This is a genomic window from Sphingosinicella sp. (genome assembly GCF_013911755.1).
In the GTDB taxonomy this organism is placed as follows: Bacteria; Pseudomonadota; Alphaproteobacteria; order Sphingomonadales; family Sphingomonadaceae; genus Sphingosinicella.
In genome coordinates, this window is the sequence record NZ_JACESP010000004.1 from 1 (window position 1) to 56614 (window position 56614).

Below are 56614 nucleotides of genomic sequence, written 5' to 3' on the forward strand. Positions count from 1 at the left end.
TCTGCGCTCTGCCGACTGGCAAGGCGTGGGCCTCTAGCAGGGAAAATCGCCGACCGCAACAGCGGATCCGTGAGGGCTCAACGAAAAAGGGCGACCCTTTCGGATCGCCCTCTTTTCAACTGAAACCAGATGCCGCCATCAGGCCGCGACAGCGTCCTGCTGCGCCTTCGCGCTGGCGAGCTTCTTCATGAGCACTTCCTCGATCTTGGTCTGCGCTGCAGCCTCGTCGACGCCTTCCATGGCCGCGAGTTCGCGGGCCAGGCGGCCGATCGCCGCTTCGTAGATCTGGCGCTCGGAGTAGCTCTGCTCGGGCTGATCCTCGGCGCGGTGCAGGTCGCGAACCACCTCGGCGATCGACACGAGGTCGCCCGAGTTGATCTTCGCTTCATACTCCTGCGCGCGGCGCGACCACATGGTGCGCTTCACCTTGGGCTTGCCCTTCAGCGTCGTCATCGCGTCGGCGAGCGTCGCCTGGCTCGAAAGCTTGCGCATACCCACGGCTTCGGCCTTGTTCATGGGAACGCGGAGCGTCATGCGCTCCTTTTCGAAGCGCAGCACATAGAGCTCCAGCTTCGCGCCCGCGATTTCGGTCGCCTGGAGTTCAACAATCCGGCCGACGCCATGCTTCGGATAAACGACATGGTCGCCAACGCTGAAGCCAGGTGCCTTTGCTGCCATAGATTTGGTTCCTTCGTCAGATGTTCAAAGAGCGCGAACGTGCCCCCCCGAACCGGGCCGGGTGCACGAAAAATTCAGATTGTCCCTGCCGCGACCCTGCGTTCGGGCGGGCGGCCGGCAGGTACGACCGCGCGCGGTTGATTATACAAAGCAAGAGCGCCGTTCAGGGAGCTAAAAAGCTCGCAAAACTGCGCTCATTGAGGATTATATAACAGAAAAATGACGTCGGCGCTACGCCGAATCTGCGTCAATCAGGCGCAGGCGGCGCGAAATCAGCCCGGATTGGGCGAAAAATACTTCTCGAACTTGCCCACTTCGCCCTTGTGGGCCTCCGCGTCGTCAGGCGCATCCTTCTTGGTCGTGATATTGGGCCACTGCGCCGAATACGTGGAATTCAGCTCAAGCCACTGATCAAGCCCGTCTTCGGTATCGGGCAGAATCGCTTCGGCGGGGCATTCCGGCTCGCACACGCCGCAATCGATGCACTCATTGGGGTTGATGACGAGCATGTTCTCGCCCTCGTAGAAGCAATCCACCGGGCAGACTTCCACGCAGTCCATATACTTGCACTTGATGCAGGCTTCGGTCACCACATAGGTCATCGCGTGTCACCTTCAAAAACGGACGGCGTGTTTCCCGCGTCTGCTACACAGCGACGGTGGCCGGCGTCAATCCACCACAGCCCGGCGTGAGATCGGTATAGAGCTGGCGCGCCTCCACATAGGGCCCACGCCGCTCGGCGAGCGCTTCCACCCGCACGATATGCACCTCTCCGCCGCGCGTGTAGCTGAGTACGGCACCGGGCCGCACGCGCACCGAGGCGCGTTCGATGACGCGGCCATCCATGCGGAGGCGGCGGCTTTCGCACAGGTCCTGCGCTTCACTGCGGGACTGGGTGCAGCGCGCGTACCAGAGCCATTTGTCGAGACGAAGCGCGGGTCCGAATACCAAGGGCATCATCCTTTCTTCATGAAGGCGAGAACGGCAAAGGGTGAATGGTTTTGCGGTGCGACGCGTGGCGCGGGGCGCTTCGCTGGCAGGCCCCGCCAGGCAAAGGTGGTGCGGCCTTCCTGCTGCACGCTGCGATAGCCGAGCGCGCGCATTAGCTGGCTGAAGCTCTTCTGCGAAAGGCCGAGGCTTTGCATCCACAGCGCATCGGGCACGAACGGCGCGGCGCCGCGGCGCTGCTTGTGCATCGCCTTCACCAGCCGCTCGACCATATCGACGCGGACGGCATCGGTGACAATCGGCCAGAAGCCGGCAACCTCGTAGAAGGCGCGCGGGGTGTTTTCGTCGATGGGCACCGAGACGCGGCCGGGCGCGGGGGGCGGCGGGGCGGACTCGAGGCCGCTGCTCACAGCCCAGAGCGCGAGGCGCCAGCGCGTCGGTTCGGGGCGGAGGAGATCGGGGAAATAGACGTGGGTGGCGCCGATCCGAACGCCGCTTCGGTAAAGGAGCGCGTTGTCGGCCTCGCCGAGGTCGGAGAGGAGCGGGAGCGTGGGGGCGCGGGCGAGACAACCGAGACCCTGCGTCAACTGGACGACGAGGCCGCGCAGCGCGGGGGAGGCGTTTTGGTCGACGCGCGCCTTGAGCTTCAGGAGCGGGCCGAGGTGGCGCCCAACGAGGCGTGTGAACCACGCTTCGAGCCGAACGCGAACGGCGGCGCGCGAGGCGGGATCGACATCCGCGAGGCTGCGATCGAGCCGCACGCGCGGGCTGAGCGGATCGGGGCCGCGCGAGAGATAGCCGACGCGCGCATCGTTCCAGAGGATGCGCGGCGGCAGCGACCCGTTGAATTCGAGCGCGAGCGCATTGTCCTCGCAGGCCGCGAGCAGCGCCGCCCGACGCACCAGTTCGCCCGCGAGACGGCGCTCCGCAGCCGCGAGCAGTCTGCGCTTCTCGCCCGCGCGCGCAGCAGGATCGGTTTCGAAACGGAAGCCGGTCAAACGCCCGATCGCCTCGCCGCCCACGACGACCGCGCCGTCTTCGTCGATCTCTGTGGGTAGCAGATGGCCGCGCGCGGAAAGCTCGCGCATGAGCACCGAGGTGCGGCGATCGACGAAGCGCTGCGTCAGCCGCTGGTGGAGCGCATCCGAAAGCCGATCCTCGATCTCTCGCGAACGCTGCGTCCAGGCCTGCGGATCGACGAGCCAGTCCGGCCGGTGGGCCGCGAACGTCCACGTGCGCGCCGCCGCGATGCGGTTCGCCAACATCTCGATGTCGCCCTGCACGTCATCGAGCCGCGCGAGTTCAGCCGCCACCCAGTCCGTGGGAATCCGCCCCGAACCCTCGGTAAGATGGCCGTAGATGCGCGCGATGAAGCGGGCATGTGTGTCCGGCCCCGTCTTGCGGTAATCCGGGAGACCGCACACGGCCCAAAGCCGCTGCAGCCGCGCGGGGCTGTTTGCACGCTCGATGATCCAGTCTTCGCGAGCAAGGCGCTTCAGCACCTGGAAATCGACCTCGTCGTCGGAACGTGTGAGCCGCGCGTGCTCCGGCCGCACACCGAGCGAAGCGATGAGCCGCCCGAGCGAGCCGAAATCGAGCCGCGCGTTTCGCCACACGAGCCGGTCGAGCGCCGGGAACGTGTGCGCCTCGATCGCTTCCACCTCGCTCGCCTCGAAGGCGGGCCCGTCGTCGTCGGCCACCGCAAGCGGGCCGAAGCTGCCGTCGGTCTGGTAGCGCCCGGCACGGCCCGCGATCTGGGCCATTTCGGCGGGCCGCAACCGCCGCACGCGCTTGCCGTCGAACTTGGTGAGTGCGGCGAAGGCGACGTGGGCGATATCCATGTTGAGGCCCATGCCGATGGCGTCGGTCGCCACCAGATAATCGACCTCTCCGGACTGGTAGAGCTCCACCTGCGCGTTGCGCGTGCGCGGGGAAAGCCCGCCCATCACCACCGCCGCGCCGCCTTTCTGGCGGCGGATCATCTCGGCGAGCCCGTAGACATCCTCCGCGCTGAACGCGACGACCGCGCTGCGCTTGGGCAGGCGCGAGAGCTTTTTCGGCCCGACATGGCTCAGTGTCGAGAACCGCGGCCGACCGACGATTTCCGCGTCGGGCAGCAGCGCGCGCACGATCGGCCGGATCGTGTCCGACCCCAGGATCATCGTTTCGTCGCGGCCGCGCACGTGGAGCAGGCGATCCGTGAACACGTGTCCGCGCTCGGTGTCCGCGCCGAGCTGCGCCTCGTCGAGCGCGACGAAGGCGACATCCTTGCCCACCGGCATCGATTCCGCGGTGCACAGGAAATAGCGCGCGCCATCGGGAACGATCTTTTCCTCGCCGGTGACGAGCGCGACCTGCGCGGCGCCCTTGATCTGCACCACCCGGTCGTAGACCTCGCGCGCGAGCAGGCGCAGCGGAAAGCCGATCATGCCGCTGGAATGGGCGCACATACGGGTGACGGCGAGGTGGGTCTTGCCCGTGTTGGTGGGCCCGAGAACGGCAGTGACGGAGCGGTCAGTGCCGCTCATGGGCACGCTTCCTGACCGGGCTCTTCAGGCGAAGGTTTCGGTGCGGTGCACTCACGAAACAACACATCTCCCTAAAACACAACATATGGTGTCACCGATCCCTACGACACGCAAGCGACGAAACGATGAAACGAATCGTTTCGGATGCGCCCAACGGCTCGCCGCTCAAAACCTGTCGCTTCATCGCAGCCACGGCGCTTAACCCCCCGTGTTAAATTGACATTAAGCACTCTGAACGACACTTTGCGGCTCGCGGGGAACGGTCGATTTTCGGCCAATTCCAAATTGATGGGTCGCACGCAGATAGAATGTTCGCTCCGGCGGCAATGTCTGTGTTGAAAATTGGGGCGGGGGCTTCGTGTTTCAACCCACCACAGGCGCTTTTGAAGGCGCGACATTCTCGATCCCGGCGCCTTCGGCGCGGGCTCCCTTTGCGTCTGCAAAGCCTGCTGCGCGTCTGGCCGCTATGCGCGGGGTGGACATCGTCGTCGATCTCGGCGCCGAAATCGGCACCAAGCGCTGGTGGCGCGGCATGGGCACGCTTGGCGCGATGCTTGGCGTTGCGGCCACCATCGCGCTGAACCCGGCGCCGCTCGTGCAGCCCGTTCAGCCCGAACTCGCGCCCACGCAGCTTGCCGCGCTCGAAACCGTTTCGATCGCCCCTCTGGCGCAGACGCCGCAGGGCATCGCCTTTCACCAGCCCACGTCCCGCGTCACCGCGCTCGCCGAGCCGCCGGAGCGGCCGCGTATCGAAGTGACCGCGCGCCTGCGCGACGTCGACAGCTTCAACGGCGCGCTGCGCCGCGCCGGCGTTTCCGCCGCGGATGTCGCCAACGTCTCGCTGCTCGTTTCCGGCCATACAGACGTGAAATCGCTGAAGCCCGGCGCCACGATCGACCTCGTGCTCGGCCGCCGCAGCGACAAGTCGCAGCCGCGCCCGCTCGAATCGCTCGCCTTCCGCGCCGCGTTCGACTTGCGTCTCGAAGTGAACCGCAGCCAGGCCGGCGACCTGATCGTGACGCGCGACGAGATCGCGGTCGACGACAGCCCGCTCGTCGTCGCGGGCGACGTCGGCGGCAGCCTCTACCAGTCCGCGCGCGCCTTCGGCCTGCCGAGCCGCGTCGTCGCGAGCTACATCAAGGCGCTGAGCCCCAAGGTGAATTTCCAGCGCGACGTCAGCTCGCGTGACAGCTTCCAGATGGTCGTGGAGCACCGCCGCGCCGAAACCGGCGAGACCGAGACGGGCAACCTCATCTACGCAAAGCTCGGCGGAAAACGCGATGTCGAGTTGCTGCGCTGGGTCCACAACGGCCGCACCAAATTTTTCCTCGCCGACGGCTCCTCGGCCGTTGAGGGCATGATCAAGTCGCCGGTGGCTGGCGCGCGTTTCAGCTCCGGCTTCGGCACGCGTTTCCACCCGATCCTGAAGCGCGCGCGGATGCACGCGGGCGTCGATTTCGCAGCACGCAGCGGCACGCCGGTGATGTCCACAGCGCCGGGCACCGTCATCTTCGCGGGTCGCAACGGCGGCTACGGCAACCAGGTGCAGGTGCGCCACGCCAGCGGCATCGTCACCACCTACAGCCACCTTTCGCGCATCTCATCGCGCAGCGGCCAGCGCGTCGGCGCAGGCGACGTGATTGGCAACGTCGGCTCCACCGGGCTTTCGACCGGCCCGCACCTCCACTACGAGGTCCACGTCGCCGGCCGCCCGGTGAACCCGCGTTCCGCGAAGCTGCCGATCCAGGAACAACTGGAAGGCCAGGAGCTCGCCCGCTTCAAGGCCGAGCTGCAGCGTATGCGGCAGATGAAGCCGATCGCGGTGAGCCACGACGCGTAGGACACCCAGGCGTCTTAAAGTTCGTACCGCATGAAGACTGTGCCGGCGACGGGCGTTTCGTAGTAAGCCTCTGCCTCTTCAAACCCATAGCGGCGATAAAGCTGCTGCGCGGTGTGCATCGTCGGCAGCGTATCCAGCCATAGCTCCCGATAGCCCCGTGAGCGGGCCGTTGCGATAAGCCGATCGAGGAGCGCCCGACCGACACCCGCACCCCGCGCTTCTGGGCGAACGAAGAGCCGTTTCATTTCGCCCCCTCCATCCCACGGCATGGGGCGCAGCGCCGCGCAGGCCATAGGGTACCCATTGGCGGTTGCCAGCAGCAATTCACCGCCCGGTGGTGCGTATTTGCCAGGGAGCCGGGCGAGTTCGGTTTCGAAATCCTGATAGGCGAGGTCGACGTCGAGCGATGCCTCGTACGCGCGAAAGAGCAGCCGGATGGCATCGAGCGCGGTGGGCGTGCGGACTGGTTCGATATTGAACGCGCGCATCACGACCTCGTCACGAAACCGCGCGCGACTTCGTTCACCGCGACCAGCGGGCGAAGATCGCTGTCGGCAGGAGTAGCCCCCGCGCTTCCTCGCGGATCGTCATTTCGCCCGCCTGCACGCTGCCGCCGAGCGGGCGTGTCACCTCTTCGGTGAGGTTGGCGATGGCGATGGCGGACAGGCGCACGGCGTAGGCGGTGAGGACGAGGAACTTCGAGCGGTCGTCCAGCAGTGCGGCACAGGCGCTCATCAGCGCGGCGAGCTTCTCGTCGAGTTCCCACACCTCGCCCTTGGGGCCGCGTCCGTATTTGGGCGGATCGAGGATGATGCCCGCATAGCGGCGACCGCGGCGCACCTCGCGCTCCACGAACTTCAGCGCGTCATCGATGATCCAGCGGATCGGCGCGTCGCCGAGGCCGGAGAGCTTCTGGTTTTCGACCGCCGCGCCGACCGCCTTTTTCGACGCATCGACATGCGTGACGCGTGCGCCCTTCGCGGCCATCACGAGGCTGGCGACGCCAGTGTAGCCGAAGAGGTTCAGCACCTCGTCGCCGGGCGCGATGCGGTCCGCGATCCAGTCCCACTGCGGCGCCATGTCCGGGAAGAAGGCGAGGTGGCGAAAGGGTGTGTTGGAGGCCCAGAACTTCACGCCGCCGCGCGAAAGCGGCCAGCTTGGCGGCACTTTCGGCGCGAGCGTCCAGCGCCCGCCGCCTTCCGCGTCCGATCCGCCCACGAACTCGCCGTCGGCACGCCAGTCCGGGGTGGCTGGCGTCCACATCGCCTGCGGTTCCGGGCGGATGAAGCGCCACGGGCCATAGCGCTCGAGCTTGCGGCCGTGGCCGCTGTCAACGAGGCCGAAATCGGCCCAGGGTTCGGTGACGAGCGTTTCGAGCGCCATCAGGCCGCGAGCGCCTTCTCGGCCGCCCCCACGGAGGCGCGCGCCGATGGCCCGGCGAGCATCGCGGCGCCGGCAGCGCGGGCGTCTTCAAGCGTCACCGCATCAATTTCCGCCACAACGTCGGAGGGCTCGACGAGGCGGCCGTAGAGCGCGAGCTGACGGGCGACATAGCTCGCCTGCCCCTCCGTGCTTTCGAGGTTCATCAGCAGCCCCGCCTTCACCAGCGCGCGGGCGCGCGCCAGCTCGGCGGGCTCGAGATCCGTCACGGCACGGGCCAGTTCCTCACGCACGAGTGCCATCGCCGCCGCCGCCTCGCGCCGCTCGGTGGCGAGATACACATAGAACAGGCCCGCATCGTCGAATGCCTGCACGGCGGCATAGATGCTGTACGCAAGCCCCCGCTCCTCGCGCACCGACTGAAACAGGCGCGAAGACATGCCGCCGCCCACGGCCTCCGCGAACAGACGCGCCGCGAAATAATCAGGCGCGAGCGCGCGCGGCGCTGCAAAACCAAGCGCGAGATGCGCCTGCTCGAAGCGGCGCGGGTCCGCCGAAAGGCCGCCGACGAAGGTCGCTGGCTCGGGAAGCGTGGGCTCCGCATGGACGAGATCGCCGAAGCGCACGGCGGCAAGATCGACGAGCATGTCGTGATCGACCTTGCCCGCCGCGACGAGGATCAGCCCGTCCGGCCGGTAACGCTCTTGCCAGCGTACGAGGTCCGCGCGCGCGAGACCGCCGACGCTCGACTCGTCGCCGAGGATCGAGCGGCCGAGCGGCTGGCCCGGGAAGGCGACCGACTGGAGATTGTCGAAAATAATGTCGCCCGGCGTGTCGCGCGCCTCGCCGAGTTCCTGGAGCACGACGCGTTTTTCGCGTTCGAGTTCCTCGTCGTCGAAATGCGGCAGGCGCACGAGATCGGCAATGATGCCGGTGCCGAGCGCGAGGTCATCCGCCAGCAGGCGGGCGGAGAACACGGTCGTCTCGCGGCTCGTCGCGGCGTTGAGCTCGCCACCCACATCCTCGATCGCCTCGGCGATGGCGCGCGCGCTGCGTCCGCCCGCGCCCTTGAACACCATGTGCTCGAAGAGGTGCGCGAGGCCGTTTTCCCGCGCGTGCTCGTGGCGCGAACCGATGTCCGCGAACAGGCCCACCGACACCGTCTCGACGCTCGGCATCTCGCGCGTCGCCACGCGAAGCCCGTTCGCGAGCGTCGAGAGACGCATCATCTAGGCGTGGCCCTCGCCGTGACGAAATCGCGGACAGCGGCATAATCGCCGGGGAGCGACGTGAAGCTCTCCTCGCGGTCGAAGAGGCCGGAAAGGCGCGCGGGCAGCACGGGGCGCACGCCGGTCGCGCGCTCCACGGCATCGCGGAACTTCGCGGGGTGCGCGGTCGCGAGCGTCACGACGGGAATTGCGGGATCGAGATCGGCCGCGCGCGCGGCGGCGAGGCCGATCGCGGTGTGTGGATCGAGGATGTTCCCGGCCTTCTCGGAGGCCCAGCGCAGCGTGAGCGCCATCTCGTCCTCATCGACGCGGCAGCTGGTGAAGCGCTCGGCAGCGCGGGCGCGCATGGCGGCGGGAATCTCCATCACCTTCGACGCGTCGAAGGCCCGCATCATCGCGGTGAGCGTCGCGCCGTCGCGGTCCGCGAGGTCGAAGAGCAAGCGTTCGAAATTGCTCGACACCTGAATGTCCATCGAGGGTGCCGCGGTTGGCGTCACGGTGCCAGCCGAATAGTCTCCGGCGGAGAGCGCGCGGTGCAGGATATCGTTGATGTTGGTTGCCACGATTAGCCGCGCGACGGGAAGCCCCATGCGCGCCGCGACATAGCCCGCGAACACGTCGCCGAAATTGCCCGTCGGCACCGAGAAGGCGACCGCGCGGTGCGGCGCGCCGAGGCGGACGGCGGCGTAGAAATAATAGACGACCTGCGCCATCAGGCGCGCCCAGTTGATCGAATTGACGGCGCTGATCTCGAAGCGACTCGTCACGTCCCTATCGCCGAACATGCGCTTCACCATCGCCTGCGCGTCGTCGAACGTGCCGGAAATCGCGATGTTGTGGATGTTGGGCGCCATCACCGTCGTCATCTGGCGGCGCTGCACGTCGCTGACGCGGCCTTCCGGGTGCAGCATGAAGACGTCGACATGCTCGCGTCCCGCAAGCGCCTGGATCGCGGCAGAGCCGGTATCGCCCGAGGTGGCGCCGACGATCGTGAGGTGGCGCCCGGCACCTTTCAGGAAATGCTCGAACAGCAGGCCGAGGAACTGCAGCGCAACGTCCTTGAACGCGAGCGTCGGGCCGTGGAACAGCTCGAGCAGGAAATGGCGTTCATCAAGCTGGACGAGCGGCGTGACCGCGGCGTGGTTGAAGCTCGCGTAGGCTTCGTCGATCAGACGCTTGAGATCCGCGTCGGCGATCGAATCGCCGGTGAAGCGGCGAAAGATCGCGAAGGCCGTGTCAGCGTAGCTGAGGCCGGAGAGCGCGGCGATCTCGTCTTTCGACAGAACCGGCCATTCCTCCGGCACGTAAAGGCCGCCGTCCGACGCGAGACCGGCGAGCGTGACGCCCCGAAAATCGAGTGCGGGTGCTCCCCCGCGCGTGCTGATGTACCGCATAGCCGCGCGGACTTATCGGGAAGCGACGAGCATCGCAACAAATAGCGTATAATCCGGCGCTATTCCCGATCGTCATGGGGCGGGAAACAGAAAATATGAGCGCGCACCGATACGTGGCTTCCAAATAGACGTTGAGGAGAGTGGATGTGACGCGCGGCAAGCCCGGAATGTGTATCGTGAACCCGGCGCTGGTGGCGGATATCGCGCCGCTTACCGGATCCCAGAGCGAAATCATGCGCCGCGCGGGCATCAGCTGGAACAGCTGGATCAAGGTCTGCGCCGGCCTGCCCATCCGGGTTTCCGTCGGCCGCCGCCTCAAGGCGCGTATTCTACCGCGCGCGCACGAGAGCGAGGGCCTGCGCCGCCGATTTCCCGCAGAAACGATGGAGGGCATAGATCGCGCGGCGCTCGACGCAGCGTTCCTGCGCCCCATTGTCCCCGCCGTATCGGCAGACTCGATCGCGCTCCCGCCGATCCGCTCGATCCGACGCGCACGGCAATTGCTCGTCGTGCGCTATCCGGCCGCGGCTTACGGCGGCGCCGCGCTTTCCTGACGGGAACCTTCCGCCCCCTTCCGGGATTGTGCCCCCGGGAGAGACACATGGGCGACCGTTACCCGGACGGCATCACGCAAACGCACCTCCGCACCAGCCAATGGCACCGGAGCGCCAGCCCGCTGTCGTTCATCGTTCTTGCCACGCTCATCCTGATCGCGGTTTCAGGAGCGCTCGGCGGCCTGCCGAACCCTTCGCGGAGCGCGGCCGGGCCGACGGCACGGCTGACGCTGGAAGCGCCCCAAATCGCGCGCAGCGGCATGGTTTTCGAAATGCGGATGCGCATCGACGCCGCGCACGCGATTGCCCAACCCGTAATCGCGGTTTCGCCCGCCTACTGGCACGAGCTGACGATCAACACGATGATCCCGGCCGCTGCCGACGAAAGCTATGGACGCGGCGGCTACCGCTTCGAATACGCGCCGCTCGCTGCGGGCGACACGCTGCGCGTCAAGGTGGACGGCCAGATTAATCCGGCACTCGTCGCCGGCACGACGGGGCGCGTTACGCTCTACGACGGGGAAACGCTGCTCGCCGCGCTTCCGGTCCGGCTTGAGGTGCGGCCCTGATGGATATCGTGCTGCGCGCCTCGGCGGTCTTCGTCATCCTCTACCTGCTGCTGCGGCTGCTCGGTAAGCGCGAGCTCGGTCAGCTGACGCCCTTCGAACTGCTGGTGATGATCGTGATGGGCGACCTTATTCAGCAGGGTGTCACGCACAATGATTTCAGCCTCACCGGCGCGCTGCTCGCCGTCGCCACATTCGGTTTCCTCGCGCTGCTGCTGAGCTGGATCACGTATTTGTTTCCCGCGATGGAGCGCCTGCTCGACGGCAAGCCGCGCGTCGTCGTGCGCGACGGCACGATCATCGTCGAGAACCTGCGACGGGACCGCGTGACGCGATCGGAACTGGAATCGGAAATGCGCCTCGCCGGCATCGCCTCACTGAAAGAGGTCGCGTGGGCGATCATCGAGCCGCAGGGCAAGATCAGCTTCATCAAGGCGCAGGGCGGGGCTTCGGAACAGCGTGATCGCAGCGATCCGGTTTAGGCCGTGAAGCGAATCTCGACCGGCGCCGTACCTGAGATTTCAGCGACCACCGTTTCGCCCGGCTGGATCGGCCCAACGCCGGCGGGTGTGCCGGTGAAGATGAGGTCGCCGGGGGCGAGCGCCACGTAGGTGGAGAGCGTCGAGATGACCTCCGCCACGTTCCAGATCATCTGCGAGAGATCCCCGTTTTGGCGCAGATCACCGTTCACGCGGAGCGTGATGGCGCCCGCAGCAGGCGGCGCGCCGGGCGTGAGCGCACCGACAGGGGCGGACGCGTCAAAGCCCTTCGCCATGTCCCACGGGCGGCCCTTCGCCTTCGCATCGGCCTGCAGGTCACGGCGGGTAAGATCGATGCCGACGGCGTGGCCGAAGACCATGGCCGCCGCATCCTGGGCGGACACGTCGCTGCCACCCGCGCCGAGCGCGACGACAAGCTCGACCTCATGGTGGAGATTGTTTGTCTGGCGCGGGAACGGGAGCACCGCACCACTTTCGACGACCGCATCGGCGGGTTTTGAAAAGAAGAAGGGCTGCTCGCGATCGGGGTTCGAGCCCATTTCGCGCGCGTGATCGGCATAGTTCTGGCCGACGCAGAAGATACGCCGCACGGGAAAGCGCTGCGTGCTGCCGGCAATCGCGATCGTCGGCACCTCGACCTTTGGCAGATCCATCATTTCCCTCGTCTCAGCCGCGACACGTAAACCGCAAAGATAATGCCGAGCGTGGCCGCGAAGGCGAACCACTGCACGGCATAGGCCATGTGGTTGTTGGGTATATCTTCGGGCGAAGGCGGCGCGCTCGGTACCAACGGTGCGGGCGCGGCGTCGGAGACGAGCGTGTAGCGCGGTCCTGCCCCGCCCGTGCGGACGAGCGTGCCGGTAACGGTGAACGCACCCTTGGGCGGCCACGGCGCGGCCAGTTTCGTCCAGCCATCGGGGCGATCGGACCACCCGGCATCGACGAGGACCGGCTGTGGCCCGGCGTTGCAAAGCAGCAGCATCGAAAAGCCGACCTGCCCCGCCGCGTTCTTGCCGCTGCGGCCCCGCGCAGACGAAGCGGGGCAATCCACCATCAGGCGGACGCGGCGAAATTCCAGATCATCGGAAAGACGGGCGGTCTCGAGAACCGGCAGCTTCGCCTGCGCTTCCAGCCGCACGAGCAGATCCGCCTTCCACTCCGCGCGGTGCAGCTGCCAGAAACCGAGGCCGATCATCACCGGCACCATCACGGCAACCATCAGCGTCGGCATTAGCGGCAGGCGCATCAGCGATCGGACTTGTCGCTGAGCCGGCCTTCCGCGGCCTCGTTCCGGAATTCGAGCGCGAGCAGGATCGCCTTGCCGACGCGCAGGCCCCAGACGGTGAGCACGACGAGGATCGGCGGCCAGAGCAGCGCGTGGACCCACCACGGCGGATGCGCGCCGAACTCCAGCCACATGGCGAGACCGACGACGAGGAAACCGAGCAGGAATATCAGGAACGCAGCAGGCCCATCACCCACATTGAACCCAGCGATATCGAGCCCGCACGCGGGACAGCGATCCGTGAATTCAAGGAGATTGCGGTAGAGCCTGCCCTTGCCGCAGCGCGGGCAGCAGCCTTTGAGCGCGGCCCGGACCGGGTCGACAGCGCCGACGCCGTCCGGGCCGGACGCCATCAATGGCCTGCGACGACTGCCGCGCCGAAGTCGCTGCCCCAGACGTAGATCGCCACGAAGAGGAACAGCCAGACGACGTCGACGAAGTGCCAGTACCAGGCAGCCGCTTCGAAGCCGAAATGCTGCTTCGGCGTGAAGTCGCCCTTGTAGGTGCGGATGAGGCAGACGATCAGGAAGATCGTCCCGACGATGACGTGGAAACCGTGGAAGCCGGTCGCCATGTAGAAGGTGGCGCCGTAGATGTTTCCGGCCATGCCGAAGGCGGCGTGGCTGTATTCATACGCCTGCACGCACGAGAAGATGAAGCCGAGGATGATGGTGAGCCACAGGCCCTTCTTCAGCCCTTCGCGGTCGCCGTGGATCAGCGCATGATGCGCCCACGTGACTGTGGTGCCCGAGAGCAGCAGGATGAGCGTGTTGAGCAGCGGATAGACGAACGGATCGAGCACCTCGATACCGTGCGGCGGCCAGACGCCGCCGACCGCTTCGCCCGTGTCCGGGTACAGCGCGGCGTCGAAATAGGCCCAGAACCACGCGACGAAGAACATCACTTCAGACGCGATGAACAGGATCATGCCGTAGCGGTGGTGCAGCTGCACCACCGGCGTGTGATCGCCCGTGTTCGCTTCGCGGATCACATCCGACCACCAGCTGTAGAAGGTGAAGAGAACGCCCGCGAAGCCGAGGAAGAAGACCCAGCCGCCCCACGCCTGCTCATGCATCCAGCCGACGCCGCCGGCCGCCATCGTGAGCGCCGTGAACGCGCCGATGATCGGCCACGGGCTCGGCGGCAGGATGTGGAAGTCGTGGTTCTTGGCACCGGCCATGGTCTTACCCCTGTGTTCCGTCGGCCGCCTTTACGGCCGTATTGGCTGCTGTCTTATTCGTCTCTTCTTCCTGAGGGAAGAAGGTATAGCTGAGCGTGATCTCGTCGATCCGGCGGGCGTTCGCGTCTTCCAGAATCGCCGGGTCGATATAGTAGCTGACCGGCATGTCCACCGTCTCGCCGGGCTGCAGCGTCTGCTGATCGAAGCAGAAACAGTGGATCTTCATGAAATAGCTACCGGCCGTGTCGGGCGAGACATTGTAGGTCGCCATGCCGGTGATCGGCTTGTCGGTCAGATTCGTCGCCTGATAGAAGGCCATCTTGCGCTCGCCGATGCGGATCGTCGCCTGCGTCTGCACAGGCTTGAACGTCCACGCGAGGCCGGGCGCCACGTTTGCGTCGAAGCGGACCTTGATGAGCTTGTCGACCGCATTCGGGGCAGCGGCCTCATCGACGCGCATCGTGGTGCCGCCGAAGCCGGTGACCTGACAGAACAGGCGGTAGAGCGGCACGCTCGCATAGGCGAGGCCGAGCATCGCCACCGCGACGCCGCCCGCGATAAGCCCGGTGCGGCGGATGCCGTTTTCGCCGCTCATCCCATCCTCGCGATCGTGATGGCGTAGAACAGCACGGCAAGCCCGATGAGCACCGCGCCGAGCACGAGATTGCGGCTCTTCCGCTTCTTCTGAAGGTCGTCGTCCGCCATGATCAAGCCAGCAGCCAGCGATCGGCGACGAGCGCGCCGAACATGACGAAGAGATAGAGGACGGAGAAGGCAAACAGGCGGCGCTCGGGGCGCATCGCGGCGGGATCGGTCGCATCGTTCCGGAACACCGCGACGGCAAGCGTCATGAACACCGCGCCGAGCAACGCCGCCGTCACGCCGTAGATTACGCCGGTGAGGCGCATCGCCCATGGCAGCAGGCTGACCGCAACAAGGAGCGGCGTATAGGCAAGGATATGGATGCGTGTCGCACGCTCGCCGTGCGTCACGGGAAGCATCGGCACGCCCGCGTTCGCGTAGTCGCCGCGAACGAAGAGCGCGAGGCTCCAGAAATGCGGCGGCGTCCACAGGAAAACGAGCGCGAACAGCAGGATCGGCAGTGCCGTCACGTCGCCCGTGACCGCCGCCCAGCCGATCACCGGCGGAAACGCGCCGGCGGCACCGCCGATGACGATGTTCTGCGGCGTGCGGCGCTTCAGCCAGACCGTGTAGACGAACACGTAGAACAGGATCGAGACGGTGAGCAGCAGCGCCGACGCGAAGTTCACGGCGAGCGCCATCACGGCGACTGCGCCGATGGCGAGGCTGACGGCGAAGCCGAATGCCGAAGCCGGGTCGATGCGCCCGGCCGGGATGGGCCGATTCGCCGTGCGCTTCATGCGCGCATCGAGATCGGCCTCGTACCACATGTTGAGCGCGCCCGAAGCGCCGGCCGCGACCGCGATGCAAAGCACCGCCGTGAAGCCGATCACCGGGTGGATATGGCCAGGCGCCGCCAGCAGGCCGCAAAGCCCCGTGAAGACGACGAGCGTCATCACGCGCGGCTTTAGCAGCGCGAAATAGTCGCGCCAGTCAGCGAAGTCGCTGACCGGCGTGACGGAAACGGCGGGTACGCTGGCCACCAATGTGCCTTACTTGATTTCCGGCAGCGTTTCGAACTGGTGGAACGGCGGTGGCGAAGACAGCGTCCACTCGAGCGTCGTTGCACCCTCACCCCACGGATTGTCGGCAGCCTTCTTGCCGCCGATCAGCGAGATGATGACGTTCACGAAGAAGAACACCATGCCCACGGCCATGATGACGTAGCCGAGCGACGCGATGTGGTTCCAGTAGGCGAACGCATCCGGATAATCCGGGTAGCGGCGCGGCATACCATCCTGGCCCAGGAAGTGCATCGGGAAGAACATCACGTTCACGCCGATGAAGAACACCCAGAAGTGCAGCTTGCCGAGGAACTCGTTGTACATCCGGCCCGACATCTTCGGGAACCAGTAGTAGAAGCCCGCGAACAGCGCGAACACCGCGCCGAGCGAGAGCACGTAGTGGAAGTGCGCCACCACGTAGTAGGTGTCGTGCATGATCGTATCGACGCCCGCGTTCGACAGAACGACGCCGGTGACGCCGCCGAGCGTGAACATGATGATGAAGCCGATCGCCCACAGCATCGGCGTTTCGAAGCTGATCGAGCCGCCCCACATGGTAGCGATCCACGAGAAGATCTTGATGCCGGTGGGCACCGCGATGATCATCGTCGCGGCCGTGAAGTAGAGCTTCACGTTCACGTCGAGGCCGACCGTGTACATGTGGTGCGCCCACACGATGAAGCCGATGAAGCCGATCGCAACCATCGCATAGGCCATGCCGAGGTAGCCGAAGGCGGGCTTGCGGCTGAACGTCGCCACGATCTGGCTGATGATGCCGAAGCCCGGCAGGATCATGATGTACACTTCGGGGTGACCGAAGAACCAGAACAGGTGCTGGTAGAGCACGGGGTCACCGCCGCCGGCCGGATCGAAGAACGTCGTGCCGAAGTTGCGGTCCGTCAGCATCATGGTGATCGCGCCGGCGAGAACCGGGAGCGAGAGCAGCAGCAGCCACGCCGTGACGAGCACCGACCACACGAACAGCGGCATCTTGTGCAGCGTCATGCCCGGCGCGCGCATGTTGAAGATGGTGGTGATGAAATTGATCGCGCCGAGGATCGACGACGCGCCCGCGAGGTGCAGCGAGAAGATCGCAAGGTCGACCGCCGGCCCGGGATGGCCGGTCGTCGACAGTGTCGGATAGACCGTCCAGCCCGTACCCGCGCCATTGAAGCCTGCCGGCCCTTCGACGAACATCGAGGCGAGCAGCAGCAGGAAGGCCGGAATGATGAGCCAGAATGAGATGTTGTTCATGCGCGGGAACGCCATGTCCGGCGCGCCGATCATGATGGGAACGAACCAGTTGCCGAAGCCGCCGATCATCGCGGGCATCACCATGAAGAACACCATGATGAGACCGTGCGCGGTGATGAACGCGTTCCACATGTGATACGCGGCATCAACGTTGCCGCCGACCCAACCGGGCAGATACTGCATACCCGGCTCGGCAAGCTCGAGGCGCATGATGCCCGAGATCGCGCCGCCGATGATACCCGCGACGATCGCGAAGATCAGGTACAGCGTCCCGATGTCCTTGTGGTTCGTGGACAGGAACCAGCGGGCGAAGAAGCCCGGCGTGTGATGATCGTCGTGATGCGCGTGGGCGTGATCGCCGTGGGCGTCGTAGTGGGCGGCGGTGGTCTCGGCCATGAGTGTCGTTCCTACCCGAACTTGATCTTAAAGCGTTTCGGCGGCAGCGGCAGGCGCCGCTTCCGGTGCGGCGGGGGCGTCGGCCGCAGGCGCCGCAGCGGTGGGCGCCGCAGCCGCAGGCGCTGCAGCGGCAACCTCGACACCGGCATCAGCCTGGCGCGCGGCGACCCATGCGTCGAACTTGTCCTTCGACACGACCTCGACCGCGATCGGCATGAAGCCGTGCTTGGTGCCGCAAAGCTCCGAGCACTGGCCGTAGTAAAGGCCTTCGCGATCGGCCTTGAACCAGGTTTCGTTCACGCGGCCGGGAACGGCATCCATCTTCACCCAGAAGGCCGGAACCGCCCAGCTGTGGATCACGTCAGACGCGGTCAGCAGCACCTTCACGACGGCGCCGACGGGGACGACGACGCGGTTGTCGGTCGCGAGGTTGCGCGGCTCGTTCGCCTTCGCGGCGTCCGCATCCGAGAGCATCACCGCATCGAAGCCGAAGCTGCCCTGATCGGGATATTCGTAGCTCCAGTACCACTGGTGGCCGGTCGCCTTGATCGTGAGATCGGCCTTCGGCGGATCATATTGCGCGGCGAGCAGCTTGAACGAGGGGATGGCGATGCCGACGAGCACGAGCACGGGCACCAGCGTCCACACCACCTCGATGAACACGTTGTGCGTCGTCTTCGAAGGGACAGGATTCGCGCTGCGGCGGAATCGGAACATCGACCAGATCAGCAATGCGAACACGAAGGCCGTGATCACGCCCATGATGAGGAGCAGCGCGGTGTTGAAATCCGAACCGCGCTGACCAAGCTCGGTCACCTGCGGCTGAATGTGCCAGCCGCCCTGCGGCTGGCCGATCGTGGCGTCGGGCGCTGTGCCCATGTTCGCCAGATTGACGGCAGGTGCCGCCGTTTCCGCGACCGGAGCGGCTTCAGCAGCCTGCTCGACCGTGGCGGCGGCCGGAGCCGCCGCGTCCTGCGCCTGTGCCTGAACGGCGCCGAACGTCAGCGCTGCGGCGACGGCCAATGCCCTGAAACGGCTGTTAAATCCGCGCATCAAACCCCCACTAGTTCCCATACGGACGGTCGGCGCGCGAACGCACCGACGGAATCGATTTGGCGCGCCTTATAGATGCGCGCCGATTCGCGAACAAGCGATAGCTTGCCGCACCCGGCGCTTTCCAGCGCGCGCCGTGGTTCAAACCGCATCCTCGAAGCGGGGCGGCCGCTTCTGCAGCTGCGCGCCCATCGCCTCGCCGAGATCCGCACCCGGCAGGAACGCCGAATTCCAGATCGCCACATAATCGAGCCCCTCGGCGATGCTCTGGTCGCGGCCGCGATTCAGCACCGCCTTGGTGCCCTGAATGGCGACGGGCGATTTCGATGCGATCTCCCGCGCCAGCGCCTCGCCGGCGGCGATCGCCTCGTCGTGCGTGGGCAGGGCGCGGTTCAGGAAGCCCTGGCGCACGGCTTCGTCCGCCATAAACCGCCGCCCCGTGTAGGCGAGTTCGCGCACCAGCCCCTGCGGCAGCAGATGCGGGATGCGCTGCAGCGTGCCGACATCGGCGACGATGCCGACGTTGATCTCCTGAATACTGAAAAAACAATCCGCCGTGCCGATGCGGATATCGCAGGCCGTGACGAGATCGACGCCGCCGCCGATGCAGCCGCCCTGCACCACCGCGATCACCGGCGCCTTGCACGTGTCGACAACCGTGAAGCTCTTCTGCATCGCCTTGACCTTGCGGCGCAGCGCGAGCCGCTGCCGGGCGATTTCCCCGTCTCCCGCTGCCAGCAGGTCCGCACCCGCCCATTCGAGATCGAGCCCTGCGGTGAAGTGCTTGCCGGTCGAAACGATCAGCACCGCGCGCACCGACGGGTCCGCCTCGATCGCTTCGAAAACGTCCACGATCTCAGTCCAGAACGCTTCGGTCATGGTGTTGAACGCCTGCCCTCGCGTCATCGTCACGCGCGCGATTCCGTCCGCCACGGCGAGCGACAGCGTTTGCAGTTCCATTCGGCTCTCTCCCCGGCTAAATCTCACCTCGTCATGACTCGCTTCACCATCAACGGCAATCCTGTCGCTTTTGACCTGCCGGCCGAAACGCCGCTGCTCTGGGCACTGCGCGACGCAATGAACCTTACCGGCACCAAGTTCGGCTGCGGGGCGGGGCTTTGCGGCGCCTGCACAGTGCACATCGACGGGCAGGCACAGCGCAGCTGCCAGGTGAACATCGGCGACATCGAAGGCACGTTCGTCACCACGATCGAGGGCCTGTCGAAAGACGGCAGCCACCCCGTGCAGCAGGCATGGATCGCCGAGCAGGTGCCGCAATGCGGCTATTGCCAGCCAGGCATGATCATGGCGGCGGCGGCGTTCCTGAAAGACACGCCGAAGCCTACCGAAGACGACATCAAGACGGGAATCACCAATCTCTGCCGCTGCGGAACCTACCCGCGCATCAAGAAGGCGATCCTGCGAGCTGCGGGGACACCGCAAGAGGGGTAGGCGGGTTTGCCCACAGCCCGTGCCCCGGTTTCCGGAACATTCCGGGATGATTTTGCCATAATTCGGGCCTAGCAAGGCGACATCCTGTGAGATTCCCGGGGGAGTTGCCGATGTCTGGCGTCCTGCCCGCTTCATTCACGCCGAAGCTCGTAACCGTGCTCCGCGAAGGCTACGGCTTGGCCGGGTTGCGCGCCGATGCGCTTGCGGGCTTGACCGTCGCCATCGTCGCGCTGCCGCTTGCCATGGCGCTCGGCATCGCGAGCGGCGCTTCGCCCGACAAGGGGCTGGTGACGGCGGTCGTCGCCGGGTTCCTGATCTCCGCGCTCGGAGGTTCGCGCACGCAGATCGGCGGGCCGACCGGCGCCTTCGTCGTCGTCGTGTTCAACATCATCGCAGAGCATGGCTATGACGGGCTCGTGCTCGCCACGCTGATGGCGGGCGCGATCCTGCTCGTGGCGGGCTACGCGCGGCTGGGCAGCCTCATCAAGTTCATCCCGCACCCCGTCGTCACCGGCTTCACCGCCGGCATCGCGGTCATCATCGCGGCAACGCAGGTAAAGGACTTTCTCGGCCTGCGCATGGCAGAGGTGCCCGCCGACTTCCTGCCCAAGATCGCCGCCTATGGGCAGGCGATCGGGACCATCGACCTTGCCACGCTCGCGGTCGGCGCCGTGTCGCTCGGCATCATCATCGTGCTGCGCCGTTTCGCGCCGAAAGTGCCGGGTTTCCTCGTCGCCGTGGTCGTTGCGGCACTCGCCGTCTCGCTGCTCGGGCTTGCCGTCGATACCGTCGGCTCGCGTTTCCCGAACATCCCCTCCGGGCTTCCGATGCCGCACATACCGGCGCTCGGGCTCGACAAGGTGACGGCCGTGCTGCCGGCGGCGTTCACGATTGCGTTCCTTGCCGGAATCGAAGCGCTGCTCTCCGCCGTCGTCGCCGACGGCATGACCGGATATCGGCACCGTTCCAACCAGGAACTCGTCGGGCAAGGCGTGGCCAATCTCGCCTCCGCGCTGTTCGGCGGGCTGCCGGCGACGGGCGCCATCGCGCGCACCGCGACCAACATCCGCGCGGGCGGGCGCACGCCGGTTGCGGGCATATTCCACGCGCTGTTCCTGCTGCTGTTCATGGCCTTCGGCACGAAGCTGATGGGCTATATCCCCATGGCGGCGCTCGCCGCGATCCTGTTCATGGTGGCGTGGGGGATGAGCGAGTACGAGCGGCTCCTGCGCATCCGCGCGATGCCGGTGGGCGACCGCGTCGTGCTGCTGCTGACCTTCGCGCTTACCGTGCTCGTCGACCTTACCGTGGCGATCGGTGTCGGCGTCACGCTCGCCAGCCTGATGTTCATGGAACGGATGAGCCGCACGGTCGCCGTTACGGTGCGCGAGGTGGAAACCGAGGATGCCGGGCAGCGGGACGACCTGCCGCCGGGCGTAGAGGTGTTCCGCATCAGCGGGCCGTTCTTCTTCGGCGTCGCCTCCGATCTCGTTGAAACGCTGCGCCGGATGGGCCAGCCGCCGCGTGTCATCATCCTGCGGATGCGCGAGGTGCCGCTGCTCGACGCGAGCGGGGTCGAAGGCATCAAGGATTTCGTCAGCATGGCGCACAGACACGGCGCCGCGGTGATTTTCTCAAGCGTGCAGCCCCAGCCCGCGCAGGTGCTGCGCCGCAATGACCTCGGCCCCCGCAGCGGCAAGGTGCGCTTCGCGCCCGATTACGCCGCCGCGCTCGCGATGGCCTCAGCCGAAAGCACGCAGCCGGCTTAAAGCCGCCTTCGTCTCGGCGAGCGTGCGCGCGACGATCTCGGCGCAGCTCAGAATCGCATCGACGCCGCCGCCGCCCTGCCCCGCCGCGAGGCACTGCGTCGCCGGATCAACGTCGAGGATTCCGGCAATCGGCCCCAGCCGGTTCGCCTGCGCGGCTTCCATCACCTGAAGCGGGAACGGCTTCAGTTCCTCGGGATGCCGATCGAAATACTCGGTGGTGTCGTTGGCGATGGCGCGCAGCGTCTTGCCCGTGAAGCCCCGGCTGATCGTTGTTGAATCGTCGCGCATCGCGACGATCGCATCCTTGTAGGCCTGGCCCGCGTGCGCCTCGTGGCTGGCGATGAAGCGCGTGCCCATCCAGACGCCCTGACACCCGAAGGCGAGCGCAGCGGCGAGGCCGCGCCCGTCATAAAGCCCGCCCGCGGCGATCACCGGAACGTCGACCGCATCGACGCACTGCGGCCAGAGCGCGGCGCTCGCCACCTTGCCGGTGTGCCCGCCGCCCTCGGTGCCCTGCGCGATCACCACATCGCAGCCCGCCGCGGCCGCCTTCCGGGCATGGCCGACCGTGCCGCACATCGACATGACGACAAGGCCAGCCGCCTTCAGCTGCGCAAGGATGGGCGTCGGCACGCCGAGCCCAGCGATAAACGCCTTCGCGCCCTCTTCGATGATCACATCGACGCTTGTCGTGAGCGTTTCGGGCTGCGCGGCGAGGAGATCGACGCCGAAGGGCTTGTCGGTCAGATCCTTCACGCGCTTCATCTGCTCGCGGATGAAGGCAGGGCTGGTGCCCGCCATGCCGAGCGAACCGAAGCCGCCCGCGTTCGAAACCGCCGCGCACACCTCGGCATAGGAAACGCCGCCCATGCCGGCGAGCAGGATCGGGTGTTCGATGCCGAGCAGATCACAGATCGGTGTGCGAAGGGACATTCAGAGGCCTCCGTGCTGGTATTCGCCCGGAGTATGGGGGGCAGGCGGCGCGGCGCGTAGCTCGCGCTACTGATAAGGCCGCAGCCGGTCGGCGAGGAACCTTTTGCCTCTTACGGCAATTCAGCAGTCATGACCTGGGAGGAAATCGCCATACGGCTGGGTGCCGCGACCGCAATCGGGCTGGCGTTCGGTTTTGATCGGGAAATGCGCGGGCACGAGGCGGGGCTTCGCACGCACGCGCTCGTGTCGCTGAGCTCGGCGATGATCGTGATTTCGGCGCTCATGATGTTCGAAGCCGTCAAGAGCCCCGAAGCCCAGCCCGATCCGCTGCGCGCGATCGAAGGCCTCGCGCAGGCGGTCGGCTTCATCGCCGCAGGCCTGATCTTCGTACGCGGCGACAAGGTGAAGAACCTGACGACCGCGGCCAACATCTGGCTTTGCGCCGCCGTCGGCATCGCGTGCGGGGCCGGGCAGGTGCCGCTCGTGGTGATCGGCACGCTGCTCGGGCTCACCGTCCTCGTCGTGCTGCGCGTCCTTTACCGCGTGGTGCCGGACGCGCAGGACTGATTACTCGGCAGCGACAGCTTCGCCGTAGCCGATCATCGCTTTCGTCTCGAGGAACTCGCCGAACGCATGGTCGCCCCATTCGCGGCCGTTACCCGATTGTTTGTAGCCGCCGAACGGCGCCATCAGGTCGCTGCCCGCGCCATTGATGATGACCTGCCCGGCGCGCAGCTGCGACGCGATCTCGCGCGCCTTCTCGATATCCTTCGCCTGCACGTAGGCAGCGAGGCCGTAGACGGTGTCGTTGCCCTCTTCGATCGCGCGGTCGAGGCTGTCGTAGCCGAGAATGGAGACGACGGGCCCGAAGATCTCCTCGCGCGCCACCGTCATGTCGTTGGTGACGTTGGCGAAAACCGTGGGCTTCACGTAATAGCCGGTTTCCAGCCCCTCGGGCTTGCCGGTGCCGCCCGCTACGAGCTCGGCGCCTTCGTCGATGCCCTTCTGGATGAGGCCCTGGATCTTGGTCCACTGCAGCTCGGAAACGACCGGCCCCATGCGCGCATTGCCGTTGGGGTCGCCCGGCGCCCATGCCTCGGCGGTCGCCTTCGCCACTGCCTTCGCCTCGTCCATGCGGCCCTGCGGCACGAACATGCGCGTCGGCGCGTTGCACGACTGGCCGGAGTTGTTGAAGACATGCGCGACGCCCCGCTTCACCGCATCGCCGAAGCCGTCATCGTCGACCAGAATGTTGGGCGACTTGCCGCCAAGCTCCTGCGCGACGCGCTTCACGGTCGGCGCGGCGGCCTTGGCGACTTCGATACCCGCGCGCGTCGAACCGGTGAAGCTCACCATGTCGACGTCCGGGTGCGACGAGATCGCCGCGCCCACGGTCGGCCCGTCGCCGTTCACGAGATTGTAGACGCCCTTCGGAACGCCCGCCGCGTGCAGGATCTCGGTCCACAGCCACGCCGAGAACGGCGCGATTTCGGAAGGCTTCAGCACCATCGTGCAGCCCGTCGCAAGCGCGGGCGCAACCTTGCAGGCGATCTGGTTGATCGGCCAGTTCCACGGCGTGATGAACCCGCACACGCCGATCGGCTCCTTCGCGATCATCGTCGTGCCGCGCGGCTCGTGGAACCTGTAGGTCTTCAGCACCTCGATCGCGGTGTGCAGATGGCCCGCGCCGATCGCGGCCTGCGCGCTCTTCGCAAGCCACGCGGGCGCGCCCATTTCCTCGGTAATCGCCTCGGCCATCTCGCCGCTGCGCTTTGTGTATTCGGCGAGGATCGCCTGCAGAAGCTCGAGCCGCTCGGCGCGGCTGGTGCGCGAGAAGCTGTGGAACGCGGCCTTCGCGGCCTTCACCGCGCGGTCGACATCCTCCGCGGAGCCGAGGCTGATGCGCCCGGCGACGGCTTCGGTCGCGGGGTTGAGCACGTCGAGCGTTTTCGCGTCGCCCGCGGGATCGACCCATTCGCCATTGATGTAGAATTTCAGATAGTCGCGCATGTGAAGCTCCTCCTCGGGGGTTTGGGAGACTCCTAGCGCGATTCGGGTGCGTTCCGCATCCCCTTGGGAGTGTCAGGCCGCCCCATCCCGTGGCCTGGCGAAGGCAAGCCGCAGCTGCTTTTCCGCCTCGATGATCGCGAGCATCACGGCGCCCACGCCCACGACGAGCAAGCCCTCGCGCAGCGGCACCGCCGCGGTTCCGAAAATCCGCTGCAACACGGGAACGTACGTGATCGCGAACTGCGCCGCGGTGACGAGCCCGACCATCGCCCAGGTGACCCGCGTGCCGCGCACCAGCCGCCAGCTGAGCGATGTCCCCCGCAGGTTGCGGATATAGAACAGATGGAAGATCTCCATCACGACAAGCGTGTTGACCGCGATCGTGCGCGCGGTTTCGACGGAATGCCCCCGCTCCACGGCGTAGCCGTACATGCCGAGCACGCCCGCGAGGAACAGTCCCGATACGAGCACGATGTGCCAGATGAAGGCGCGCGTCAGCAGCGGCTCGCTGCGCGGCCGCGGCGGCCGGCGCATGGTGGCCGCGTCGGCAGGCTCGAAGGCGAGCGCGAGGCCGAGCGTGACATCCGTCACCATGTTGACCCAGAGGATCTGGATCGGCGTGACCGGCAGCGCGAGGCCGAACAGCAGCGCGAAGATGATCGTGACGGCTTCGCCCGCGTTGGTGGGCAGCGTCCAGCTGATCACCTTGCGGATGTTTTCGTAGACCGTACGCCCCTCGCGCACGGCGGCGGCGATCGAGGCGAAATTGTCGTCCGCGAGCACCAGGCTCGCCGCCTCCTTCGCCGCCTCGCTGCCCTTGCAGCCCATGGCGATTCCGGCGTCGGCACGCTTCAGGGCGGGCGCATCGTTCACGCCGTCTCCCGTCATCGCGACGGTGAGGCCGCGCGCCTGAAGCGCCATCACCAGCCGCAGCTTGTGCTCGGGGCTGGTGCGCGCGAACACGTCGACGTCGAGCACGGCGTCGGCAAGCGCAGCATCGTCCAACCGATCAAGATCGGTGCCCGTCAGCACGCGTGCGGGATTGGCGAGACCGACGTGGCGGCCGATCGCCGCTGCCGTGCCCGCATGATCCCCGGTGATCATCTTGACGCGAATTCCCGCGGCCCGACACTCCGCCACGGCAGCGACGGCCTCGGGCCGCGGCGGATCGATGAGACCGACGAGGCCCAACATGACGAGTGCATCATCGAGATCGCCGGACTCCAGCGTCGTTTGCCCCGGACCGGCGCGGCGCATCGCGAAGGCGAGCACGCGCTCGCCACTGCTGGCGATGCGTTCGGCCTCGGCGCGCCAATAGGCGCGGTCGATCGGCTGCTCGTCGGTGCCGTCGAATTCGGTCCCGCACATCGCTACGATCCGCTCGGGCGCGCCCTTCACATAGATGACGCCGCCGCTGCCGGTGCGATTGAGCGTCGCCATGAAGCGGTGCCGCGCATCGAATGGAAGCACGTCGCTGCGCGGCGCCTGATGCCGCAGCGCTTGCCAGTCGACGCCGATCTTCGCGGCGAAAGCCAGCAGCGCGGCTTCCATCGGATCGCCCTCCGCGCTCCAGGTGCCTTCCTGATGCCGAAGGCCCGCGTCGTTGCACGCCGCTGCGGCGCGGGCGAGTGCCTGAAGTCCCGGATGATCCTCTTCCGCCGCGGATGTTCCGTTCAGCGTCAGCTTGCCGGTCGGCGCATAGCCGTCGCCCTCGAGCAAGAAAGTGCGACGATCGACGGAGGCGGAGGCGGCCATCATCTCGTTTCGCGTCAGCGTGCCCGTCTTGTCGGTGCAGATCACCGAGACGGCGCCCAATGTTTCGATCGCCGGAAGGTGGCGCACGATGGCATTCCGCCGCGCCATGGCCTGGACGCCCACGGCGAGCGTGATCGTGAGCACGGCCGGCAGACCCTCGGGGATCGCTGCGACCGACAGGCCCACCACGATCATGAACATCTCGGCAAAGTCGCGCCCGGCAACGAGCGAGCCGTAAAGCAGCAGCAGCGCGGCGATGAACAGGATGAACAGAGTCAGCCAGCGCGCGAATACATCCATCTGGCGAACGAGCGGCGTGGTGAGCGGTTCGACCTGCGAGAGCAGTCCGCTGACCCGTCCGATCTCGGTCGCCGCGCCGGTTGCCACCACGACGCCGCGTCCGAGACCGCTTGTCACCAGCGTACCGCTGAACGCCATGCCCGTGCGATCGCCGAGCGGGACCTCGGCAGCCACCGGATCGCTGTGCTTCTCGACCGGCACGGATTCCCCGGTGAGGACCGCTTCCTGCACGGCAAGGCCGCGTGCTCGGAAAAGCCGGATATCGGCGGGAACGCGGTCGCCCGCATCCAGGAGAACGACATCGCCCGGTACCAGGTCTTCGGCCGCAATGGTCAGGCGCGTGCCGCCACGCAGCACATTCGCGCGCGGGGCGAGCATCTCGCGGATCGCATCCATCGCGCGTTCGGCACGCCCTTCCTGGATGAAGCCGATGACGGCGTTCGCGAGCACGACCGCAAGAATGACCCCGGCGTCGCTGGCGTGCCCGAGCCCCGCCGTCAGCACAGCGGCGGCGATCAGCACGTAGATCAGGATATTGTTGAACTGCGCAAGAAACCGCCGCAGCGCGCTTCGGCCCGGTGGTACGGGCAAGCGGTTCGCACCGAACGCCGCCCGTCGTCGCTCCGTGTCCGCGTTCGACAGGCCGAGTTCGGAACTGCCGACATACGCGAGCATCTCGGCGGCGCTCGCCGCATGAGGGGAGGGATGGGTCGGCGCCGGACGGTCCACGGCCACCCCGATAACGCAAAAAGGCGCCCCGGAGGGCGCCTTTTTTGTGCGTATCGGCAGAAAGGTTGGTTGCGGGAGCAGGATTTGAACCTGCGACCTTCAGGTTATGAGATAGCTACGGGGCGATTTTCACGGTCTTGGACGACTTACTCCAGCGATGGATATTGCACCATATATTTCTGTTTTTATTGATTTATTTTTGCCATCCCTTTACGATGATGAACGATCAGGAACGACGCAATTTCCTCCCGATTGATTCCGATTTGATTCCGGATGTTCCGGAAAAGCCGAGGTGGATGATGGTCAAAATCACGAAGCGTGCGGTCGATGCAGCCGCCCCTGCTGACAAGGAATTCTTCCTGTGGGATGATGAACTGAAAGGCTTTGGCCTGCGCATCTATCCCACCGGCCGAAAGATGTACCTCGCCCAGTTCCGGGCCGGCGGGCGCCTGCGGCGGGTCAATATCGGGCTTCATGGCGCCCTAACCCCTGACCAGGCCAGAACCGAGGCGATGAAGCATTTGTCGGAAGTCCGGTTGGGCGGTGATCCGGCCAGCGTCCGCGATCGCAAAAAGGCCTCGCCCACAATGAAAGAATTCGGGCAGCGCTTCCTTGACGAACATGTTGCCATCCACTGCAAGGCAACCACACAGGCCGAATACAAGCGGTCTGTTGAATTGTTCATCAATCCCAAGCTCGGGTCACATCGCCTGATCGACGTGACCCGCGCCGACATCGTCGCTCTCCACGCCTCGATGAAGGACAAGCCCTATCAAGCCAATCGTACCTTGGGCGTATTGTCTGTCATGTTCACGATCGCCAACGACTGGGAAGTGTTGACTGACGGAACCAACCCCTGCTGGAAGGTCAAGCGATACAAGGAAGTGAAGCGCGAGCGTTATTTGACGGAAGATGAGCTCGCGCGCCTGGGACAGGTTTTACGTGACGCGACCAGCGAACCTGAAGCCGTCAACTGCATTCGCCTCCTGCTGCTCACCGGATGCCGCCTCGGCGAGATCCAGACGCTCAAATGGGAGTATGTCGATCGCAAGGCAGGCGTCCTGCGACTGCCGGATTCGAAGACAGGCGCCAAACTCGTGCCGGTGGGCGATTCCGTGTTCGAGGTCCTGGATGGCATCAAGAAAATCGACAAGAACCCTTATGTCATCACAGGCTATGTCGAGGGGCGGCATTTGACCGACATGCAGCACCCTTGGCGACGCATCCGCAAACGAGCACGTCTGGAGGATGTACGCATTCATGATCTACGTCACAGCTTTGCTTCGGATGCGCTCGAACTCGGTGAAGACCTGACGATGATCGGCAAGCTTTTGGGCCACACCCAGGTCCAGACGACGGCCCGCTACGCTCATCTCAAAACGGCCCCAGTCAGGACGGCGGCGAACTCCGTTTCAGCTGCGATCGCGATGGCGCTCACCAAGCCTGTCCAAGCCAGCAATGATTCGGAGCAGGAAGAAGCAGCCTGACCGCCAGCGAGATATACATTTTGCGTTGGAATAGGCCCATGGCCAGCCCCGATCGCACCTCATCGAACGAGAAGGCCTGATGGCGCCTTCGGGTCACGAAAACTGAGCGTAATGATGATAGCCGATTTCCAGCGCTTTGCGCTTCGCCCCTTCATACCATTCGGTGACATTTTCGTATCGGCAGTCGATTGGATCCTCCACCTGTCCGTCGGGCTGAAGAATTGCAGGCAAATCATTGCGGCCATCATCCACGCCGTCCACCGTCCAGGGATGAAGATATCCGTCACCGCTGATTGACCAGCCCATCACTGCCTTCTTGTAATATCCGCCGACCTCGTTTTCTGATGCCCACCAAATTCCCAGCACATATGTCTCTGGAGCTGCGGGGACAAAGGATTGAGGGGTCCGGACAAGGGCCCTGTCCCATTGTGCCTCGTCGATGATGATTTCTTCATCCGAGTTTCGTAAAAATATCTGTACGCTGCCGTTCCCTAAATCCTTAACCGATCCGACATCCGCGACGGCATATTGCTTCTTGTCATTTCCGGAAAAGAACACTCCCGATCACTCCCTGTTACGTTCAAAATAAGCTATCCCGATACCGCTCTACCGCCGTTGCCACACGATCGGATATTTCAGGAAACAGGAAATCCATCAACGTCCTGACGCTGTCCTCTGGCTGAAACACCGGATCGTCGCGCTTGATACGACTGAATATCCCTTCGGCTCCCTTCAGTCTCTCACGCCATTTGCCGCTGCTATCCTGTTTGTTCAGAAGATCGACATGACCGTAAGCATCGACCGCGCTATAAAAAGCGATGAACAGACTTGGATAAGCCTCCGCGACCTGATGCGCGACCTGCACCAGCTTGGAGAATTTGTAACCCACCGGCTTTCCATCCCGCGCACTGTAGAGCGCGGATAGCATGACTCGCGTGGCTTCGTGGCTGTCGGGAAATTCGGGCAGATCTATCCCCCGACGTTCATATCGTTCCCGCAATTGCTCCCAGGTCGCACGATTTTCCGGCGTGTGGCGAAACGATCGGCCATGCTCCATCCAGAATTCGTGGAGGTCGGCCTGATCGATACGTATCGCCATGACCTTGGCATCATCGGCCTCCTTCTGGATCGCTGCGCGCAATCCGGCCTCGGCTGCCTGAAAGTCGAACAGGAAAAGCCGCTGCCCCTCCCGGTCCTGCGTAAGGTCAGCGAAGGCCACCACCTTCTCTTCCCAGGCATCAGTAACCTGCGCGCCGTCCCTGACCGGGATCCGATGATGGCAGCGAATGTGGAAGATGCCAGTCCGTTCGGAAAGTTCGGTCGTTTCCTCATCAACGATGAAAATATTGGAATTGTTGGAATAGAGCAGATCGTCTGTGGTGAGACGTCGATAGCCGGCATCGAAAGACCCAAACACCCAGACCAGCAGACCTCCCTCACTTCGATAGAAGGAGCGGCGCCCGGCGACTACGCTGAGGAAGGTCGTGGAAAGTTGCACCTCGAACGCGATCTTGCCTTGCGGATGTGCGGCCTGAACATCCGGCCGCCGGAAGCGCCTCGAATCGGTGCCTTTCCAGTTCCGTTCAACCGCAATGTCAGAAAAGACAATATCCGCCCTCAGGCTGCGCTCAATCAGGCTCTTGATATGTTTGTGCGGCGCGCTCTCGCGCAGGCCATGATATTTCCGCGCCGTGATCTCTTCCGCCGTCAGTGCCGATCGGGTTTTTGCGGAACAGGATTCGTCTTCCTCCGATCGATGCCGAAAGAAAAACCGCTTATCCGGCGTCGACACAAGATAGACGGGCGTGAGGCATTCCGAGCAAAGGTAGCGCGGACTGCCGCTGTTCATACGCTCCACGATCTGGACCCGGTTGTCGACCAGATCCTGATAGAACTGGCCGCCTATGACGGCCTTGGCGTTCGGAATCTCGCCGAGGTCAAGATCGATGACCTGATCGATCTGCGCATCCTCGACAGGCGTCGCATAGTCATAGCCCTCTACCGTCACGTTGTTCAGCCGCATAACGACAAACTATCATCAGGCGCCCTCAGAACAAGTCAGGAACGATAGCGCTGTTGGAATTCGGTGATGACTGAATCGCTGGCCGATGTGCCATGCGCCGGTTAGAGATTTTCGTGCCTAGGTTTGGGCGATCATGAGCGTAGTGCAACAGGATAGCCACCATCATCGGCATCAGCACCACAGACTTGCTCTCGTACAGGGCTCTCGCGGCCTCCCCGCGGGTTCGGAGTCCCTGCTAAAACCCCGTCATGCCCTGACACGGATACGTTGACGCAGGCGTTCGTACAGCGGCACTTCGGCTTCGTGCGAAATTTCAACGGTCACAGCGAAGGCCTGCTGGCCCTCGTCACCAGCCCAGCCACCGGCACATCGCACCACGAGATAGTAATTGTCGCCATAGCCCCTGATATTGCGTGAGAAGCTGACACTGGCACATTGCAGGCTCGATTTTTCCCGAACCGTCGAACTGGGCAGCAGCTTGCAGTTGTAGCGAGCTTCCATCTCAGGGAACGGCGCTTCATCGGCTGTACGCCGCCGGAAATGCTCGAAGATCATGTCGGGGTCGCAGCCCCTGATGAGCCGGAAGCCCATCGATACGCCATTATAATCGAGCCGGCTGTGGCGCACAGGCGGATCAAAAGCCAGGCTCACACGGATGGTGCGGCGGCCCCGTTCAGTCTGGAACAGCTCCGGGATCGGGATCTGGTAGACCGCGAAATGGTCGATCGCGAGCTCATCCTCGGCATAGAGGATCACCCGCGAATCGTCGGAAAAGGCGGCCCGTTCCGCATCGACCCGTCCATGACCGAACAGCGCTCGACCAGCGGTATCTCCCAGGAGAGCCAGGCGACGAACGCTCTCGGGCGGAGCGACCGCGCTAGTGGCGAGCAGGGCGCGAACGAGGTTGGCAGATGCGTCGGGAAAGCGCGCCAGGATCTGGCTTGCCTTGAACGCAACGAGAGGCGCGGCATGGGATGTGCCCGATCGCGCCGCGAAGAGCCGGTCGACAGGACGGTAGTGGAGCGACATCACGCCGGCTTCGGGCCGTACTTCGCCGCCCTGGAGGGAGGCGGTGGGGCCATCGTAGATCAGCGTACCGCCAATGTCGGTAAAGTCGGGTTTGATCGCACCGCGCACGCCAGGACCAGCGCGCGAGAATGGCGAGGGCTCAAACGCTTCGGTGATCGGACGCACCCCGACATTGTCCTGAGCGCGGGTGCTAAGACCATTGCTATGCGCGACGGAACCAACAGTGACGATGTTCATGCCGCCGGCCGGTTCGCACAGCCGGTTCTCCGGCTCCATGAGGTAGCCTGGATAGTCGGTGACTGACTCTTCGATGCGCATTCCGCGCCGTGGCTGACGGTTGCCGGCCGCGACGATGATGACGATATCCAGTTCGCGGACCAGTTCATCGAGCGTCTGCGCCCAGGGACCAACCTTGCCGCCTTCGACGACCTTGGTGCGATCACCGAGCGAAATGACAAAAATCCGGCAACCGAATTGCTCATGAAGCCCGGTGATCGCCTCGCGCATCAGCTTTGGCGTGAGACGCCGGTTGGGGAAATTGCCGGTGTGGTCGATCACCTTGGCTGAACACAGGCGCGCGTGCCGGACCAGTTCTCCAGCACCCAATTGCGCGCGCAGATCGCCGAAGGTCGCGATACCCCCGACAAAGGTTCCATGCCCATGGTCATCGGCTGTACCCAGCGTATCCGGCACGGCGATCGACCCGACGATGATATCCTCGATCAAAGGATGGTCATTGATCCCGCTGTCGATGATCCCGATGAGCGGCGCATTCTCGTCGAGATCCTCCACATCCGGCACATCGCCCAGCGCATCGTCGATGTGTTGTGCCGCGAGCAGATCCGGCTCGGGAGGCAGATCGACCTCGGCGATTTCCTCAATTGACAGAAGGGTGCGCGCAATTGCGCCATCGCACTGAAGCCGGACGAGCGTGAGATTGGGACCAATATGCCGGTCGAGCTCCTCGGCGCCCCGCGCCTCTGCATAGCGAACGATGTCGTCGATCTTGCGCTCGCGCAAAGCCCGGGCGCCAAGATCCCAGAGCTCGATATCAACCATGTACGCCTCGCCGACCTGGAAATCATCAACATCGACCAGGCCCGCTTCGCGGGCTCGCATGCCAATGCGATCGCGCGGCGCGACTTCGGCAATCGTCTCCACATTGGCAATGAACGAAGAGAAAGCCGGGTTCTGCCGGCCAGGCTGGACGCCCTGGCCATAGGCATCGAGCTTGCGTTGGAACTCGGTCAATTCATCGTTCGAAGAGAAGAGGACGAGTGTGCGATCCTCGTCGCTCGACAGAACGGTCAGGCCGACACGATTCCATTCCTCCTCGAGCAAAGGTCCGCTCATCCGGACCCGCAGGATCAACGACGGATCGACCGCATCGGGGCGACGACGCTGCCGTTGGGCGGCTACGGCCTGACCGAGCTCCTGACCCAGGCGATCACTGTGCCCGCGCGGATTGCGCTGGGGAGGAGGCCCACCGCCACCATTCTTGCGGCGGGGCAGGCGTTCGGGCAGCCGCAACAGCTGCAGGTGATCATAACGCGCCACGCGGCGGGGGTCAGGAGGTCATTCGGTCGGCTCTGCGCCGACGGCGTCGTTCATCGGCGATGGCATGAAGGAAATCCTGCTCCCTGACCTGTTTTCGTTTGTCGATCACCGACGCCTTGATCGCCTGGATGCAGATGCGATCCAGCTCGGCATAGGAATAGCCCGAAAGCTCTCCAATATGTGTTTGCGGGTCGAAAGCCAGCGCGACATTCTTGAACTTCATCGTGAGAAAACGCGCGATCATGCGGGTTTCGGGTGGATCGAACCAGATCACCTCATCGAAGCGTCGCCAGATAGCCGGATCAAGCGATTGATCGAGATTGGTGGCTGCGACCAGAAAACCCTTGGGCTCGATCCGGTCGATGAAGATCAGCAGACTGTTGACGACGCGCCGCAGCTCATTGTGCTCGCCCCCGTCCTCGCGGGCGCGGGCTAGCGCATCAAATTCGTCGAAGAAAAGGACCGTGGGCTGCTTGCGAGCGAACTCGAACAGCTTGCGGACATTGGTCGCGGTCTCGCCCAGATAGGAGGAGATCAGGCGGTCAAGCTTGACGATGTAGAGCGGCATGCCGAGCTCGGCTGCAAATATCTCCGCGCAGAGCGTCTTGCCGCAGCCCGGAGGGCCGCAAAACAACAGCTTGGAACGAACAGGCAAGCCGCGACGACGGACATCATCGGCCCGCCGAAACTCCCGCAGAAGATCGAGGAAAATGCGGATATTCTCACTCGACAGGATGATATCCTGCTTGTTGTGCGTCGGCTCCACCAGTTCGATGAAGTCGCCTGCGGCTTCAGGGAAAGGAATGAGCGGCGCCAGCGCCTTGGGTTTAGTCGGGCGCGATGGCGCGGCATCAAGTGAACGGCGGAGGGAGCGCGCGAGTACGCGATTGTTTTTCTTCTCTTCCTCACTGATGATCTGCTCGGCAACGGCACGGAACTCCTCATCCTTGCCGTAGCTCGCCAGCAATTTCTTCATCAGTTCACCGCGCGCCATGGGTCCGTATAAGCCTTTCCTTGTGCCGCAAGCATAGCCGGATTTCCTGAATCTGCCATGATTTCCTGCATCGGAACATGATAAATCCCGACTACGAAAGGCCGCCACGCCGGGGGAAGCGTGACGGCCTTTCCCGCATGCGGCGGGCGGTCCAAGGGTTTGTGGCTCTGCTAGCCCCGCGGATCAGCGCGAGACCGTGGCCGTGCTCGTGGCCGCACCCCGGACCGCCGACGCGCTGATACTGTTGCCGAAAGGTAGATCCGGCTTTTCGTTGCCATCGTGCAGGCCAGACTGACGGCCAGGGCCGTAACGTGCGACGGAGGCATCTGGCCGTTCTGGACACTGAGCCTTCCGATGACGATCATGCCCCGTCTCCATCGGCCAGGCCGCTGCCGATCGGTCCCTTCCTCTGACCTCCGAAGCCTTCGCCGGCATCGGTCGCGTGGCCGTCACCGAGAGAAGATTGGCGTCGGCGCTATTGGCCGTGGCCACCATCAGCACCGCATCAAGCGACAGACCTAATGAATGATGTTTTATACATCCATATTAAAGATCATATTTGATTTTTGACGATCTAAAATCTAGTTATAGCAGATGGTCGGTCTCCCTGCCTTTCTGACGCGCGCGATCTGCATTGCTGGCTGGTCATGACCGACGCTGCGGGCGATCTGCCAGACCTCGACATGGATCTGTTCTACGACGTCGTCTTCGCCATGGGGTTCGACCGACCTGAGCCCGGCTTCTCCCGTCAGCAGCCATCCGCGCGCGGAGGCCACATCCCCATTGCACTCGATGCGCCGTTCGGCGAGCGTGGGCCGATGCTGTTTCGCTTCGGCGACATGCTCTCGCTCCTGTTCAACTGGTCGACGGTTCAGAGTGGCATGCGTGTCAGCGATCCCGATCATCTCCTGTTCGACTATACGCGGATGATGATGGCGTTCCGGCTGTTCCGTCCCGATCCTTGCCGGATCGAAATGATCGGCCTTGGCGGCGGCTCACTGGCCAAGGCGTGCTACCGCGCCTTGCCCGATTGCGACATCAGCGTGGTGGAGATCGATCCTCAGGTGATTGCGCTGCGCGAACGATTCCGCATTCCCGATGACGACCACAGGTTCCGGGTCATCCACGCCGATGGGGTGGAGTTCGTGTCGAACGATCCGGGCCGTCCCGATGTGCTGCTGGTCGATGGCTTCGACAGCCGCGGCCTCCCTAAAAGCCTGAGTACGGCGGCGTTCTACGCGGCCTGCCGCGCGCGCCTGAGCCCAAATGGCCTGCTCGTCGCCAACCTGTGCAACAATTTTTTGTCCTACCCTGGGCTGCTGCGCCGGATCCGTACTGCCTTCAATGGCCAGGCCCTCGCCGTCACCGCGGAAAATGGCGGCAATCGCATCGTGTTCGCAAGCGCCGACCCGACCTTTCCGCCTGCGACCTCGCCTTTCCAGAGCCTTCCCGATCGACTGCTCGCCGATCGCACGATCGACTACGGCGCCAAGCAGCGCCGGATCGGGCCCGCGCTGCGGCGCTGGCACGTCAAGGCGGAAGTCTGAGCCTGCCTTACGCGCATGATCGTGTCATCTCGCTTTTCAGCCTTGCTATTTGATGTTTTATATATCACCCCGGCGCGATGATCACATCCCAACAGATGCGTGCCGCCAGAGCGATGCTCGGTATCGACCAACGCGGACTCTCCGAGATTTCCGGCGTTTCACTGCCGACGATCCAGCGTATGGAGGCCTCCGATGGGCAGGTACGCGGTGTGGTGGGCACGGTGATGAAGGTCATCAGCGCGATCGAAAGTGCCGGGATCGAACTTTTGGGTGAGAATGCACCAAGCGCAGGGCTTGGGCGAGGCGTGCGACTGCGCGAGACGCGCAGCGGCGAGGCGCCCCGCGAAAAGCTCACGCTCTTTTACGACAAGGCCCCCCTTCCCGATCCCGACTGATCGACCTCTTCGCGTTGATCGGAAGAACTGCTGGAGAGATCGAAGAACACGGTGCGTCCAAGCCCTTTGGTCAAACGGCTAGCCTCTCTTCCGAACAAACTCCGCCCGCAGTACCAAGCCTTTGATCCCTTCGTAACGGCAGTCGATTTCCTGCGGATCGCCCGTCAGGCGGATCGACTTGATCAACGTGCCGCGCTTGAGCGTCTGGCCTGCGCCTTTGACCTCGAGATCCTTGATCAGAGTCACCTGATCGCCGTCGGCAAGCAGATTTCCAACAGCATCGCGCACTTCAATCCGCCCGGCGGAGGCTCTGCGCTCGGCCAGTTCCGAGGCAGGCATCCATTCCCCGGATTCGTCGTCGTACACATATTCGTCATCACTCATCGGATTCTCCAAAGTTCAATTGAGCCCGTCAGGCGGGCAAAAGGTCTCAGCTCGATCACTGCAGCAGGCGGGCTTTCGTGAAACCAGAATGCTAAATCAACATCGTGCCATTCCATGCGCGGTCGCGGCCATCTGAACTGTCAGCTGGATGTGCCGGCAATCCTGACCAACTTGTGGCGGGCGCCGCCGCCGCGAAGAAGTTCGAGGCTCGAGACAGGTTGCTTGAGCGCATCGGCGAGAAGACGCAACACGGCCGCGTTGGCCTTGCCATCTTCAGGCGTCGCGGTGACGCGAACCTGAAGGACGCCATTGTCCTGGTCGGCAGGCATCTGGACAGCGTCGACGGAGGCGTTGGGCGTCACCCGAATGGACAGCCGCCCTGCCTCATCGGCCAACGCGCGGATTTCATCGGGCGAAGGGAAAAGGATCCGTCGACGCGCCATCAGTTTACTCGTTCCACCCGCTCGCATTTCCCAAAATGGGCCGCAGCGCCGCAACGTCCATGCAGGACATTCACGGTTGCGATCAATGATGGGCATGCACGGCATCGTCGTGCGACAGCCGCTCGATGACGAGAGCGATCCCTTGCCCTCCGCCGATGCACATGGTCACGAGTCCATAACGTCCGCCAATGCGTTCCAGTTCATGAAGCGCCTTGATGGTGATGATCGCGCCTGTCGCACCCACAGGATGGCCAAGACCTATACCGCTGCCGTTCGGATTGACCTTTTCCGGCGGGAAATCGAGCAACTTGGCGACCGCGCAAGCCTGGGCGGCAAAGGCTTCGTTGGCCTCGATCACATCGATGTCATCCAGCGAAAGGCCTGCTCGCCTGAGGGCGATGGGAACGGCTTCGACCGGCCCCAGCCCCATGACCTCGGGTGCAACGCCCGCATGCCCCCAACTCACAATTCTGGCGCGAGGCATAAGGCCCCTTGCCTTGGCGGCCTCGGCCGAAGCCAGCACCAGCGCTGCGCCGCCATCGTTGATCCCGCTGGCGTTGCCGGCGGTGACCGTGCCGCTTTCCTTGCGGAAGAGCGGTTTGAGTCCGGCAAGCCCCGATGGCGACGTGTCTTCGCGCACATGCTCATCGACCTTGAAGAGGAAAGTGCCGCCCCGACGCTTGACCTCGATTGGGACGATCTGCTCGCGGAACCGGTCCTCCTGCTGCGCCAGCGCCGCGCGCCGATGGCTTTCCGCCGCGAGCGCGTCCTGCTGTTCGCGCGTGATGCCGTGCCGATCGGCTACGTTTTCCGCGGTCACACCCATGTGGCCTGCGCCAAACGGGTCATTCAGGATGGCGTCCATGGCATCGATCATGGCTTCGTCGCCCATGCGCTTGCCCCAGCGCATCGCTTTGACGACATAGGGCGACTGGCTCATGCTCTCGACACCGCCGGCGACGGCCATGTCGCATTCGCCCAACATAATCATCTGGGCGACCGAGACGATGGCCTGGACGCTCGATCCGCACAGACGGTTCAGCGTCAACGCGGGGGTCTTGTCCGGAATGCCGGCCGCGATCGCGGAGATGCGCGACACATAGGCGTCGCGCGGTTCGCTCTGGATGACCTGGCCCATAACCACATGTCCGATATCGGCGGGTTCGATACCGGCCCGCCTGATCGCTTCGGCAATGACGATTCGCCCGAGTTCCCAAGGCGCGACATCCTTCAGGCTGCCCCCGAAATCACCGATGGCAGTACGCGCTCCGGACAGGATCACGACGTCTTTCAAGAATAATACCTTTCGACAACAAAGGCGCCCGATCGGGCGCAAGGACGGATACGTGCATTCGGCTCTCGGGAGCCTGCGGCGAAATCAGGGACGTGGGGGCTCGGGGCTTTCGAGCAAGCGAAGCGCGAGCGCCTGGGCGTTGGCGAAGTCGGCCGCGTAGAAGAGCTTATCCGAGTGGCCACCGAGGCGGACACGCTCGAGCATCGCCTTTGGCTGTTGCCGGACACCCGAGAGCACGACCTGGGCGCCGGCAATATGCGCCTGTTCGATGAACTCCCCGAGCGCCTGCACGCCGCTGGCATCGAGCAGGGGCACGAGCCGCATGCGCAGGATGATCACCCTGGGCGACTGGCCAACACGGCGCAGCGTATCGAGAAGTTCGCCGGCGACCCCGAAGAAGAACGGCCCGGTGATGCGAAACACCTCGACGCCGGCCGGCAAGGCATCGCGCTGGTGGACATCCTCGGAATCAAAGTCGGGGTCCTGTGTGCCGCTGGCATCGACTTCGACCGTTTCGGCCATATGCGTCATGAACAGCAGCGACGCCAGCGTGACCCCGACGCCGATCGCGACGGTGAGATCGACCAGCACGGTGAGGCCGAAGGTGAGCAGCAGCACAGCCCGGTCGCTATTGGGCATCCGCAGCAGGGCGATGAACCGCTCATACTCACTCATGCCCCAAGCGACCATGAACAGGATCGCCGCCAGTGCCGTCATCGGCACGAAGGCCATGAGCTTCACCCCGAACAGGACGAACAGCAGCAGGAAGACCGCATGCATGATCCCGGCAACTGGGGTCTTGGCCCCGGACCGGATGTTGGTCGCCGTGCGGGCGATCGCACCGGTGGCGGGCAGACCGCCGAACAGGGCCGAGCCAAGATTGGCGACACCCTGGCCGATCAGTTCCTGATTCGAACGATGCCGGGTTCCGGCCATGCCGTCGGCGACGACCGCGGAAAGCAGCGCCTCAATGCCGGCCAGAAAGGCGATGGTGAACGCCGAAGGCAGCACGGCGCTGATCTTGGCGAGAGAGATTGCCGGTAGCGCAGGCATGGGCAGTCCGGCGGGAATGTCCGGAAAACGCGAACCGATCGTGTCGACCGGCAGCTTGAGCACGGCGACGGCGACCGAACTGACCACCACCGCGATCAGGAAACCGGGGAGCTTGGGCGCGAACTTGCGCAGGACGATGATGATCGCCAGCGCGCCGGCGCCGACCGCGACGGTGGCGGCATGGGTGGTCGATATGGCCCCAAGATAGGCCTGCCATTTGGGAATGAAGTCGGCCGGCACCTTGTCGATAGCCAGCCCAAGAAAATCCTTCACCTGGCTTGAGGCGATGATGACCGCGATCCCGGCGGTGAACCCGGTCACGACGGGATGGGGAATATATTTGATCAGCCGTCCGAGACGGAAAACGCCGGCGGCGATCAGGATCAAGCCGGCAAGCAGGGTCGCAACGAGCAGGCCATCATAGCCGTGCTGAGCGATGACGTTGAAGATGACGACAACGAAGGCGCCGGTCGGGCCGCCGACCTGAACGCGCGACCCGCCAAGCGCGGAGATCAGGAAGCCGGCGACGACGGCCGTCACGAGCCCCTTGTCGGGCGATGCGCCGCTGGCGATGCCAAGCGCCATCGCCAGCGGCAAGGCGACGATCGCAACGGTCAGGCCGGCTATCGCGTCACGCCAGAACGTGGCCGGCGCGTAACCCTCGCGCAGGGCGGTCACCAGCTTGGGTGTGTAGGAGGCCGTCATGGTTGAGGTTCCCTGGCGACCGTCTTGTCATACAGGATCGACTGGCTGAGCCCGATGCGTTTGCCGTCCACCCTTTCACTCAGGCGGACGCCGCGCCCGGTTGCTGTGCTCGGCGCGTTTTCCCCGATGATCTCGATACCCGCCCCCTCGAGCGCGGTGATCACCTTCACCAGCGTATCGACCACCCCGCGCACCTGCCCGGCCGAGGATTCCATGCGCTGAATGGTTGGCAAGGACAGTCCGGCGAGTTCAGCGAGCTGGCGCTGATCGAGCCCGAGAAGGGCGCGCGCAGCGCGCATTTGCTGCGATGTGATCATAAGGGCCTCGTGATGTTTAATACATCAAAATGTAGGATTAACAATTTAATGTGCGGTTGTATATATGCCTTATGCCATCCATTGAATCACCTTCTGCGGTCGTCAGTCCCGCAGATGCCGCGAACGCCGGGCGTTTGCCGGTGAACCGCATTGGCGCTCATCTGCGGCTTCTCCCGGGCTTGGCGGAAGATTTCAGGCCAAAGGATTTCCGGATCGTGGTGACGTTCCATCTTGCCGATGGAACTCTGGGCGAGGCCGAACTTAAACCCCATGAGGCGGCCGGTCTCATGTCGGAACTCGCCAAGGCCATCGACAGAGGCAATCATGCGGCACCGGGCATCACGCCGCGCGAAGCGCGCGAGAACCGTCATGCCTGATCGCCGCACCCGAAAGTCTTCGTCGCGCTTGCGGCCGGACACAAAAAATCATCGCGCCGGCAACGCCGCCAGCACGCTTTCGCGGGACGCTGACCGGGTCCGGCGTCCGAGATTGTCTCCGCGTTATGGACCGCCCGATCCCGCCAGCGACTGAAACGTCACTCCCTCCCCCATCATCAGACCAGAGAGGCACCGACCGCATGACCATGACCCTCACCCGGCCGCAAGCCGCCATCAAACCCGGCGCCCTGCTGCATGAGAATCTCGATACGCCGCAGTTGGTGGAACGCGCCCTGCAGCGCCTCGAAGGGCACATGTCGGAGCATGGTGCGCTGGTGGTCGAGACCGGAAAGCACACCGGGCGCTCGGCACAGGACAAGTTCATCGTTCGCGATGCCGAGACCAAGGACGATGTCTGGTGGGGACCGTCCAACAAGCCGATGACCGGAGAAGCCTTCGAAAAGCTCCGCGAGGATTTCACCAGGCATCTCGGCACGCTGGACGAGGTGTTCGTGCAGGATCTCTTCGGCGGTTCGCAGCCTGAATATCGCGTCGGCGTGCGGATCTTCACCGAACTGGCCTGGCATTCGGCTTTCGTGCGCACCATGCTGGTGCGGCCGACCGCGGACGAGCTGCGCGACTTCCAGGCGGACTACACCATCATCGACCTGCCGAGCTTCCGGGCCGATCCCGAACGGCATGGCTGTCGTTCCAAGACGGTGATCGCCATCGACTTCATGAACAAGCTGATCCTGATCGGCGGCACCGGCTACGCCGGCGAGATGAAGAAGGCGGTCTTCACGATCCTCAACTATGTCCTGCCCAGGCAGGGCGTGATGCCCATGCATTGCTCGGCCAATATCGGCCCCGACGGCGACACCGCGATCTTCTTCGGGCTTTCGGGCACGGGCAAGACCACATTGTCCGCCGACGCCTCGCGCACGCTGATCGGCGACGACGAGCATGGTTGGTCGGACACCGCCGTCTTCAATTTCGAGGGTGGCTGCTATGCCAAGATGATCCGCCTGTCGGCTGAAGCCGAACCGGAGATCTACGCCACGACGCGGCGCTTCGGGACCATCCTCGAAAACGTCGTCATGGATCCCGAGACCCGGACGCTCGACCTTGATGATGCCTCGCTCGCCGAGAACAGCCGCGGCGCCTATCCGATCCATTTCATTCCCAATTCCTCCTCCGAGAACATGGGACCAGTGCCCAAGAACATCATCATGCTGACGGCCGACGCCTTCGGCGTGCTGCCGCCGATCGCCCATCTCACGCCCGAACAGGCGATGTACCACTTCCTGTCCGGTTACACGGCCAAGGTGGCGGGGACCGAACTGGGTGTGACCGAACCCGAAGCCACTTTCTCGACCTGCTTCGGCGCCCCGTTCATGCCGCGCCATCCCAGCGTCTATGGCAACCTGCTGCGCCGGCGCATCGCCAAGGGCGGGGTCGATTGCTGGCTGGTCAATACCGGCTGGACCGGTGGCCAGTACGGCACCGGCTCGCGGATGCCGATCAAGGTGACCCGCGCGCTGCTGGGTGCCGCGCTGTCGGGCAAACTCAAGCGGGCGGAGTTCCGGATCGACCCCAATTTCGGCTTCGCGGTGCCGATCGCGGTGGAAGGCGTCGACAGCACGATACTCGATCCGCGCGCGACATGGGCAAAGGCCGAAGACTATGATCAGGCGGCACGCGGCCTCGCCGACCGTTTCCGCCGCAATTTCACGCAATTCGTCGCGCATGTCGACGAGAGCATCCGGGCTGCCGCGCCTCCCGGGATGTTTAATGCCTGATCTTATGCGCTCTCCCTTTGACACATTTGCAGAAGAGACAAAGTCCGCCACCTCGCCTGAAGCCGGCCCGGTGACCACAGCGGTCATCCTGCCTGCTTCGGGCTGGACGGCAATCTCGCGTGGCTTGCGCGGGCGCTGTCCCCGCTGCGGCGAGGCGCGCCTGTTCGGGCGCTTTCTCAAACCCATCCCGCGCTGCGTGCGGTGCGACCAGGACTGGACGCACCAACAGGCGGATGACTTTCCCGCCTATGTCTCGATCTTCGTGACCGGGCACCTGATGGCGCCGCTGATCATCGCCCTGGCCCGCGACGCGGACCTGTCCGTATCGGCCATGGTGGCCATCGTCCTGCCGCTCGCCATCCTCCTGATGATCGGGCTCCTGCAACCGGCCAAGGGCGTCATCATCGCCGTGCAGTGGTGGTTCGGCATGCACGGCTTCCAGAAGGAGCGCCCGGGACAGAGCCCGGACGACGCCGAAGCATGACGATAGAATTACGCACGCTTGTCCCAGGCGAAGTCGGCGATGCCGCAAGGCTGTGGGACGCGTGCGGACTGACCAGGCCCTGGAACGATGCCGCGGCGGATGCCCGCAAGGCGCTCGATGGCCCCGCCTCCACGATCATCGGGGCCTTCGCCGGACCACGCCTGATTGGGACGGCGATGTGCGGATGGGACGGGCATCGCGGCTGGATCTATTATCTGGGCGTCGATGCCGATTTCCGGCGCTGGGGGATCGGCCGCAAGCTCATCGGGCACTGCGAGGAATGGCTCGGCCGGTTCGGCGCGCTCAAGGTCCAGCTCATGGTTCGCGCCGACAATGCAGATGCTGCACGTTTCTATGAAGCGATCGGCTATGATGAAGACGCATTCCGGTTCTTCTATCGCCGCATCACTCGCGAGTGTCATCGCGAGCAGCAATCCGAAGCACCCTGAACGGTCTGGCCGAGTGATGCTTCAGGCCTGCGGCCGGTGGCGTCTGGCAACCTGCGCGGCTGATCCGAGCCGGTGGTACTTTTTCAGGCAGACAATATTTGGAGTAACAGGCCTTGCCACAGAGCAGAGTCATCGCACGTTACGAAGACGCTATTGCAACAGGACAGTTGCGCCCCGACGACGCACAGCGCCAGGTCGCGCTTCGGTTCGGCAAGGCTGTCACCGATCTGGAAATGCAGGCTCAGCGGCCTGGTCTCCTGGCCCGGATTAGCCGGCGCAAACCCGAACCCGTCCGCGGCGTCTATCTCTGGGGCGGCGTGGGGCGCGGCAAGTCGATGCTCATGGATCTGTTCTTCGATTGCGTCGACATTGCCGACAAGCGGCGCGTCCATTTCCATGAGTTCATGCAGGAAGTCCATGATCGGCTCCGCGTCGAGCGCGCCAGGGAAACCGGCGACCCGATCCTGCCAGTGGCCGATGCGATTGCCAGTGAAGCCCGGCTGATCGCATTCGACGAGATGATCGTCACCAACTCGGCTGACGCCATGATCCTCTCCCGGCTGTTTACCCGGATCATCGGCACTGGCGTGACCGTTGTTGCGACATCGAACCGGCCGCCTCGCGATCTCTACAAGAACGGCCTCAACCGCGAACATTTCCTGCCGTTCATCGCGCTGCTGGAGGACCGGCTCGACGTCCTTTCGCTCGATGGTCCCACCGATTATCGCCTTCAGCGCCTGGGGGGCTTCCAGACCTGGCATGTGCCCAACGGCGATGCCGCGACCGAGGCTCTGAGCCGGTCCTTCTTCCGGCTGACCGATTTCCCGGTTGAAGACCGCGAGCATGTTCCTTCGGAGACAGTGCCGATCAAGGGCGGCCGGGAACTGTTCGTCCCCAAATCCTTGAAGGGCGTTGCGGTTTTCTCGTTCAAACGCCTGTGCGGCGAGCCGCGCGGCATTCCTGACTACATGGCCCTGGCGCATCGGTATCACACCCTCATTCTGGTCGGTATTCCTGTCCTCGACGCCAACCGGAAATCGGAGGCGACCCGGTTCAAGACCCTGATCGACACGCTCTACGAAAATGGCGTCAAGCTGCTCGCGTCGGCTGATCGTGATCCCGACACCCTCTACTGCGCATCGGACGATGCGTTCGAATTCGAGCGGACCATCTCGCGTCTCAATGAGATGGGCTCTCGCGATTATCTCGCGCGTGGCCATGGCGTGAGCACCGACACGGAGAGCCTGCCGCTGGCTCAGATCCGCCAAGGTTCCGATCGCGCCAGTGCGGCAACAGAGGATATGCCGACATGAAGCCGAAGCCCAGTTTGAAGCCCACTGTCCGCAACAGTGAATTCTACCGCCATCGGCTCGACGCCTGTCTCGCCGAGGCTCAGGCGGCCTCGCTTCCGCTGGTCAGGGAACGCTCGCTGCGCGCGGCTGCCGCCTGGAAGGACATGTATGAGAAGGCGCAGCTCTTCGAACAGCGGTCGGGTCGCTGAGACAGGCCTGACCACCATCTCTGGGTGGTCCGCCATCCGACCAGTTCCGATCCCGATCGGGCGCGGACACTTCGCGCTGCTCCTCCCATCGGCTTCCTTCAGATGACCGATGAGAGAAGGTTCGTGAATTATGATGAGTCCCGCATGCCCGTGACGTGCCGGTCCTGGATTTCTGTCCCGTTTGAGGAGGGTCCCTGTGGTAATATTTGCGATCATTCTCATCTCCCTGCTGTTGCTCGTGCTGTTTTTCGCCGTGACCGTCGCGGGAGGACGTGCCCATGACCGGCAGAATGCACGCCGCAACAGCGAGCGCCACGACAAGGACAATTCGAGAAACTGACGCTTGGTCAAGCCGCCACGCCCAGGGGCTTCACGTGGTTCGTTCGACGCGGGAACGATAAACGGCATCATGAACCACCTCCCATAATTTGAGGATCTTCCGACTGAACGGGAGTCGCCTGCGATGAAGGCGGCACCCTGCCCAAGAGCGACAGACAAAAGGCCGCCACGCCGGGGGAAGCGTGACGGCCTTTCCCGCATGCGGCGGGCGGTCCAGGGGCTTGTGGCGCCGCCCGCCGCGCGGATCAGCGCGAGACCGTGACCTTGCTCGTGGCCGCGTTCCCTACTGCCGATGCGCTGATGCTGTTGCCCGAGATGCCAATCCGGCTCGTCGAAATATCCGGCGACGTGACTGTATAGGCCGCATTGGTAACCTGGGCCGTGACAGCGCCGCTATTGGTCTGGACGCTGCTGATGCCGGACGCCGGCAAGCTGCCGAGCGAAGCCAGCGTCACCATGTTGGTGGCGCTGTTGCCATAAGCGGCCGCCGAGACGCTGTTGCCGGTCACGCCAAGGCGGCTGTCGCTGACCCCGGCGCTGCCATAGCTGACCGAGACGGTCGGGCTCGCGACATAGGCCGACACCCCACCCGCGTTCATCTGGACGTTGGACAGGAGCGCGGGCGCCATGGCGCTGTTGAGCGCGCCGGTGGTGATCGAGGCGAGGTCCGGCGTGCAGTCGTCTTCGGCCACGCCGCTTACGGCGAGCATATTGGTCGCCATATTGCCGCGGGCCATGGCCGTGGTCACATTGCCATCGACGAGGCTGGAGGCATCGGACGAGGCGTGCGCGCCGATGCCATAGGCGCTGGTCGCCTGCGCACCGACAGAGGCATAGTTCGACTGCTGGTTGAGCAGGCCGGCGCTGGCGCCGCCCTGTACCGCCGAGGTCAGTGCAAGGCTGTTGGCCGCATTGTTCGCGACGGCCTCGGCCAGCGTCTCGTTGCCGCTCGCCTCGAAGCTGGAGCGAACGAACGACACCGAGGGATCCACGGACTGACCGGTCGTCACCGCCGTCGCGCTGACGCTACCATCGGCGATCTGGTTACTGGCGAGGACATGATCGCCCATGACCTGCGAGGCATAACCGACATCCACCAGCGCTGCCGCAGGCTCCCCGCTCAGCGATCCGGCGCTAAGCGTGTCGACCCCGAGACTGTTGGTCGCATCGTTCATATGGGCCCGCACCACATTGCTGTTGTTCGACAGGAGCAGGCTGGAATCGACCGCTGCCGTGGTCACTCCAAGCTGCATGTCGGAGACGGCATCGACATTGGTATAAGCGGCCTGGGTCGAGGACAGAGCCGATCCAGGCGCCGGCTCCTCGGCACCGCCCAGCGTCGTAGCGGCAATGGTCAGGCTGTTGGCCGCGCCGTTGCCGAGCGCCGAGGCGGTCTGGCTGTTGCCGGTGACCTTGAGCGCGGAACGCACCGCGCCGTTGCCGGCGGTCGCATCGAAGTCCCCATAGGCAGAGGCCTTGACCGCGACGGGAAGCTGATAGCCACCCCGGATCTCCTGGGTATTGGCCAGGGCATAGTCCGCCGCCGCGCCGACGCCGTAATCGAGCATGCCCGCCTGCGCATTTTCATGACCGCTGGCATTGGTCAGGCTATTGGCGGTGATGGCCATGCTGTTGGCGACCTCATTCTCGGTCGCGCTGGCGGTGAGGCTGTTGTCCGAGACGGTCAGGCTGGAATCGACCACATCGCCCGCAGCGGAAAGGATCGCTCCCGCGCGATTGCCCGCAGAGCCGACAGAGGCGCTGACCACGCCCTTGCCGAGTTGAAGGCTATTGAGATCGGCCGCTGTCGCAAGGCTGTTGGCATCGAGCGACAGCCCGTTCGTCGCCACATTGCCGCTGGCTTGCGCCCCAGCGCTGTTCCCCGTGATCGTGGCGTTCGATCGAACGATGCCGGTATCGACAGTAATCAGGGTCGCCGTGTCCGTCGCCTTTGCGGTGACGCGAGCCTGATTGAGCTGATCATTCTGGACGCTGAACGGCGCGGTGACGGTCATGATTCCATCGCCGTCGACCAGCGCGGTGCCGACCGGACCTTCCCCGCCGAAGCCTTCGCCGGCATCGACCACATTGGCCGTCACCGACAGGAGGTTGCCATCGGCGCGATTGGCGGTCGCCACCGCAATCACCGCATTGTCGCGGGCATCCAGGTTCGCCTCGACCGCATCGCCGGTGATGGCGATGCTGGCTCCGCCCTTGGCGAGCCCCTTCACGGGAATGGCTGCGGCTGACTGGACATTGGTGATGTTGGCGACGGCGCCGCCATCCCAGGCATTGTTGGCGATGGCATCGGCCGACAGATCGAGACCATTGGAAGACTGGTTGCCATAACCTGCCGCGACCAGGCTGTTGTCGCCATTGGTCACGTCCGAGGCGAAGGCGGTATCACCCACCTTGACGGCGAAGCCGCCATTGGCGCTCGCCGCCACGGCGCTGCCGACCCGCTGGTCGGCCAGCACGGCATAAGCGGCATTGACCGAAGGGTCGCTGGCATTGGCCTCGACGATCGAGGGCATGCCATAGCTCGCCGCCGCATCGAGCTGGACGGCGTCGATACCCAGTGCATTGCTCGCGCTGTTGCCATAGGCGACGGACCGCTGGAGATTGTCGCGCACATCGAGATCGCTGCGCGGGGCATCGGCGACCTTGAGCGCCGCCGTGCCGCTGAAGCGGGCCGCGACGGCAGCATCCCCGCCGACCGACTGGTCACTGACCACGCCGGCACCGGTGCCGACGGCAACGCCGGTGAGCGACAGGGTATCGGCAGCATCATTGGCCAGCGCAACGGCTTCCTGGGTGTTGGTGCTGACCGCAGCGCTGCTGTCGACCAGATCGCCAAGCCGCGCGCGAATACGGGAATTGGTGGTGGTGGCGGACACGGATGCGCCATCGGTTGCCTGGCGCGTGACGATGAGGGCCGGCGATTGCCCGTCGGTGCCGTCCGATCCGGTCGCCAGCCAGGTGCCGCCGGTCGCCGCTTCGAGATCGCGCGCATCAGGCGTCAGGGCGGCGCTGGCGCTATTGGCCCTCGCGGTGGCGCTGACGGCATTGCCGGTGACGGCGACGCTCGATCCATCGACCGCGCCAGTGGTTTCGACCAGGGGATTGGTCGCAGTGGCGCTGACCGGCGACCAGTCCTTGCTTTGATCGGTCACGATGACCTGCGCGCCGGTCGCGTCGATCCCCGGCGTGGGATCAGGCGTGGCGAAAGCGGGCGTGGCCAGCGAGCCGGCAAGGGCGAGAACCGCGCCGCCCATCAGGAGGCGCTGGCGGCGGGTCGAACAGGAAGATGCAGTCTGTTTCATGGGAAAATCCTTGTCTGAAGTTGTTCGAGAAACCGGGCATGCGGGTGTCGGGTGGGCGCCTCCTTTCGTGCGAGGGAGGAGACGATCAGCCAATGCGCAGGCGTGCGAGCCGCTGCAGGCCGGCGCCGGCGCGCTGGATGGCGGGATCGGTGGGACCGGGACGCCAGACCGGCGAGATCGCCGCTGCGGCGATGCCCTGCCTGGTGAGCGCGGCGGTCAGCGCCGCAATCCGGCGATCGGTCAGCGCCGCGCGCGCCTTGGGATCGAGCGTCTCACTGTCACGGGCGAGCAATGTCACGAAGACGCCGCCATGCTTGGCCGCCGCGACGATCCGGTCGATCGCCGCTTCCGCACCGCCCTGCAGGCTGTCGACACCGGTCTCGAACAGAAGCGGCACATCGACCGCCGCGCTGTCATCGCCACCGCCGGCAGGGCCGTTGAGCGCCGGACCATCGGCGGCGAGGCGCTGCCGCAACGTCGAGGTGGCCGCGATCCCCTGCACGGACGGCGCGAGTGGCACGCTCGCCGCCCAGCTTGCCTGGCTCATGCAAGGCTCGGGATCGACCCTGGCCACCGCGCCGATAAGGCGCATCGTCGCTTCCTCGAGCGCGGTGCGGATACCGAGCTGGAGCGGTTCCTGACCCTTGGCGCCGATATTGATGTCGAAGAGATTGGAGCCGAAGAAGCGGAAGATGCCGAAGCCGGTCTCATAGCCGGTGAACTGCTTGGTGAGGCTGACCGTGCGCACGACGAGCAGCGAGCGGGTATCGACGATGCGCAGATCGAGCGCGACGCTCTGGGTATAGGTTCGCGCCTTCGGGCCGACCGAATTTACGCCGGTTTCGATGCCGCCCGACCGGATGTCGTAATTAAGTTCGGTGATGCCGCCGACGATGTAATAATCGGAAGCCGCTATGCTCCCGCCGAAATAGGGCAGCCAGGGCACGACCTGCCGCCCCGACGGACCGGCAAGATCATGGACCTTGCCGTCGCCCAGTTGCCGGCGGTCAGCATAGGCCAGTTCGCGCTCGGCGATGACCGGATCGAAGCGCTCGGCGATCCGCACCGAGCCGCGCAGCTTGCCGAGCGCAGACGCCACCATGAGCGCGCCGCCCTGGGTGATCGCATTGCCTTCGTTGACCGAATATTTGCCGGTATAGTCGCGCACATCGCCGACCGCGATGACCGGCGGCTTGTTTCCACGCGATCCGAGCCAGCCCGCATAGCAGGCAAGCGCCGCGTCCATCGGCGTGCGATTGTCGCGCACCGGCGGCCCGACGACGATCGGTTCCTCGCCGATCCCGATCCGCTGCTGGGTCATGCTGGCGCAGCCGGGCAGCGCCAGGGCCAGGAGCGGCAGCGCAACCCCTCGCACGCCCACACCCCGCAGCCCCATCCTCTTCCCGGCCAGTTCCCGGCGGCCCGCCGTTGCCACGCCCATCAGTTGAGCGCTCCGAACGTGCAGCCGGTGGAGCCGGTGACGCTGGCGCTCTGGGCGCCGCTGTTCGACTGGGTGGAATTGAGCGCCTGCCAGGCGGTGCCATCGACCGCGACCGTCGTCCCGCCCGAGACCGAAGCGGAGACGAGGCCGCTGTTGCTCTGGCCCGAGCTGCTGCTCCCGGCGCCCTCGACACTGCTCGAACTGCTATTGCCCTGCGCGCCGGAGGTCGCGCCGGTGGTGGTCGGCGAATGGGCGAGCGCCGTCTGGCTGTCCACATTGCCGGTCGCAGTCGCGGTGACGCCGCAATTATACTGGCGCTCGATCGTCGTCGTGTAGGTCGGGCTCGCATAGCCGCCCGCGCGCCGCTTCTCCATGATGTCGAGGATCGCGGCTTGGTTGGCGCGGTCGGCCGAGGTGCGGAATTGCCAGGCGGCGCTTTCGCCATAATTGTTGGCGAGCGCCGGCGCTGCAAAAACGAGCGCGGAGAAAAGCGCCAGAGTGGCTCTTCCTCCTGGTGCAGAAGAGATCATGAGCATCATCCCCCGAAGGGCCGCGGCACCGTGCCGGGGCTTCGGGGGCCATCAAGAGAGCCATGAAATCAGCGGAGGCAACAGCGCGTTGCGGGCGTAAAAGACCGGCGTGGAAAGACAGGCAATGGCGTAGGAAGCAAAGAGCGGCGTGGGCGGGGCTGCGGTCTGGCCGGATCAGCAAAGCATCCTGGTCAATGGCCTCGATCTGCGCGAGTGTCTGGCGATTCGCTGCCTCAGAGCGTCACGCCGCGCCGGGCGATCGATCAGGGAGGATGGAAATATCGCGGAGCGTCCTGTGCAGGGCGCCGATATTGACGGGCTTGGACAGGATGGGGACATCCGCCAAACCACCCCCGGCATCGACGGCATCATAGCCCGAGCAAAACAGGATCGGCACGCCTCGTTCGCGCAGTTCGCGAGCTAAGGGATAAACAAGTTGCCCAGCGATATTGATGTCAAGCACGGCTGCATCAATGATCGCTGTTTGCCCCGCCAGCTTCCTCGCTGACTCCAGCGACGAGGCCGGCCCGATGATCGACCAGCCAAGATCTTCAAGCCCGGAGGAGAGTTCAAGGGCAACGAGCGCTTCATCCTCGACCACCAGCACGCACCGCGCTGAAGCGTCACTTTGCTGGCGCGCAGGCTCTGCTGCCGGGGCGCCTGCGGCGGACCGACGATTCTCGAGCGCATCGAAGCAATCGTTGAGCAATATGGTGACCCGCAAGCCCGAAGGGGCCCAGTCGAGTCTGAGGTCGCCCTGGAGCTGGTTGCGGATCACATCGTTGAGGAGCCGGCTGCCGAACCCCTTGGCGCAGGGCGGAGCCACGGGCGGCCCGCCGGTTTCGGTCCAGCTGATCGCGAGCCGCCGATCGCTTTCCATCACCCATTCAACCGCGATCTGGCCACTCGCGTGGCGAAGCGCGCCATGCTTGACGGCATTGGTGGCAAGCTCATGCATGACGAGGCTCAGAGGCTGTACGGCATTGGCCGCGAGGCGGATCGCCGGCCCGGCCACGATGCTCTGGCCGGGCCTGGTGTAGGCTGCCAGCTCATCCGCGATCGTGCGGTCAAGATCGGCGCCCTGCCAGGCGCCTTCGGAGAGGAGACTGTGTGCGCGCGCCAGGGCGGACAGTCTTCCCTTCACGGCTTGAGCATAGTCCGCGATCGTTTCAGCCCGGGTCAGAGAGACCAGGGCCTGTGCGACCGCCAGTGCGTTCTTCGCGCGATGATCGACTTCGCGGGCCAGCAGCTGACGCGCTTCTTCATTGCGTTGGCGTTCGGTGATGTCGCGCAGGATGACGGTCGCCAGATGGTCATCACCGATGCGAACGTGCGAGATCGAGGCTTCGGCAGGGAATGCCTCGCCATTGGCGCGCAGGGCATTTACCGCGCCGAGCGCACCCATGCGGCGGGTCGTCGCGCCGGCCTCGCGAAACTGGCGAATGAACTGATCGTGCGTAGAACGGAATTTCTCGGGGATGAACCGGGTAAGTGGCTGACCGAGGACTTCATCGGCAGTTATGCCGAACATGGCTTCCGCGGCCGGGTTGAACAGGACGACCCTGTGCCGCGCGTCGACGGTGATAATCGCATCCATGACGGACTCGACGATGCCTGCGAGCCTGGCTTCGGTCTCTCGTATCTTCCTGTCCATGCCGTTTGCCCCGCCTCCGCCAATGGCCTCGCTGATCCTCTCTTCGGGCCCGTCAGAACTCTCAATCTTTCAGAAAGCCGATGGCTCCGGGAAGAGCATCCATCAACGATGAACAATCAATAAAACAGACTATATTGGCTTATTGATGTTCTGCATATCATAATTGCATGAAGCGTTAATCATCCCGAGCGAAGGATGGGCCATGACCCACTTGATTCGCTGTCGCGCCGCCGCCTCGGAGATCGCCACATTGTTCGATGCAAAGCCCGATCCGGCACTTGACTGGTTACCGACCATCTGGCCGGGCGAGAAGGCGATCGTCGTGACATCGGGCGCGCGGGGACGGCACCTGCACGCGTTGCCCTGGGGCCTGCCAAGAGACCCGATCAGCCGGACGCGTGGCGATCGGCCGCGAACGACGCTGTTTGCGCGCGAGATTACGGGTAACAGCCGCGCGCCCCTTGGGCTGGACCTGCTCGAGCGTTGCCTGATTGCGGTCGAGGATGTCGCCTATCCCATTGGGGAGAAAGGTCATCGCACGCGCAGCTGGTTGGGACTTTGGGACGTGCCGATCTGCGCATGGGCGGGCCTGTGCTCGCCTGATCCGGCGACCGGCGGCTTTGCCGGCATGCTCACCGTGGCCAATGCGTGCGCGGATCCGGTCAGCCAGACGATGCCGATCCTGCTGCCGCCATCGCAATGGGACGCCTGGCTCGCGGGTGCTTCTTTGCTCGCGCTAGAGCAAGCCTATGACAATGACGCCTTCTATCTGGAGCGCACACCAGAAGTGTGGGCGTCCGGCGATGTTCCAGAAGACTGAACCGGCGGTTCAAGCCGCAGCTTATGGCTTGGTCGGCGATAGAGGATTGCGCCATCTCGTCCAGGACGGATGATCGCCAGCCATGAGAGGCTCATGCTGCGAGAGTTGATCGAGCGCCTCGTCGCAGCAGAAACCGATTTTATCCACCAGATGATTGAACGCCGGGTCGGCCGTGCTTCCCATTGCCTTGAGCGCGGCGATCTCCTCCGCCAGCATCGTCATCAATCGCATCGATCGTTGCGGCATTTTTTGGCAGCCTGTCCTTCTTGCGCGACCTGTTCCCGTGGGGACTTGTTTCGGTGTCCATGATAGGGTCGTGATGGCTGCCCGTCATCCCTTTGGACGTACCGTGCCGCCAAAATCATGCACCGTGCACGATCCGTTGCCGGATCAGGAACCGTTGCCGCGCCTACGCCTCACAAACCCCCGATCACTCATAATGAACCGCTCCACCATAGGAGCGATCAACCGTTCGACTGGCACGGGATCGGACAAGCCATTCTCAGCCGCATGAGCGCGGGCATAGTCGGCAAGCTGCCGGAACAGCGCGCCCGGGAGTTCGACCGTCAGCTTGACGGGCTTTTCCTCGAGGATCGGCCCCAGACGCAGCCGGCTCATGGCTGCGCCCCCTGAACAGGCTCGAGCACAAGATCGCGGGTGATCACCACCCGGATCGCAAACCCCGGCCGCACGGTGAGCGTCGGCGGTACATTGATCTCGCGCTGCACGACCTGCCGCCCGGTCTGGTTGATCGTGTCCTGCATGCCGTAGCGCAGCGCACGGGTGAGTTCATCATCGCCTTGGGCCACGAGCTGCGTGCCGGCGCCGAGCAGGGTCGAGACCATCGCGGCCTTGAGCATATTGCCCCAATGATAGTTCACCTTGTCCTGAAGGCCCGACATGCCCGCGGCATCGGCGCCAGGCTGGCGGTCGAGCAGGATCGAGCGGCCACCGGGCAGGATCAGCCTATCCCAGGCCAGCAGCACGCGGTTCTGCCCGGCCGAGACCTCGCTGTCATAGTCCCCGATCAGCCGCGAGCCTTGCGGGATCAGCAGGATGCGCCCCGTCGCGCTGTCATAGACATTCTGCGTCACCTGGGCGGTGATCTGGCCCGGCAGATCCGAACGGATCCCGGTGATCAGCGCGGCCGGAATGACGCTGCCCGCCTGCACCATGTAGGCCGAGGCCGGCGCCATGATCCGCTCATTGCTGACGACGGCGCGATTGCCTCCATTCTGGAGGAAAGCCCGTTTCGCGGCCTGGCCGGTCGGTTGGGCAGCCGGCGCCGCGCCAGCACCATCGCCCGCTGAGACCGCGCGGGCCGTCTGCGCACCATCGCCAGCGTTCGCGGCAGAAGCAGAGCGCGCGCCTTCAGCGCCAAGGAACAGCTTGCTGGCTCTCGCCGATTCCCGCTCCTGCATCACGCGCTGGCGAGCCTGCTCGGCGGCGGCGAGACGCGGATCGGGCTGTCCCGCGGCCGGCCCCATCGGCGGCACCGGCACGCTCTGCCCATTCTGCTGCGCTGACAATATCGGCCGTCCGAGATCGCCCGGCATAGGCTGGCCGAGTTTCGGCACCTTGTCGTAGCTCGCCGGCGCGGCGGTCACGACATCGGCCTTGTTGCGGCTGTCGGTATCGACGAGATTGACTGCGGGGGCATGATGGACCGGGCGCAGCGCATAGAGCAGCGAGCCGCCGATCCCGATCCCGGCGACCATGCCGATGACGGCAAGGGCCTTGCGCGACAGGCGCGTGACGCGCGGCGGTGGCCCCGCAAGCCGAAAGGCGCCGGGATTGGCGGGCTGCGCTACGGTCGCCTCCCGCGCCATCTCACCCGGTCCTTCTTCCCGTTCCGGCCGGTTCATGACGCCCTCCGCGCAGGGGCGTCCTGCCGCTCGATCGTGACTCGCTGCTCACCCTTGCGGGTGGCGAGCCGCAGTTCGGCCGCATCGAACAGCCGGTCGACGATCATGTAGCGGCCGGAGACGCGGTAGTTGACGAGTTCGGCATTGCCGTCGGCGCCGCGCACGAAGAGCGGCGGCATGTCCCCGGTGGCGACGCCATCGGGAAACTCGATCATCACCTGGCGCCCGTCGTCGAAGACATGGGCGGGCCGCCAGGACGGTTTGTCGCCGGACAGGCGGTAACGGAAATTGAGCCGCTCCATATCGATGCCCGAGGCGACCGGCGCGCCGCGTTCGCGCTCGGCATTGGCGCGCCGCAGCGCGATGAGCTGGTCGGCGGGATAGGTCCAGGAGACCGAAGCCATGTAGGTCGAGGCGGTCGCGCGCAGTTCGAGATGATAGGTGCGCCGATCGGTGTTGATGACGAGGTTGGTGCCGATGTCGGCGCGGGTCGGCTTGACCAGGATATGCACGCGCTTTGCCGATCCGGCCCCGCTCACGGTGTCGCCGATGATCCAGCGCACGGTGTCGCCGGCCGCGACCGGTCCCGATCCCACCAGCTCCTCGCCGTCCTGAAGGGCGATGTCGGTGACCTGACCGGGCGCGGTATAGACCTGGTAAAGGGCGCCATCGGCATAGGGATATTGCTGGATCGCGTTGAAATAGCCGCCCTTGCTCGGCTGCACGCGCGCGGCCGCATTAGCGGCGGTGACGCGCGTTCGCGGATCGGCGGGTTCACGGGCGCTGGCGGAGGATTCGAGGGGCTTCAATTGGCCGGGAAGCGGGAGCGGCGTCGGTACGCTGACAACCTCTACCGCCCGGCGCGGTTCGGGCGCCGGGGTGGCCGCGACCATCGGCGCGGGCGGCGCCCTGCGGCTTTTTGCCTCGGCGGCGGCACCCAGGGACAGCAGCGAGACGGAAGCGAGCAGGCAGAGCAGCGCACCGGAGCGCGCCCTCGCGGGAGACAGGCAGATCATGGGTTGAGTTCCTTCGACCAGTTGAGATTGGCGACAAAGACCCCGAGCGGGTTCTTCTGGAGGGCCTGGGGATCGCGCGGGGTCTGGACGGCGACGGTCAGGATCGCAGACCAACGCGCGGTTTCGGCAAGGGCGCCATCGACATAGCGGCGTTCGGTCCAGGCCACGCGGAAGCTGTCGTTCGAGGCGCGGATGACGCTCGACACCTCGACCGAGACCTGGATCTTGCCCAGCTGTGCGAACGGGTCATTGGCGCGGGCATAATCGTTGAGGAACAGGGCGCCCTTGTCGGTGGCGAAGTCATAGGCGCGCAGCCAGTTCTGCCGCAGCACGATCCCGTCGGCGGGGATCGAGCGGACATTCTCGATGAAGCGGGCAAGATGGAACGCGATCTGCGGGTCGGTGGGGC

General features: G+C 64.8%; 56 protein-coding genes (1 of these 56 cut by a window edge). 17 read left to right on the forward strand and 39 right to left on the reverse strand.

The features are described 5' to 3' along the window. Nucleotides 1-138: 138 nt before the first annotated feature. From H2052_RS04215 to H2052_RS04230, 4 genes are all read right to left on the reverse strand, one after another. Nucleotides 139-678, reverse strand: a complete 540-nt coding sequence (locus H2052_RS04215) for a CarD family transcriptional regulator (protein ID WP_293778473.1) — start codon at nt 676-678, stop codon at nt 139-141. 272 nt (nt 679-950) lie between these two features. Beyond that, the gene (gene fdxA / locus H2052_RS04220; protein WP_293778476.1) at nt 951-1280 is read right to left on the reverse strand and encodes a ferredoxin FdxA; all 330 of its coding nucleotides are present in this window, start codon (nt 1278-1280) and stop codon (nt 951-953) included. A 43-nt stretch (nt 1281-1323) separates the two neighbouring features. Then, the gene (locus H2052_RS04225; protein WP_293778479.1) at nt 1324-1629 is read right to left on the reverse strand and encodes a S4 domain-containing protein; all 306 of its coding nucleotides are present in this window, start codon (nt 1627-1629) and stop codon (nt 1324-1326) included. 5 nt (nt 1630-1634) lie between these two features. Then, a complete protein-coding gene (locus H2052_RS04230; RefSeq protein ID WP_293778482.1) occupies nt 1635-4154 on the reverse strand; it encodes a helicase-related protein in 2520 nt (839 codons plus the stop codon). A 358-nt stretch (nt 4155-4512) separates the two neighbouring features. On the opposite strand from H2052_RS04230, the gene H2052_RS04235 reads away from it, so the two are divergent. Then, entirely contained in the window at nt 4513-5994 is a 1482-nt protein-coding gene (locus H2052_RS04235; protein ID WP_293778485.1) for a peptidoglycan DD-metalloendopeptidase family protein, read from the forward strand. 14 nt (nt 5995-6008) lie between these two features. On the opposite strand, the gene H2052_RS04240 is transcribed toward H2052_RS04235, so the two are convergent. From H2052_RS04240 to thrC, 4 genes are read right to left on the reverse strand one after another with little or no spacing between them, the layout of a single operon-like run. After that, the gene (locus H2052_RS04240) at nt 6009-6482 is read right to left on the reverse strand and encodes a GNAT family N-acetyltransferase (RefSeq protein WP_293778488.1); all 474 of its coding nucleotides are present in this window, start codon (nt 6480-6482) and stop codon (nt 6009-6011) included. Nucleotides 6483-6516: 34 nt separating this feature from the next. Next, the gene (locus H2052_RS04245) at nt 6517-7377 is read right to left on the reverse strand and encodes a class I SAM-dependent methyltransferase (protein WP_293778491.1); all 861 of its coding nucleotides are present in this window, start codon (nt 7375-7377) and stop codon (nt 6517-6519) included. Continuing rightward, nucleotides 7377-8603: a pitrilysin family protein gene (locus H2052_RS04250; protein WP_293778494.1), complete on the reverse strand. Its 1227-nt coding sequence runs from the start codon at nt 8601-8603 to the stop codon at nt 7377-7379. Before H2052_RS04250 ends, H2052_RS04245 begins: the two co-directional genes overlap by 1 nt. Then, complete coding sequence (thrC, locus tag H2052_RS04255; RefSeq protein WP_293778497.1) at nt 8600-9997, reverse strand: threonine synthase; 1398 nt, start codon at nt 9995-9997, stop codon at nt 8600-8602. The genes H2052_RS04250 and thrC overlap by 4 nt, the downstream gene beginning before the upstream one ends. 146 nt (nt 9998-10143) lie before the next feature. On the opposite strand from thrC, the gene H2052_RS04260 reads away from it, so the two are divergent. From H2052_RS04260 to H2052_RS04270, 3 genes are read left to right on the forward strand one after another with little or no spacing between them, the layout of a single operon-like run. Beyond that, nucleotides 10144-10551, forward strand: a complete 408-nt coding sequence (locus H2052_RS04260; protein WP_293778500.1) for a hypothetical protein — start codon at nt 10144-10146, stop codon at nt 10549-10551. 47 nt (nt 10552-10598) lie between these two features. Then, entirely contained in the window at nt 10599-11120 is a 522-nt protein-coding gene (locus H2052_RS04265; RefSeq protein ID WP_293778502.1) for a hypothetical protein, read from the forward strand. Continuing rightward, nucleotides 11120-11599 carry a YetF domain-containing protein gene (locus H2052_RS04270; protein WP_293778505.1) on the forward strand — a complete coding sequence of 160 codons (480 nt, stop codon included), beginning with the start codon at nt 11120-11122 and terminating at the stop codon, nt 11597-11599. The genes H2052_RS04265 and H2052_RS04270 overlap by 1 nt, the downstream gene beginning before the upstream one ends. Here H2052_RS04270 and H2052_RS04275 read toward each other — a convergent pair. The 9 genes from H2052_RS04275 to H2052_RS04315 all read right to left on the reverse strand — a co-directional run bounded on the left by H2052_RS04275 (nt 11596) and on the right by H2052_RS04315 (nt 19391). Then, nucleotides 11596-12273 (reverse strand): fumarylacetoacetate hydrolase family protein, encoded by a 678-nt coding sequence (locus H2052_RS04275; RefSeq protein ID WP_293778508.1) that lies wholly within the window; start codon nt 12271-12273, stop codon nt 11596-11598. The genes H2052_RS04270 and H2052_RS04275 overlap by 4 nt on opposite strands. Next, nucleotides 12270-12863 (reverse strand): SURF1 family protein, encoded by a 594-nt coding sequence (locus H2052_RS04280; protein ID WP_293778510.1) that lies wholly within the window; start codon nt 12861-12863, stop codon nt 12270-12272. The genes H2052_RS04275 and H2052_RS04280 overlap by 4 nt, the downstream gene beginning before the upstream one ends. Beyond that, nucleotides 12863-13255 carry a DUF983 domain-containing protein gene (locus tag H2052_RS04285; RefSeq protein ID WP_293778512.1) on the reverse strand — a complete coding sequence of 131 codons (393 nt, stop codon included), beginning with the start codon at nt 13253-13255 and terminating at the stop codon, nt 12863-12865. Before H2052_RS04285 ends, H2052_RS04280 begins: the two co-directional genes overlap by 1 nt. After that, nucleotides 13255-14082: a cytochrome c oxidase subunit 3 gene (locus H2052_RS04290; protein ID WP_293778515.1), complete on the reverse strand. Its 828-nt coding sequence runs from the start codon at nt 14080-14082 to the stop codon at nt 13255-13257. Before H2052_RS04290 ends, H2052_RS04285 begins: the two co-directional genes overlap by 1 nt. Nucleotides 14083-14086: 4 nt before the next feature. After that, on the reverse strand, nt 14087-14677 hold the full coding sequence (locus H2052_RS04295) for a cytochrome c oxidase assembly protein (protein ID WP_293778517.1): 591 nt from the start codon (nt 14675-14677) through the stop codon (nt 14087-14089). Nucleotides 14678-14789: 112 nt separating this feature from the next. Continuing rightward, nucleotides 14790-15707 (reverse strand): heme o synthase, encoded by a 918-nt coding sequence (locus tag H2052_RS04300; RefSeq protein WP_293778519.1) that lies wholly within the window; start codon nt 15705-15707, stop codon nt 14790-14792. A gap of 9 nt (nt 15708-15716) precedes the next feature. Continuing rightward, on the reverse strand, nt 15717-17378 hold the full coding sequence (gene ctaD / locus H2052_RS04305) for a cytochrome c oxidase subunit I (protein WP_293778522.1): 1662 nt from the start codon (nt 17376-17378) through the stop codon (nt 15717-15719). 27 nt (nt 17379-17405) lie between these two features. Continuing rightward, nucleotides 17406-18431 (reverse strand): cytochrome c oxidase subunit II, encoded by a 1026-nt coding sequence (gene coxB, locus H2052_RS04310; RefSeq protein WP_293778524.1) that lies wholly within the window; start codon nt 18429-18431, stop codon nt 17406-17408. Nucleotides 18432-18572: 141 nt separating this feature from the next. After that, nucleotides 18573-19391, reverse strand: coding sequence for a crotonase/enoyl-CoA hydratase family protein (locus H2052_RS04315; protein WP_293778526.1), 819 nt, complete (start codon nt 19389-19391; stop codon nt 18573-18575). A gap of 33 nt (nt 19392-19424) precedes the next feature. On the opposite strand from H2052_RS04315, the gene H2052_RS04320 reads away from it, so the two are divergent. Together H2052_RS04320 and sulP are read left to right on the forward strand one after the other, a co-directional pair. Further along, on the forward strand, nt 19425-19883 hold the full coding sequence (locus H2052_RS04320; protein WP_293778529.1) for a (2Fe-2S)-binding protein: 459 nt from the start codon (nt 19425-19427) through the stop codon (nt 19881-19883). 110 nt (nt 19884-19993) lie between these two features. Continuing rightward, the gene (sulP, locus tag H2052_RS04325; protein ID WP_293778532.1) at nt 19994-21652 is read left to right on the forward strand and encodes a sulfate permease; all 1659 of its coding nucleotides are present in this window, start codon (nt 19994-19996) and stop codon (nt 21650-21652) included. Here the strand turns inward: sulP and H2052_RS04330 are convergent. After that, nucleotides 21626-22585 carry a nitronate monooxygenase gene (locus tag H2052_RS04330; RefSeq protein ID WP_293778534.1) on the reverse strand — a complete coding sequence of 320 codons (960 nt, stop codon included), beginning with the start codon at nt 22583-22585 and terminating at the stop codon, nt 21626-21628. The genes sulP and H2052_RS04330 overlap by 27 nt on opposite strands. A gap of 129 nt (nt 22586-22714) precedes the next feature. On the opposite strand from H2052_RS04330, the gene H2052_RS04335 reads away from it, so the two are divergent. Continuing rightward, complete coding sequence (locus tag H2052_RS04335; RefSeq protein WP_293778537.1) at nt 22715-23152, forward strand: MgtC/SapB family protein; 438 nt, start codon at nt 22715-22717, stop codon at nt 23150-23152. Here H2052_RS04335 and H2052_RS04340 read toward each other — a convergent pair whose 3' ends face one another. Next, nucleotides 23153-24595, reverse strand: coding sequence for an aldehyde dehydrogenase family protein (locus tag H2052_RS04340; protein WP_293778540.1), 1443 nt, complete (start codon nt 24593-24595; stop codon nt 23153-23155). It abuts the gene before it with no gap. 72 nt (nt 24596-24667) lie between these two features. Continuing rightward, complete coding sequence (locus H2052_RS04345) at nt 24668-27379, reverse strand: cation-transporting P-type ATPase (protein ID WP_293778543.1); 2712 nt, start codon at nt 27377-27379, stop codon at nt 24668-24670. A gap of 137 nt (nt 27380-27516) precedes the next feature. Here H2052_RS04345 and H2052_RS04350 point away from each other — a divergent pair, with 137 nt between their 5' ends. Then, nucleotides 27517-28866 (forward strand): site-specific integrase, encoded by a 1350-nt coding sequence (locus tag H2052_RS04350; protein ID WP_006963536.1) that lies wholly within the window; start codon nt 27517-27519, stop codon nt 28864-28866. 93 nt (nt 28867-28959) lie between these two features. Here the strand turns inward: H2052_RS04350 and H2052_RS04355 are convergent, their stop codons facing one another. The 4 genes from H2052_RS04355 to H2052_RS04370 all read right to left on the reverse strand — a co-directional run bounded on the left by H2052_RS04355 (nt 28960) and on the right by H2052_RS04370 (nt 34469). Next, nucleotides 28960-29424, reverse strand: coding sequence for a hypothetical protein (locus tag H2052_RS04355; RefSeq protein WP_037491793.1), 465 nt, complete (start codon nt 29422-29424; stop codon nt 28960-28962). A gap of 22 nt (nt 29425-29446) precedes the next feature. After that, on the reverse strand, nt 29447-30889 hold the full coding sequence (locus H2052_RS04360) for a DUF6035 family protein (protein WP_006963525.1): 1443 nt from the start codon (nt 30887-30889) through the stop codon (nt 29447-29449). Between the two features lie 246 nt (nt 30890-31135). Further along, nucleotides 31136-33475 carry a S8 family peptidase gene (locus H2052_RS04365; RefSeq protein WP_006963523.1) on the reverse strand — a complete coding sequence of 780 codons (2340 nt, stop codon included), beginning with the start codon at nt 33473-33475 and terminating at the stop codon, nt 31136-31138. Between the two features lie 10 nt (nt 33476-33485). Continuing rightward, nucleotides 33486-34469, reverse strand: a complete 984-nt coding sequence (locus H2052_RS04370) for an ATP-binding protein (RefSeq protein WP_006963521.1) — start codon at nt 34467-34469, stop codon at nt 33486-33488. A 647-nt stretch (nt 34470-35116) separates the two neighbouring features. On the opposite strand from H2052_RS04370, the gene H2052_RS04375 reads away from it, so the two are divergent. Both H2052_RS04375 and H2052_RS04380 read left to right on the forward strand, forming a co-directional pair. After that, a complete protein-coding gene (locus H2052_RS04375) occupies nt 35117-36016 on the forward strand; it encodes a fused MFS/spermidine synthase (RefSeq protein WP_254911623.1) in 900 nt (299 codons plus the stop codon). A 77-nt stretch (nt 36017-36093) separates the two neighbouring features. Beyond that, complete coding sequence (locus H2052_RS04380; protein ID WP_037491789.1) at nt 36094-36411, forward strand: XRE family transcriptional regulator; 318 nt, start codon at nt 36094-36096, stop codon at nt 36409-36411. A 78-nt stretch (nt 36412-36489) separates the two neighbouring features. On the opposite strand, the gene H2052_RS04385 is transcribed toward H2052_RS04380, so the two are convergent. The 6 genes from H2052_RS04385 to H2052_RS04410 form a co-directional block, all read right to left on the reverse strand. Then, complete coding sequence (locus H2052_RS04385; protein WP_006963513.1) at nt 36490-36795, reverse strand: alkylphosphonate utilization protein; 306 nt, start codon at nt 36793-36795, stop codon at nt 36490-36492. A gap of 140 nt (nt 36796-36935) precedes the next feature. After that, entirely contained in the window at nt 36936-37334 is a 399-nt protein-coding gene (locus tag H2052_RS04390) for a DUF167 domain-containing protein (RefSeq protein ID WP_293778564.1), read from the reverse strand. Continuing rightward, entirely contained in the window at nt 37321-38532 is a 1212-nt protein-coding gene (gene bktB / locus H2052_RS04395) for a beta-ketothiolase BktB (RefSeq protein ID WP_087576068.1), read from the reverse strand. The genes H2052_RS04390 and bktB overlap by 14 nt, the downstream gene beginning before the upstream one ends. An 84-nt stretch (nt 38533-38616) precedes the next feature. After that, nucleotides 38617-40290, reverse strand: coding sequence for a SulP family inorganic anion transporter (locus tag H2052_RS04400; RefSeq protein WP_087576069.1), 1674 nt, complete (start codon nt 40288-40290; stop codon nt 38617-38619). Beyond that, nucleotides 40287-40607: a helix-turn-helix transcriptional regulator gene (locus tag H2052_RS04405; protein ID WP_087576070.1), complete on the reverse strand. Its 321-nt coding sequence runs from the start codon at nt 40605-40607 to the stop codon at nt 40287-40289. The genes H2052_RS04400 and H2052_RS04405 overlap by 4 nt, the downstream gene beginning before the upstream one ends. 86 nt (nt 40608-40693) lie before the next feature. Next, nucleotides 40694-41026, reverse strand: a complete 333-nt coding sequence (locus H2052_RS04410) for a hypothetical protein (RefSeq protein ID WP_140404659.1) — start codon at nt 41024-41026, stop codon at nt 40694-40696. 158 nt (nt 41027-41184) lie between these two features. Between H2052_RS04410 and H2052_RS04415 the strand changes: the two genes are divergently transcribed. From H2052_RS04415 to H2052_RS04440, 6 genes are all read left to right on the forward strand, one after another. Then, a complete protein-coding gene (locus H2052_RS04415; RefSeq protein ID WP_293778762.1) occupies nt 41185-42783 on the forward strand; it encodes a phosphoenolpyruvate carboxykinase in 1599 nt (532 codons plus the stop codon). Nucleotides 42784-42853: 70 nt separating this feature from the next. Further along, entirely contained in the window at nt 42854-43267 is a 414-nt protein-coding gene (locus H2052_RS04420; protein WP_006963505.1) for a DUF983 domain-containing protein, read from the forward strand. Beyond that, nucleotides 43264-43716, forward strand: coding sequence for a GNAT family acetyltransferase (locus H2052_RS04425; RefSeq protein ID WP_006963504.1), 453 nt, complete (start codon nt 43264-43266; stop codon nt 43714-43716). The genes H2052_RS04420 and H2052_RS04425 overlap by 4 nt, the downstream gene beginning before the upstream one ends. Nucleotides 43717-43829: 113 nt before the next feature. Further along, nucleotides 43830-45029 carry a cell division protein ZapE gene (zapE, locus tag H2052_RS04430; protein WP_081628127.1) on the forward strand — a complete coding sequence of 400 codons (1200 nt, stop codon included), beginning with the start codon at nt 43830-43832 and terminating at the stop codon, nt 45027-45029. Next, nucleotides 45026-45217, forward strand: coding sequence for a hypothetical protein (locus tag H2052_RS04435; RefSeq protein WP_006963496.1), 192 nt, complete (start codon nt 45026-45028; stop codon nt 45215-45217). Before zapE ends, H2052_RS04435 begins: the two co-directional genes overlap by 4 nt. Nucleotides 45218-45413: 196 nt before the next feature. Continuing rightward, on the forward strand, nt 45414-45557 hold the full coding sequence (locus H2052_RS04440) for a hypothetical protein (protein WP_006963491.1): 144 nt from the start codon (nt 45414-45416) through the stop codon (nt 45555-45557). Nucleotides 45558-45801: 244 nt separating this feature from the next. Here H2052_RS04440 and H2052_RS04445 read toward each other — a convergent pair whose 3' ends face one another. The 4 genes from H2052_RS04445 to H2052_RS04460 form a co-directional block, all read right to left on the reverse strand. Further along, a complete protein-coding gene (locus H2052_RS04445; RefSeq protein ID WP_006963489.1) occupies nt 45802-48879 on the reverse strand; it encodes a hypothetical protein in 3078 nt (1025 codons plus the stop codon). An 85-nt stretch (nt 48880-48964) separates the two neighbouring features. Then, nucleotides 48965-50254, reverse strand: a complete 1290-nt coding sequence (locus H2052_RS04450) for a CsgG/HfaB family protein (RefSeq protein WP_293778584.1) — start codon at nt 50252-50254, stop codon at nt 48965-48967. A 65-nt stretch (nt 50255-50319) separates the two neighbouring features. Beyond that, nucleotides 50320-50850, reverse strand: a complete 531-nt coding sequence (locus H2052_RS04455; protein WP_006963487.1) for a hypothetical protein — start codon at nt 50848-50850, stop codon at nt 50320-50322. Nucleotides 50851-51091: 241 nt separating this feature from the next. Further along, nucleotides 51092-52504, reverse strand: a complete 1413-nt coding sequence (locus H2052_RS04460) for a PAS domain S-box protein (protein ID WP_006963486.1) — start codon at nt 52502-52504, stop codon at nt 51092-51094. A gap of 202 nt (nt 52505-52706) precedes the next feature. On the opposite strand from H2052_RS04460, the gene H2052_RS04465 reads away from it, so the two are divergent. Then, nucleotides 52707-53324 carry a hypothetical protein gene (locus tag H2052_RS04465; protein WP_006963484.1) on the forward strand — a complete coding sequence of 206 codons (618 nt, stop codon included), beginning with the start codon at nt 52707-52709 and terminating at the stop codon, nt 53322-53324. A 21-nt stretch (nt 53325-53345) separates the two neighbouring features. Here H2052_RS04465 and H2052_RS04470 read toward each other — a convergent pair whose 3' ends face one another. From H2052_RS04470 to trbF, 5 genes are all read right to left on the reverse strand, one after another. Next, complete coding sequence (locus H2052_RS04470; RefSeq protein ID WP_130753350.1) at nt 53346-53546, reverse strand: hypothetical protein; 201 nt, start codon at nt 53544-53546, stop codon at nt 53346-53348. A 168-nt stretch (nt 53547-53714) separates the two neighbouring features. Further along, nucleotides 53715-53942 (reverse strand): DUF2274 domain-containing protein, encoded by a 228-nt coding sequence (locus tag H2052_RS04475; RefSeq protein WP_037491780.1) that lies wholly within the window; start codon nt 53940-53942, stop codon nt 53715-53717. Then, nucleotides 53939-55153 (reverse strand): TrbI/VirB10 family protein, encoded by a 1215-nt coding sequence (locus H2052_RS04480; protein ID WP_231382250.1) that lies wholly within the window; start codon nt 55151-55153, stop codon nt 53939-53941. Before H2052_RS04480 ends, H2052_RS04475 begins: the two co-directional genes overlap by 4 nt. A 32-nt stretch (nt 55154-55185) precedes the next feature. After that, a complete protein-coding gene (gene trbG, locus H2052_RS04485) occupies nt 55186-56205 on the reverse strand; it encodes a P-type conjugative transfer protein TrbG (RefSeq protein WP_006963479.1) in 1020 nt (339 codons plus the stop codon). Continuing rightward, nucleotides 56202-56614, reverse strand: the 3' portion of a protein-coding gene (gene trbF / locus H2052_RS04490) for a conjugal transfer protein TrbF (RefSeq protein WP_006963476.1). It continues 271 nt past the right edge of the window; the window shows 413 of its 684 coding nt (coding positions 272-684); its start codon lies off the right edge, out of view; it ends in the stop codon at nt 56202-56204. Before trbF ends, trbG begins: the two co-directional genes overlap by 4 nt.

What these genes read in the sequence shown, in the direction of transcription:
- H2052_RS04215 (WP_293778473.1), bottom strand. Translation starts at nt 678, where the DNA reads ATGGCAGCAAAGGCACCTGGCTTCAGCGTTGGCGACCATGTCGTTTAT.
- H2052_RS04240 (WP_293778488.1), bottom strand. Translation starts at nt 6,482, where the DNA reads ATGCGCGCGTTCAATATCGAACCAGTCCGCACGCCCACCGCGCTCGAT.
- H2052_RS04435 (WP_006963496.1), top strand. Translation starts at nt 45,026, where the DNA reads ATGAAGCCGAAGCCCAGTTTGAAGCCCACTGTCCGCAACAGTGAATTC.
- H2052_RS04415 (WP_293778762.1), top strand. Translation starts at nt 41,185, where the DNA reads ATGACCATGACCCTCACCCGGCCGCAAGCCGCCATCAAACCCGGCGCC.
- H2052_RS04335 (WP_293778537.1), top strand. Translation starts at nt 22,715, where the DNA reads ATGACCTGGGAGGAAATCGCCATACGGCTGGGTGCCGCGACCGCAATC.
- thrC (WP_293778497.1), bottom strand. Translation starts at nt 9,997, where the DNA reads ATGCGGTACATCAGCACGCGCGGGGGAGCACCCGCACTCGATTTTCGG.
- H2052_RS04265 (WP_293778502.1), top strand. Translation starts at nt 10,599, where the DNA reads ATGGGCGACCGTTACCCGGACGGCATCACGCAAACGCACCTCCGCACC.
- H2052_RS04385 (WP_006963513.1), bottom strand. Translation starts at nt 36,795, where the DNA reads ATGAGTGATGACGAATATGTGTACGACGACGAATCCGGGGAATGGATG.
- ctaD (WP_293778522.1), bottom strand. Translation starts at nt 17,378, where the DNA reads ATGGCCGAGACCACCGCCGCCCACTACGACGCCCACGGCGATCACGCC.
- H2052_RS04315 (WP_293778526.1), bottom strand. Translation starts at nt 19,391, where the DNA reads ATGGAACTGCAAACGCTGTCGCTCGCCGTGGCGGACGGAATCGCGCGC.
- H2052_RS04405 (WP_087576070.1), bottom strand. Translation starts at nt 40,607, where the DNA reads ATGATCACATCGCAGCAAATGCGCGCTGCGCGCGCCCTTCTCGGGCTC.
- H2052_RS04275 (WP_293778508.1), bottom strand. Translation starts at nt 12,273, where the DNA reads ATGATGGATCTGCCAAAGGTCGAGGTGCCGACGATCGCGATTGCCGGC.
- coxB (WP_293778524.1), bottom strand. Translation starts at nt 18,431, where the DNA reads ATGCGCGGATTTAACAGCCGTTTCAGGGCATTGGCCGTCGCCGCAGCG.
- H2052_RS04375 (WP_254911623.1), top strand. Translation starts at nt 35,117, where the DNA reads ATGACCGACGCTGCGGGCGATCTGCCAGACCTCGACATGGATCTGTTC.
- H2052_RS04445 (WP_006963489.1), bottom strand. Translation starts at nt 48,879, where the DNA reads ATGAAACAGACTGCATCTTCCTGTTCGACCCGCCGCCAGCGCCTCCTG.
- H2052_RS04290 (WP_293778515.1), bottom strand. Translation starts at nt 14,082, where the DNA reads ATGGCCGGTGCCAAGAACCACGACTTCCACATCCTGCCGCCGAGCCCG.
- H2052_RS04280 (WP_293778510.1), bottom strand. Translation starts at nt 12,863, where the DNA reads ATGCGCCTGCCGCTAATGCCGACGCTGATGGTTGCCGTGATGGTGCCG.
- H2052_RS04370 (WP_006963521.1), bottom strand. Translation starts at nt 34,469, where the DNA reads ATGGCGCGCGGTGAACTGATGAAGAAATTGCTGGCGAGCTACGGCAAG.
- H2052_RS04400 (WP_087576069.1), bottom strand. Translation starts at nt 40,290, where the DNA reads ATGACGGCCTCCTACACACCCAAGCTGGTGACCGCCCTGCGCGAGGGT.
- H2052_RS04270 (WP_293778505.1), top strand. Translation starts at nt 11,120, where the DNA reads ATGGATATCGTGCTGCGCGCCTCGGCGGTCTTCGTCATCCTCTACCTG.
- H2052_RS04425 (WP_006963504.1), top strand. Translation starts at nt 43,264, where the DNA reads ATGACGATAGAATTACGCACGCTTGTCCCAGGCGAAGTCGGCGATGCC.
- trbG (WP_006963479.1), bottom strand. Translation starts at nt 56,205, where the DNA reads ATGATCTGCCTGTCTCCCGCGAGGGCGCGCTCCGGTGCGCTGCTCTGC.
- H2052_RS04285 (WP_293778512.1), bottom strand. Translation starts at nt 13,255, where the DNA reads ATGGCGTCCGGCCCGGACGGCGTCGGCGCTGTCGACCCGGTCCGGGCC.
- H2052_RS04480 (WP_231382250.1), bottom strand. Translation starts at nt 55,153, where the DNA reads ATGGCGCGGGAGGCGACCGTAGCGCAGCCCGCCAATCCCGGCGCCTTT.
- fdxA (WP_293778476.1), bottom strand. Translation starts at nt 1,280, where the DNA reads ATGACCTATGTGGTGACCGAAGCCTGCATCAAGTGCAAGTATATGGAC.
- H2052_RS04475 (WP_037491780.1), bottom strand. Translation starts at nt 53,942, where the DNA reads ATGAGCCGGCTGCGTCTGGGGCCGATCCTCGAGGAAAAGCCCGTCAAG.
- H2052_RS04320 (WP_293778529.1), top strand. Translation starts at nt 19,425, where the DNA reads ATGACTCGCTTCACCATCAACGGCAATCCTGTCGCTTTTGACCTGCCG.
- H2052_RS04465 (WP_006963484.1), top strand. Translation starts at nt 52,707, where the DNA reads ATGACCCACTTGATTCGCTGTCGCGCCGCCGCCTCGGAGATCGCCACA.
- H2052_RS04340 (WP_293778540.1), bottom strand. Translation starts at nt 24,595, where the DNA reads ATGCGCGACTATCTGAAATTCTACATCAATGGCGAATGGGTCGATCCC.
- H2052_RS04295 (WP_293778517.1), bottom strand. Translation starts at nt 14,677, where the DNA reads ATGAGCGGCGAAAACGGCATCCGCCGCACCGGGCTTATCGCGGGCGGC.
- H2052_RS04330 (WP_293778534.1), bottom strand. Translation starts at nt 22,585, where the DNA reads ATGTCCCTTCGCACACCGATCTGTGATCTGCTCGGCATCGAACACCCG.
- H2052_RS04230 (WP_293778482.1), bottom strand. Translation starts at nt 4,154, where the DNA reads ATGAGCGGCACTGACCGCTCCGTCACTGCCGTTCTCGGGCCCACCAAC.
- H2052_RS04470 (WP_130753350.1), bottom strand. Translation starts at nt 53,546, where the DNA reads ATGACGATGCTGGCGGAGGAGATCGCCGCGCTCAAGGCAATGGGAAGC.
- H2052_RS04380 (WP_037491789.1), top strand. Translation starts at nt 36,094, where the DNA reads ATGATCACATCCCAACAGATGCGTGCCGCCAGAGCGATGCTCGGTATC.
- H2052_RS04455 (WP_006963487.1), bottom strand. Translation starts at nt 50,850, where the DNA reads ATGATCTCTTCTGCACCAGGAGGAAGAGCCACTCTGGCGCTTTTCTCC.
- H2052_RS04460 (WP_006963486.1), bottom strand. Translation starts at nt 52,504, where the DNA reads ATGGACAGGAAGATACGAGAGACCGAAGCCAGGCTCGCAGGCATCGTC.
- H2052_RS04360 (WP_006963525.1), bottom strand. Translation starts at nt 30,889, where the DNA reads ATGCGGCTGAACAACGTGACGGTAGAGGGCTATGACTATGCGACGCCT.
- H2052_RS04250 (WP_293778494.1), bottom strand. Translation starts at nt 8,603, where the DNA reads ATGATGCGTCTCTCGACGCTCGCGAACGGGCTTCGCGTGGCGACGCGC.
- H2052_RS04245 (WP_293778491.1), bottom strand. Translation starts at nt 7,377, where the DNA reads ATGGCGCTCGAAACGCTCGTCACCGAACCCTGGGCCGATTTCGGCCTC.
- sulP (WP_293778532.1), top strand. Translation starts at nt 19,994, where the DNA reads ATGTCTGGCGTCCTGCCCGCTTCATTCACGCCGAAGCTCGTAACCGTG.
- H2052_RS04390 (WP_293778564.1), bottom strand. Translation starts at nt 37,334, where the DNA reads ATGCCCATCATTGATCGCAACCGTGAATGTCCTGCATGGACGTTGCGG.